The following is a 57,671-nucleotide window of genomic DNA, read 5'->3' on the forward strand; positions in this document are numbered from 1 at the left end:
CTGCGACAGGGCAGGGGAGGCGGAAGGGAGATAGGGGGCAGGGGGCTTCATGGCAGCCACTCTGCGTGCATTTCGCGGAAAAATCAAACAAACATGATAAGCGGTACTTATCAGGTGAGATTGAGATTTAACAAAGCGGATAAAGTAACGAGCAAAAAGAGCAAATTTTGCGCGTAAAGCGGGTAGGGGGCAGCCAGGGGTAGTTTGCCGGGATTTGACGCAAACTCTGGGGTATATTTGACGAACCCGGGTGATCTGAGGTTTGTACTGGTCGAAGTTTTCGAACAGGTTTTTGAGCATGATCTCATTTAAGGGCTGTCATTTACCTAAGGATGCAGTTTTATACGCTGTTTGCTTCTATCTGCGGTACACGGTGTCCTATTGTGACTTGGAAGAGATCATGGCTGAGCGCGGTGTGCGAGTTGACCATGCCACATTGAATAGGTGGGTTGTGAAATACTCGCTGATCGTCGCTGCTCGTGCGCAGTCAAAGAAGTGTCCGACACTGAGTTCGTGGCGCATGGACGAGACCTATATTCGTGTTCGCGGCAATTGGATGTACCTCTATCGGGCCGTCGACAAAGCTGGGAATATTCTTGATTTCATGCTGTCTGAGCGCAGGAACCGTCCAGCAGCAGCAAGGTTCTTTGGCAAAGCGCTGTCTTCAAATGGAATCCCGAACAAGATCATTGGTTTATCAAGCGTCGCATACGGCACATGTGCGGGTTCAAATCGTTCAGATCCGCATCAGCTACTTTGGACGGTATCGAAGTCGCCAATATGATCCGGAAGCGGCAATTCTCAAGCGATAAGACTTCCGGCTTTCAGCTATTCGCCAAGATGGCAGGATAAGTGTATCCAGTAAGTCGCTTACTCTGGCTGTCCCAAAAGTTTGCGACACATTCGTTCCGTCTATACATCTCTCAGGAAAACTTGCGACAGATCCAAGCGTGAGACATTCTGTGTAACTTGACACCTGGGCTGTCTTCTTTGCGGATTTAACAACTTTCCCGTTTTTAACCCGGCCGTTCCAAATCATTATCACTCTTATCGAGCAATACGCCGTGTTTAGTTTTGACGATCCGATGTGTGGGGATGGATCGCTGAGGTTGGATGTAACCAGAGTAACGAGAAAGGATCCACGCTTGTCCGAGGAAGCAATTTTACGATTTCGGAACCCGACACCGGACAGAAGTTTTCGCGATCAACGGTCGAGAACAAAACCCAATGACCGCATAATGTCCAGTTCAAACGAGTCCCCACACAACAAGAAGTTCATTTCCGTTGACGCCATCCAGTCAATGCTCCCGGAAGAGAACTGCCGGCTATCACTGGTTGCAGTGCCCTGCGAGGAAGCGACCGAAGCCCGACCGCGTTGGACCATGGAACTCAGGGATGACACGGGCCACCGGTATACCGTCAAGACGCAGGGCAGCCATTGCCGACCGATGTATGCCAGCACCCCAAGCGGTGTTTATGGCATCGCAGCAGAGATCGGGATTGATCAAGTGGTGCTGTGTATCCCACAGGGGTGAGTCGGTTGCGAACACTTGCAATGTTGAGAGCTGCTTCTTCAAAAGGTTGAGAAACCAAGTGGATAAACACGATCGCATGCGGTCGCATGAGGAACGAGTGGATGGGTTTTTACTATGCGATTGAGGGTCTCATCAGGGGCTTAGGAAACACAGCGCTTACAAATGGCGGTGGAGCACCTCGTGGAGCGTCACAGGTAACCGCAGGGACGATGTTTTCTTTCTCCGGCCCGACAACTGTTGGCATTGACGTCAACGGCGATGGTCAATCGCTCAATAACGCGACCATTGTTGTTGATGGCGCCGCCATGATTGATGGCGGTCAATTCTATCGGCTTGATGGTATTATCAACGGCGGGGCCGGTTCTAATAGACTCATCGCGGGGGATGGCGATGATGGTATTCTGAACCAATCCTCTGGTGACTATTACGACAACATGTTGATTGGAGGAAGGCAGATCGCCGGGCCTGCCGCTTTGTCTGGAATCACTAGGTCTTCGTTGTTTAAACAAACAGGCGTGGCCTGTTTCGTAGCCGGCACGGAGATCGCTACTGCCAGAGGATTGACACTAGTTGAACGCCTGAAGGTCGGCGATAGAGTTATCACTCGGGATAGTGGTGTTCAGGAAATCCGGTGGATCGGGTCAAAAAAAGTTTCTGCGATAGGGAAATTGGCGCCGATCCGCATTGCCCCCGGCGTGCTAGGGTCGAATGATCAGTACTTGTGGCTATCGCCCAATCACCGCGTTCTAATAACCAGCGGAGACATGGGCGTATTGTTTGGTGAAAGCGAAGTGCTGGTTGCTGCAAAACACCTTGTTGGCCAACCTGGTATCACGCGGCAACCCGGAGGTATGGTTGAGTATTTCCATATCTTGTTCGACGCTCATGAACTTGTCTTGTCAAACGATCTTTGGACCGAGAGCTTCTTCCCCGGCTCCCAGGTCTTGTCTCAAGACAATGAAATGCGTGAAGAAATCCTGAACCTATTTCCAGAACTCGGTGCGTTTGAGGAAGCGTCAAACTACGGGAAGACCGTGCGCGTGGTTTTGAACGCCCATGACAGCAAACTTATAAACCTGGACCGTGCAGTTTAGGCCGGCATCACTCACTTACATCCGCAACCTCTTGATAGAAGGAGAATCTATGTAAACCGAGTAGCAAAAGCTCTTACAACAATCCTGAGTAGTTGCGGACGCAATGACCCAAACAACTTCGAAACAACTTCAGTTGGGGTTGTTTCCCCAAAAGGTATCGTGACCTGCCAGCTATAAATACCTGACCTAGTCGTTTGGGATCAGGCGGTGTTTGCCCTGAAAGGCATGTCAATTCCCAAGGCGGACAGCATTTGGAAGAATGAAGGTTACGCCGCAAGAACCTAAGGTAATTAGACCTCCAGATTGCGGCAACATGGCCCTGCCTCCCCCTCGGCAGGGTCATTTTCTTTACTTGATCGGAGTGCCCAATTTGATTTGGACCACCGCTATGTTTGAAAAACGGAGGATCGAGAACTTCGAACAAGAGTGCTCTGAAACCCATTTTCCGGCCATTTTTGATTAGAGTTTTACGCAACGAGTCCTTGGCTGGGAGAAGGAGCGGCAGCGATGAAAGCAGCGATCCCGGTCAGTAGAGCCAGACGCGCCGCCCGGTTCACTAAGAGCCGTTCACCCTGGTCGAACAGATCGTCGGTCAGTTTGAGATACCCCTACACCCTGCCACTGTCGGTCTCGCCGTTCACGCGGCGGGTGCGATCCGGAAATCGGGACAATTGTCTGATGCTGCAATTGTCCGGCGAGGTCGATTTCGCGATGACATTTAAACGCCCGGACGTCCCCCGGTCCTGCGGTGCCACACGCGTTTGGGGTGTAGCGGCTGGGCGGCGATACATTGGTGCCTGTGGTGTCCCCCGATCTTGCGGTCTACGCTGATAACACCCAGATTCCGTTCAACTCATATCCCCCTGATGTTATCCTGGGGCGCCTGTTCAGCCAGTTCGTTTTGCCTTTGTTGCCCGAAGGCGGAAACTGCACTGACCCTTGCTGCCTGTGAATGCGCTGGATGGCGAAGGGGTGGTGTAGTTGTCGCTGACCCTGGTCAAACGGCATTTAACCGAAAGGCGGCTGCGGCGATTACATGACTTGCCGCATCAGGATCTGGGCATCATACTGATCCGCCTCTCTGATCAACAGGGCGAGGGGAATGCACAAATCTGGTCTGATCTGACAATTACTCTCGAACCATCCGTGGGGCTATAACGCTTCCAGACCTGCTCGCCGGTTCTATCCAGACGCTAAAGTGAGCAGAATAGTGAAGGGGTCGGGGTGGCCTGCTAGTGTTCCCGCCAACCTGAGTCATTGCCAAGGGATCAACTTAACTGAACCAACAATTTGAGATAGGGGCGGAGGGTGACGGCATCATTCAGGCGACGTCCTGAACAGAAAACAGCCGCCCTTTTCAGGGCGGCCGCAGTGATGTGCTTTGTCACTTACGCCCGCGAAACGTCCGGCGATTTTAGCACATGGGGAGTATCGTAGGCATCCAGATCCAGTTGATCTTCGGATTTCGCAATAATGACGGTGCAGGCAGCGTCGCCGGTAACGTTGAGCGATGTACGTGCCATGTCGAGAATGCGGTCGATGCCTGCGATGATGGCTACACCTTCCAAAGGCAGGCCGACCGAGCTCAGAACAAGCGACAGCATCACCAGCCCGGCACCCGGCACACCAGCGGTGCCGATGGAGGCAAGTGTCGACGTCAGAATAATTGTGACATATTCCGACATGCCCAGCTCTATCCCAAAGGCCTGTGCCACGAAAAGAGCCGCAACGCCTTGGTACATGGCGGTTCCGTCCATGTTGATTGTCGCGCCAAGCGGCAGCGTAAAGCTTGCAACCGACCGGTTCACGCCAAGGTTCTGCTGAACCGCCGTCATCGTGACCGGCAGTGTCCCCGAAGAGGACGTGCTGGTGAAGGCCACGATCTGCGGCTCGATGATGCCTTGGAAGAAGCGGATTGGGTTCAAACGCGCAAAGATCGAAACGAGCCCGCCATAAACAATGACGGCATGCAGAACGCAACCAATATAGAGCGCAGCAATCACGGTTCCCAATGGCAACAGAAGATCCAGACCATAGGTTCCGGCGACCCAGGCCATTAGTGCAAACACACCATATGGTGCAAAACTGATCACAATCTCAGTCAGTTTCAAGATGACGGAATTTAGGGCTTCAAAGAAATCCCTGACCGGCTTTCCAGCGTCACCCACCAGGTTGATGGCCAGACCGAACATAATCGCAAAGAAAATGATCTGAAGCACGTTGCCATCCGCGGCAGCGGCGATTGGGTTTTTGGGAACGATCCCGATAAGTTGCTGGATGAAAGGCGGAGACGCTTTGGGTTCCATTGCGGCTGCGGTGCTCAGATCAATTCCTGCGCCGGGTTGCAACATCAGGCCCAAAGCGAGTCCAATCGTGATCGCGAATGCAGTTGTACCCAGATAGAATACAATCGACTTCAGGCCAATTCGCCCCATGCGGGCCATGTCGCTGACCGATGTCATACCGCAAACGAGCGATACGAAGATCAACGGGACAATCAGCATTTTGATAAGCGACAGGAACAGGGTTCCAATGTTCTTGATCATGCCCGCAATTGCTGCGTTTCCAGTTGCGTTCAGCAACACGCCCGTTACCACCCCAAGAACAAGCGCGATCACGATTTGCTTCCAAAGAAGCATATTCCTCCAAGGTGCCATAAACCCTGTTTTGCGACTGGTATTCATCAATAGGTTCTCCCTTTCCATGGCAGTCAACTGGAATGAGCTGCCTGCAGTCGCCGCAAGGTAACACCGTCGTGCCGGTCATGGTCGCGCAAATAGAGAAACGGCATTGCAATATTTGCAATACCGTTTCTTCTGTCGGATAAAGTTTCGGTGGCGCCTAGAATCTTGCGAGCTGTACACATTTGCGGGCGAGCACATCGGTCGGGTCGACAGGAAGCGCCCCCAATGCGTCTGCGCTTTCGGTCACGATGAGCGGCAATTCCGTACAGCCGAGAATGATTGCCTCGGCTCCGCGCGCAACCAGATGGGAAAAGGCCCGGCTAATCTGTTCTTTGCAGAGGCCGTCGGTATATCCAGCTTTGACACCAAACGGGCCATAAATTGAATCCATGACCAGGTTTTGATGATCGTCATCGGGAATGATGTGGGCAAGGCCTGCCTCATCAAGTGCTGTCTGATACAAGCCACTTTGTATTGTTCCATCCGTGCCGAGGACCCCGACCACACGCGTCTCTGGGGTGGTTTCTTTAATGTGTTCAGTGGTCGCGGCAAGGATACTGATGATCGGAATATCAAGGTGGCGCTGAATCCGATCAACATACGCGTGGGCGGTGTTGCAAGGGATGACCAGCATGTCAGCACCACCGCGTTCCAGTTTTTTGCAGGTAGAATAGAGGGCGACAGTTGGATCGGTGCCCTCGCGGACCAGATTTTCGGTGCGGTCAGGAATTTGCGGGTTCTGTTCAACCAAGACTTTTATGTGATCCTGATCGCGGGTCGCCTCGGTCCCTTTGACCAGTTTGGCAAGGAAATCTACGGTTGCGGCAGGTCCGACACCGCCGACCACTCCAACTTTGAACCGGTGACGGCGGTCTGGCTGGGTCTCTTGCAGGGCGTAATCCGCGTAAACCGCCGCCGTGTCTATGGCCGTCATGTTGTCTGGCAGGTCAAGCTGGTTGAGCAACAATGGCAGTTCAGAAAGACCGGGCACAAAAACGGTCGCGCCTTGTTCGAGTAGGTTGGTCTGGGCGGCATTTATGGGTCTCAGAACGTCTTCATTGCAGTGTCCTGCTTTGAAACCGATGCGTCCATATACGGCCTCCATGACGGCACTTTCCAGATCTTCCCGGGGATGGAGGATCTGTATTTCCCTGCCAAACAGGTTCTCGAACAAACCAGTTTTCCTGACAAAAGGCGTCGTGATGACACCAATCTTTGTCGGCTCGGGACGCAGTCTGTTAACGGCGGCGGCGATCGCCTCTGTCATGCTGATCAGCTTCAGTTCAAGCTCGTCCTCAAGTTCATGCAGAAAGCTATGGGTGACAAAACATGGAAGCAGCGCCACGTCACATCCATCCCGTTCCATGCGGGACAGTGTGTCAAAAACATAGAGTTTTCGGTGTGTTGGGCTGTAGCTCAGCTCTTTGGGGGAGGCTGGTTCGCGCAGCGGTTTCTGGTGAAATATCAATTCCCTGTGGTCTTCTTCCGACCTGACCGGTGTCCTTTGAACAATTCTGTTCAGCAGGTCAGCTCCGGCAAGGGCGCCCAGGCCGCCAACGATTCCTATGCGTAAAGATTGGTTTTTGTTCATTGGGCAATCTCCGGAGCCTTGCCGTGCATGTGCTGCAATGCAGTCTCGGCAAGTTCTCCTGGCAAAGCGGGTTTTGCGGCCTCTTGCAGGTTCAAGCCATGCGCCTGTGCATATTTTGCAAGTTTGGTGGCAGCCTCATATCCGATCACCGGGGCCAGTGCGGTGACATGTACAAGGCTGTTGCTCAGCAACATCTCGCATCTTTTCTCATCCGCAACGATACCGTCCACGCAGCGGGTGCGCAGCACATTCATTGCATTGGTCAGAGACCCCATGGTTTCCAACACTTTATGGATGATGACCGGCTCCATCGCGTTGAGCTGGAACTGGCCGGCCTCGGCGGCCATTGTGACGGTCAGGTCATTTCCGATTGCCTGATAGCAAACCTGATTTACAACTTCGGGAATAACCGGGTTTATCTTGCCGGGCATAATGGACGATCCTGCCTGAACCGCGGGCAGAATGATTTCTCCAAGCCCAGCCCGCGGCCCAGAGGACATTAGGCGTAGATCATTACAGATCTTAGACAGTTTGATGCCAACCCGCTTGAGCGTGCTTGAGAACATCACAAAGGCACCCAAATCAGATGAAGCCTCAATCAGGTCCGGAGCCAGTTTAAGTGGCTCGCCGGTAATGTCGCGCAAATGCGCCAAAGCGACTTCGCCAAACCTATCTGGGGCATTGATGCCGGTGCCAATGGCCGTGCCTCCAAGGTTTACTTCTGTCAGAAGGCGCGACAGGTCCCGCAACCGGTCAGCATCTTCGTTGATTGTTGTGGCATATCCCCGGAACTCCGCACCTAGTGGCATGGGTACAGCGTCCTGAAGTTGGGTGCGCCCGACCTTCATAATATGCTGAAACTCACATGCCTTTTGGTCGAAGGATTTGGTTAGAAGATGCATTGCTTCAATCATAGGGGCGATCCTGGACAGGACAGCCAGACGGATTGCTGTGGGGTAAACGTCATTTGTGGATTGTGACCGGTTCACGTCATCATTCGGATGAAGCTGGTTGTAGTCGCCATGATCTGCCCCACGCTTTTCCAGTCCAAGATTTGCAATAACTTCATTGGCATTCATATTGGTCGATGTGCCAGCACCACCCTGCATGACATCAACAACAAACTGATCGTGATGGCCCCCAGCAATGATCTTGTCACAGACTTCCGTAATGGCCGACGCTTTCCAGTGGGGCAGGACACCCAGGTCCTTGTTGGCCATAGCACAGGCTTTTTTGACCGACGCCAGTCCGACAATCAATTCCGGATAGTGGCTGATCGCCACCCCCGTAATCGGGAAATTTTCCAGTGCCCGCTGGGTCTGGCTGCCCCAGGTCGCTGCCAGCGGGATCTTTACCGGGCCAAGGCTGTCGGATTCTGTTCTGTGTTGTTTCATGATCTGAGACCTTTTTGTGGTCTTGCGGCCTGCATCAAATGCGAGGGGCCGAGACTCTGTGAGTGTGTTGGTCTGACCGTACCGCCATCAAGTCCGCCCACCCATGACAACTTTCGCAAAGGTGTTGCGAATTTTGCAACATGCTTCTACCGTGTGAAGTTTCTGCAATTGGAGAATTTAGATGGAGATCGATTGGCTGGAAGACTTCTTGGCACTTTCAGCTGCTGGGGTATTTGCCCGCGCGGCGGATGCGCGCAACATAAGCCAGTCGGCTTTCACGCGGCGGATCAAAAACCTGGAAAACTGGACCGGGACCCCATTGTTTGACAGGAGCGTACACCCGGTTGAGCTTACGTCAGCAGGTCATGCATTCAAGCAAACCGCAATCGACACGGTTGCCGCACTAAAGCAATCCAAAAGCGATATCCGTGGCTTATCTCGCCAGGAAGCATCGGTGCTTGATTTCGTCGCGCTTCATTCGTTGGCAATTTCCTTCTTCCCGAACTGGCTGACACGAATGTCCAGCCATCTTGGTCCCACCAAAACCAGGCTGGTCGCGGAAAACTTCTCCGGCTGCGCCGAGGCAATTTTATCCGGAAGCGCAGACTTTATGTTGTGCTATTCCCATCCGACCGTGCCCACTATTTCAGATGAAAACCGATACCCGTCTTCGACCATCGCAAAAGACCGGATCATAGCCGTCAGCGTTGTCGATGCTGATGGGCGAGCCAAATACAGCTTCGAAGGGGAAAGCCCGGTTCCATTCCTGTCATACACTCCTGACAGTTTTTTGGGCCGCGTGTCCCAGGTTTGTCTGGATCGCGGAGGTCTGAGTCACATTGTGAGCCCCATCTATGAAAACTCCGTTGCCGAGGCGCTTAAGTCCGCTTGTCTTGCGGGAATTGGCGTTGCATTCCTTCCCGAAAGCGCGGCGGATCGAGAGTTGAAAGACGGGAGTTTGCAGAAGATCAGCCAACCAGAATTCGAGCTTTCAATCGACATCAAACTCTACCGTTCGATCGAGAGGTCCCGAGCAGAGTTGGAACGCTTTTGGATGATGGCTCAAAACCTGTAAGGCACATCGCAAGTCTGTAATGGAGAAGGGTGATGCTTACTGCAAGTTTCTTTGCGGCTACTCTGTTTCGGCAACCAATTTGCGGAAATTAGTACCGCGCGGGTTGGAAACGTGGGTGTACAGAACAATATCCAGCGGCAGGCGGCCGTATTCCGGAGAGAGGATGACGGCATCGCCAGTAATTATGTGATTCTGGATGAGCGAGTGAGGAACCCAGGCAGCGCCGCTTCCTTCCAAAACCATCTGGGAGATCCCCACCGAAAACGCGCTTTCCACAGCCGATCTTCCCGTCCAGGCACGGTCCGCTTTAGCTTGATGCAGTAAAACAATCTGCCCAAAAAAGCTGTCTGCGGGGAAATCAATGCAGGGGGCGTCCGGTGGTAGGATCTGACCTTCCAGCAGCTCATATTTTAATGCGCCTCCGACGACCGGAAGCAAAGTGTCCCGCCGCCAAATGTAACGATCAACGGTGTCGTCGAAAGGCACCTGGGGCAGCTCACGGAATTCATAGCTCACCAGAATGTCGCATTCATGGCGCAGGAATGTGGACATCGCTGTCACCTGGTTCTGCGTGCGCAATCGGATTTGCGGCAATCCGCTGCGTTCGCGGAGTTTGCGAAGAATCTCCGGAACGACGGACACCGAAAGCGAGTGCTGCGTCGCCATCACCAGCGGTTCTCCGATGCCTTCCGGGTTATTAAGATGCCCATGCAATTGCCGCAAATGCGCGAGCAGCGACCGGATTTGAGGTTCGCTTTGTAGTAGCGTCGGAGACAGCTCTACCCGGTTGGCCTCACGGACCAGCAAGCTTTTTCCGATCCAACGTTCCAGGGATCGAATGCGCCGTGAAAAGGCGGGTTGTGTTACATTCCTACGCGCGGCAGCGGCGGTCAGGCTGCGCTCTTCCAACAGGATCAGAGCGTCTTCTAGAAGGCGTGTATCCATGCTTACCCATACCTTTTGTACGGCTACACTGCAATATTGGCATTATCAATCGCATCTTTTTTGCGTTTAGTCTTACTCAAACTACGTAAAGGGAATGTATTCAATGCAAACCGCAGCGACAGAAGGTGCTATGGCAGTAGGCGGGAACCTTGCGCTTGTAAGGCGCGCGCTTGAGAATTTTCCACGAGTGCGTCTTGGTCATCTGCCAACACCTTTAGAGCCTCTTGACCGTTTGAGCGAGGAACTCGGCGGACCGCGCATATGGGTCAAGCGCGATGACTGCACGGGCCTTTCGTCGGGCGGCAACAAGACTCGCAAACTGGAATTTCTGATGGCCGACGCCATGAAGCTGGGTGCTGACACAGTGATCACACAAGGCGCCACCCAGTCCAATCATGCACGACAGACAGCAGCCGCAGCAGCCCGGTTGGGGCTGAACTGCCATATCCTGCTTGAGGATCGCACCGGGTCGAATGACGAGACTTATAACTTCAACGGTAATGTTCTGCTGGATCAGCTACATGGCGCAACCGTTTCCAAACGAGCAGGTGGTGCCGAAATGAACGCTGAAATGGAGGCCTTGGCCAGCACGCTGCAAGATCAGGGACGCAAGACCTACATCATCCCGGGCGGCGGCTCCAATCGCGTTGGGGCGTTGGGTTATGTGAATTGTGCCGCCGAGTTGGAAGAGCAAGCCGGAAACATCGGCCTCAAGATTGACGCCCTGGTCCATGCCACCGGCAGTGCGGGAACCCAAGCAGGGCTGGTGGCTGGACTTGCTGCCCTTGGCAGCAACATTCACTTGCTTGGGATCGGTGTTCGGGCACCTCAGGGGAAACAGGAAGGCATGGTCTATGACCTGGCCTGCAAGACCATGGATTACCTTGGAATGGGGGCCGTGATTGAACGTAACTCGGTGCGCGCGAACTGTGATTATGTTGGCCCAGGCTACGGCCTGCCGACCGACGGCATGCGTGCGGCGCTTCTGAAACTGGCTCAACTCGAAGGGCTTTTGTTTGACCCGGTCTATTCGGGCAAAGGGCTCGATGGCCTGATTGATCAGGTTCGCAAAGGCTACTTCGAAGGAATGGATAATGTTGTGTTTCTGCACACCGGTGGAAGTGCAGCGTTATTTGGATATTCCGGCATTTTCGATCTGCCGGGCTATCAGGACTAACAAATGCAACAGAAACTAAGGGAGAAAACCATGAAATATATGAAACCAGCGGCCGTATTGGCTTTTGCCTTGGCCTTTTCTGCTCCGGCTGTGGCTGAGGATCGCACGGGAACTCTGGCCAAGATTGACGCCTCGGGCGAAATTGTCATTGGACACCGGGAAAGCTCTGTTCCGTTTGCCTATCTGGACGAGAACCAAAATCCGGTTGGGTATTCGATCGACCTTTGCATGAAGGTGGTCGAAGCGGTTTCCGCCGAACTGGGTAAGGAACTGACGATCAAATATGTGCCGGTGAACCCCAAGACCCGGATTGCACTGATGGCCAATGGCACGATTGACCTTGAATGCGGCTCGACCACGAACAACCTGACCCGTCAGGAGCAGGTCGAGTATCTGCCCACGACCTTCATCACCGGTACCAAACTGATGGTCCGCAAAGACTCCGGCATCAATTCGGTTGCAGATCTGGGTGGCAAGGCCGTTGCACTGGCGCAGGGCACCACCAACGAGCGTGCCGTCAAGGCAGCAATTGAAGAGCTGGGGCTGGACGTGAAGGTTCTTCCGGTGCGGGACCATGCCGAGGGCATGTTGTCTTTGGAAACTGATCGTGTGGATGTCTATGCCACGGATCACATCCTTCTGTTCGGGCTCATTGCAAAATCCAAGACCCCCGAAGATTTCGCGGTGGTCGGCGATTTCCTGTCTTTCGATCCCTATGCGTTGATGGTGCGCCGCGACGACAGCGCCTTTGAACTGATCGGCAAGAAGGCTATGGCAGATGTGTTCCGCTCGGGTGAGATCAACGACATCTATGCCAAGTGGTTCGATCCGCTGGGTGTTGGTCAGACAGACCTGCTTAAGGCTGCGTTCCAGCTTAATGCGCTGCCGGAATAACCTCCTCCTGTAGCAACACTGTCGGGCCTGCACCGTGCGCGGGAGGCCCGGCACCATTTTATCAGGGTAGAAAGCATGAACTACAACTGGAACTGGGGTGTCCTCTTTGAAGAGGAATACCTTGGCTGGCTGACATCGGGGCTGGGGTGGACCTTTGCGGTCGCGCTTGTGGCCTGGGTTCTTGCGCTGGCCGTCGGTGTTCTAATTGGCGTCGGGCGCACACTGCCATCGCGGCCTGTTGCCTTACTTTGCACCACCTACGTTGAACTTTTTCGTAATGTGCCGCTTCTTGTACAACTGTTCCTGTGGTACTTCGTCATGCCTGAGATCGTTCCGGATGATCTGGGTCGTTGGATGAAGCGGGACATGCCAAATCCCGAGTATGTTACGGCTGTTATCGGTCTAGGACTTTACACCGCAAGCCGCGTTGCCGAACAGGTTCGTGCCGGGATCAATGCCGTCGGTCACGGGTTGACCAGCGCAGCCTATGCCAATGGCTTCTCGACTGCGCAGACATATCGCTACGTGTTGTTGCCGATTTCCTTCCGGCTGATCGTGCCGCCGATGACCTCTGAATTCCTGACTATCTTCAAGAATTCCTCACTGGCGCTGACCATCGGCCTTCTTGAACTGACGGCGCAAAGCCAGCAGATCGCGGAATACACTTTTCAAGGATTTGAGGCCTTTACCGCAGCGACGGTCATCTACGTCGTCATCGCTCTTGGTGCGACAGTCATCGCGCAGACACTTGAAAAATACACCCGCATCCCGGGTTTTGTCGGAAAAGGCTGAATTATGGGTGATTTTGATCTTTCCGTCATCTGGAACAATCTTCCATTTCTGTGGCAGGGCTTGCAGCTCTCGCTATGGCTTACCTTTCTTGCTGTGATCGGCGGTATCATTTTGGGGACCGGCCTTGCCTTGATGCGGCTATCTGGTATCGCGCCATTGGCTCTGCTCGCCGCAGGTTATGTGAACCTGATCCGCTCGGTGCCGCTGATCTTGGTGATCTTCTGGTTCTACTTCCTGGTGCCTCTTGCTTTGGGTCGGCCGATTGGCGGCTTCTATTCGGCGCTGATCGCCTTTGTCATGTTCGAGGCGGCCTACTATTCAGAAATTATCCGGGCAGGCATTCAGTCAGTCCGCAAAGGACAGGTGCATGCCGGACAGGCCACTGGCCTCAGCTACTGGCAGATCCAGCGCTATGTGGTCCTGCCACAGGCGTTCCGGAACATGATCCCGATCCTTGTGACGCAGGGCATCATTCTGTTCCAGGATACCAGCCTTGTCTTTGTTGTCAGCTTGCGCGACTTCATGACCGCCTCATCTATTGTCGCCCGAACCGAGGGCCGGCTTGCTGAGATGTATATCTTCGCCGCCCTTGTCTACTTCAGCATTTGCTTCGCCGGTTCACTTGTTGTCCGGCACCTTCAGAAGGCCAAAACAGCATGATCAGCATTGAAAACATCTCTAAATGGTACGGCAACTTTCAGGTGCTGACCGATTGCACCACCAACGTCAAAAAAGGCGAGGTTGTAGTGGTCTGCGGTCCGTCCGGATCAGGAAAGTCCACCCTTATCAAATGCGTTAACGGGCTGGAGCCGGTGCAGCAGGGCCGCATTCAGGTTGAAGACGTGGATGTTACCGCAAAAGGCACCAATCTTACCAAGCTGCGCTCGCGCATTGGTATGGTGTTCCAGCACTTTGAACTTTACCCACATATGAGCGTGCGCGAGAACCTTTGTCTGGGTCAGCAGAAAGTCCTGGGCCGGTCACGTGACGAGGCCAACGCCAAAGCTGAAGCTCTGATCAATCGGGTTGGGCTCCTGCCACATATCGAAAAATTTCCTGGGCAGCTTTCAGGTGGACAGCAGCAGAGGGTCGCCATCAGCCGGGCGCTGGCTATGGATCCGATTGCGATGCTGTTTGATGAACCGACTTCGGCCCTTGATCCGGAAATGATCAATGAGGTTCTGGATGTGATGGTCGAACTGGCAAAGGACGGTATGACAATGATGGTTGTCACGCACGAGATGGGCTTTGCACGCAAGGTGGCGGATCGGGTGGTGTTCATGGATGCTGGTCTGGTAATTGAAGACCGTCCCACCGAGCAGTTTTTTAGCAACCCGGAAAGTGATCGAGCGCAGGATTTTCTAAGCAAGATTCTGAACCACTAGGCGTGCGATAGCGTATATACCTTTGAAACTGGATCAGCTTTTAGGAGACACACAGCGTGTTGATGAGTAAACTTTTCCCCTGCTCTCGCTGGAAAAGAGGTTGAAAATGACAAGGGATACAGCCAGCCAATCAGATATGCGGGACGCGCTAGCAGCACGACTAAACCACCTTGCTAAACAGGTTGGGTCAGTGAAATTCTTGGCTGATGTTGCAGGTGTGAACCGTACGCAAATGAGCCGATACTTGGCCGGAACGTCGGTGCCCAGGGCCGAACTTTTGGCTCAGGTTGGAAAGCGCCTAGCAATCCCCTTGGATTGGTTTTTTGAAACTGGAGAGCCGGGCAGAGACCTTGCAGAGCTCAAATTTGGGATGTCTTTCCGGAACGCAGTTGTCGGTAGGAAATTTCAGGTTCTAGAACCATATATGCCGGAAGGTTTCTATCTTTTCTGGAAGCAGATGTTTACGGACAACACCAAGGCAGAAGTGTTGCTGGGCAAAGTCCACTGTGATGAAGGCGTCCACGAGATGCGCATAAGCATGATTCGAGTGGCGAGAAAGTATGGAGAAGTGGCCGAAGCGTGGGGAGGCCGTAACGATTGCAAGAATACACTGTTCATGAGTGGCGGCAACCTCGGCATGATTTCCTTTGACGGTGTCGATAATATCGTCGTTCACGGTCACCTTATGAAGCAAACCTTCGTTAATCGCAGAGTTGTTTCAACACCTGTTTTTGCAGGTGATTTTTACTGTCCTCATCCAGAGATGTCCGGAAGGTCAACCTTTGTGAAGGGCGTACTAGAGAAGGTACCAACCGACACCTCAAGTCTGCTAAAAGCGGGGCGAAGATGTGGACGGTTTGAGTTGTCTGATTTGCCTGACTACATCAAGCGGTTATTGGCCGCTTCGGAGGAATGACTCCCGGTAGCTCGGGTGGATTCCAGGGAAGCTCTTGCAAAGTTTGACAAAGGGTGCACAGCGTATCTTTGCCTATGCTCCATGGGTCTCGCACCAAAGAGCTCCCCCTGTTGGTGAGTGAAAACCGATTTATTGGCCTGGACAGGACGATCGCTCAGGAACTTCAACATTCCTTTGAGCAACTAGATGCCTCAAAGCCGCGCCGAATTCGAGCTCGGTTATTTGCTTCTCGGTGTCTCCGGCTAAAAAGAACCAGTCGAGTGGAATGTCAAAACCTTCCCGATCTGTGCCAGCAGCTCGGTTCTGGGGACTAAACTGCCGTTAAGGTATCGTTTCATCTGAACCCGGTTCATCTTGCACAAATTGGCAAAACTTCTAACAGATCCACTTTGCTCTGCGATAAACTGCAAACGGTTTTCTTAAGTTCTCACGTAGCACGGAAGAGTGTTTTGCGCGGGATGTTTTGACGAACCGACTATTTGTATCAACCTGTAGTTTTCCCTGTCGCACATGTGCGACAGAGTGCAACAATTTAACAATTCTTGCAACAAATTGTAACCTATCGACCGCCCCTTTGCCCCTGTAAATAAAGGATAAGTTGGACAGGGAGAAACGTCATTCTGGGCAGTCTGCTTTTGTTTTGACTGGCTGGGTCGTGACCCTAAGGCGACAAATGCCGGACCTGTTGCAAGCTTTGACCATTGACGCTCGGGAATGCAGAGAGTGAACAGCCGCCCGTGTAATTCAGCCGAAAGTCAGTTCATGACTTCCTTCAAAGGCGCGCAGTATCCGAAAGATGTGATCCTCTTCGCAGTGTTCTCCTATGTCCGATACGGTGTGTCATATCGCGATCTGGAAGAGATCATGCATGAGCGAGGCGTCGCAGCAGATCACACGACGCTAAAGGTCAATTCACACCAAGACACTGTCCGTTTCGCCAATTCTCCGAGTTGGGCGCATAACGAAGCAGGTCGGATGTATTTCCCTGAACTTCGGTAAACTTCGCAACAAACCCCAGTGAGATCAGTCGGTTATGACGAACTACGACGAAACGAGAGTTGTATTTCCTGCGTTTTTCCGGGAACAATTCCGGGGGCAGTTCGGTAAGATCCTTGGGCATGAGCTGCCCTGGACGGACAATAATCAATTGGATGCGAGCCTGGAGGAGATCTGGAACGCCTTCGAAGCCGCCGATCGAATCATTGGAGAGCATTGGCCGCTACTTGCGACCAGTCTGTGGCAATACGGTTCCCATAAACTGATTTCGACATTCATTGAGACAAGCGCAAATGTTGCAACGGCCCTGAAAGAGATAATGTCGGAAGAAACCGCCTATCTTCCGGTTTTTTGCTCGAGCCTGGAAGCGGCAAGTGAAGGGATGGTCGCGAGGGTAGCCCCGTCGATTGAAATATCTCGACGCAACTGGGACATTATTCTTACGCTCTTCGTATTGGGTCAGACCGCATTCTTTAAAAGGCATGCCCCTGAAGAAACGAAACGTATCGTTTTCCGAACATGTATTCCCAAGTCCTCTCATTCCGAGACGCTGCAACAGCTTGCGACATCGAAGATACTCTTCGATCAACCGTTTAAACAATGTCATGTGGTGTATCCGTTCGATCTGTTGTCGAAATCCGTGGGTTACCGGAATGATTCCCTGAATAAGATTCTTTTGATGGAAATCCGACGTATCGCGCACCTGCCGCGCTCTACAAACGGGATTTCGCCGAAACTTCGGACCCTTTTGAGAAATAGCATGCCGCTACCGCTTTCGGCGGAAGATGCGGCAACAAAGCTTGGCATGTCGCGCAGTTCCATGCACCGCCATCTAGGATCGGAGGGGCTGAGTTACAAAGAGATATTGCATCAGGAGCGCCGTGAATACCTGATGGTCCACCTCTCTTATCTAAACCACAAAGATCTGGATCACGAAGCCTTGGGCTTTGGCTCTCGGCGGGCATTGAATGACTTTTGTAACATCCATCTGGGTCGCCCTCTAAGAACCTTCCTTAAAAAGCGCCAAAGACAAGGCGCTGTGTAGTCGGCCTCGAGCAGCTTCCTTTCAGCCCATCTTGAAAAGGTGGCGAAGACGCTTTCAGCCCAAAGTCGCTCACCGTTTTTCGTATTTAAGATGAGGTGGCTCCGGCTCACGCCGGACGAAGATCCGGTTTGATCCACAATGTTACACAATCAGGGATGCCGCATGGAATTGCGTATCTCCGATTGAGACAGAAAAGGTAATCTGAGACGGGGAACGACATTATTGGCCCAATGTCGCCAGGTCATTTGGAACTGCCAGAAAACACTGATTAACTATGTTTTGCAGGCCTTTGCGGTCTGATTTTTTTGCGGCCGGGGTGGGTGGCTGCTCGGTTCGGTGGTTGCTGTTGTTGAAACGTAAGGACGGATACACCCATGCCCCAGCGGGATTCGCCAGAGAAGCTTTGTCTCCGGGGAACGCGCTTGGGCAGATGCCACAGCTTCTTGGTTCGTCAGGGCCGGGCGCTTCGTGCTCCAACTACAGATCAGGACGGCTCTGCGCGGTTACTGATCCTTGCATACAGTACAATTCCGGCGTCTCCAGCGTGCTCTTGGGAGGCTTCGCAAGATCGGGTGGCGTTATATCCGGCCTCTCGCCTGACGCGCGTGGGCGTGGTGTCTCACCCGCGACGACGCCGGATGATTGCCTTGGCCTGACGGATGTACCAATTTCCAAAGCGATTTTCGTAGGCGAAGCGGGATACAAAACGTCCTGCACCCTGATCGTCGGCGCCTCGGATACGTTCCTGAAGCCATCCCATTGTCCCGAGAAAACAGCGACCACTGGGTTCTCCCATGTGTCGCTTCAATCCGGAGGTAATGCTGCGCAACAGATTGACCGGGTTCATTCGTGGTCAGTCACATGATGGCGATAACTGTGCAGCCGATTGCCGGGGCTTCTTTTGCTTGTGACGCGGAGAACCTTCCCCGCGAGATCCAAACTTGGGGGCAACTAAATAGTTTAGAGCGCGAGGAATTAGGCTAATGGCGACAATCAACGGAGACGACAACGACAACGTCCTTAACGGTACCACTGGCAACGATACAATCAACGGCAATGGCGGCAACGACACAATTGATGCGGGCGCTGGCAATGACATTGTCGATGGTGGCGATGGTAATGATACCATCATTGGTGGGAGCGGATCTGACACCATCAATGGAGGTGCCGGAGATGACTATATCGACTTGCTGGATTCGACTACTTCTGCACCAGATACTGTCGATGCTGGGTCAGGGAATGATACCGTAAGGGCCTGGTTTGGCAACGATACCATTGATGGCGGCGATGGAACCGACCTGATCGACTACAGCAGTATAGGGCAGGCGACTCCAGTTGACATTGATCTTGCCGCTGGAACCGCCGACATAATCGGCGCGACATTTGGTACCCAGACAGTCACGAATTTTGAAGATGCGACCGGAACGTTTGGCGATGATACAATCGCCGGGACGGACGGCGCCAATGTGTTGAGCGGTCACAATGGGGATGACATTCTTGATGGCCGTGGTGGTGACGACACGCTCGACGGCGGTACTGGCAACGATACCATAGACGGCGGGGCGGGTAACGACAGCATCACCGGCGGTGACGGCGATGATACTCTGACAGGAGGAGATGGCGACGACACGTTTCTGTTAAGTGATGGACACGATGTTATCACCGATTTCAACACCGGCAACACCGGTGCGATTGATGATGGCGATCAGTCGAATAACGATTTTGTTGATCTGAGCGGTTACTACAGCCAGGCCAATTATGACGCAGCAGTTCTTGCCGGGCACATCGACCCGCTTGTTATCAAGAACCCGCTGCAATGGCTGCAAGCTGACCAAGCCGATGACGGCATTCTGAACGACACCTTTGCAGGCTGGGACGCCAATACCACCCTGACATTACAAAATGGAGGTGTCCCCGTTGCGGGTTCAAATCTGACTTTCGACAACACGAACGTGGTTTGTTTCACCAAGGGGGCGATGATCCTGACACCCAACGGCGAGGTTCCGGTCGAACATCTCAAGGTAGGGGATTTTGTCGTCACGATGGATAACGGGCTCAAACCGATCCGCTGGATTGGTTGCCGGGAACTGAACGCTTGTGAACTTCAGACGATGCCCAATCTTCGTCCGGTTCTGATCCCGGCAGGCCAACTTGGCAACAAGCGCGATCTTTTGGTTTCGCGCCAGCACGGCATGGTGCTGGATACCCCGACTGGCGGAGGCGGTCAGCAATTGGTCCGGGCCTGCCATCTGGCAGAAGCGCAGGGGCCGATCCGTATCGCGAATGGAAAGAAGTCCGTCTGCTACTATCACATCATGTTTGATCAGCACGAGATCATCTTTGCCGAAGGTGCGCCAAGCGAAAGCTTCTATCCCGGCCCGATGGGGCTGCGGGCGCTTGGGCATTCCGCTTTCTGCGAGTTGGCGCAGATTTTCCCTGAAATGAGACAAGTCCTGACCCAGTGCCGGGCCCCAGAGCTTGCCTACGGCGAACGAGCGCGAGCTTTTGCGAAACGCAAAGCCGTTCTATCTGTCGCAATGCACTGATTTTCGCTGAAGCTGCGCCCAAATTAGAGTGATGAATAATATTCGGTTCTGACGGGCATTGGTTCGACACCGAATATCCAAATTGACACTCGATACGTCAAATTTGAGGGGTTACTCTGAAGCGGCGTTTATTGCCTTTAAGTGTCAATTACACAGATTTCACCACCTGAAACACGCCTCGTGGTTAATGGTTGGTTGTCGGAACAAGTCGCCTTGATTAAATCGGGGCGGTCAGAAAAAGAGGCGGAAGCTATGTGCCGTTCTGATCGTTGTAAGTGTGCAATATGACGCAAAAGAATGCCGAGCTAAATGGCGATGCAGGGTTACCGGAAAAAAGAACCGGGATCTTTGCTCTGTATAAAGAAATATCTCGTCTTACTACGCGGGTAATCCGAAAACTGCAAACCGACCAAAAAACTCTAAAACACGCTGCGGTAGAGTTATTTACGACTGATACGACGCAAGAAATAAGAAAGAAGCGTGAGTGGGAAGTCAGTAGGTTGTTCGGGCGCGTCGCGATGCAATCACCAGAGATCGTCGCCAGCTATCTGGTGTTATTGATATTTCTGCCTATCACCAGACCATTCGGTAGCGATGCGTCTCAGTTGAAAATACTGGTTAGTCTTTTGTGGTTTTTCGGTACGATTGCTCATTACTTTTTTGCCACGCTAACTATTAAATACATCTTCTACTATGTAAGGTTTCGTTTCGGGCATTTTGTTAGCCTTATAGCAAATGTATGCGTGTATTCGGTTATCTGCATTATTACACCAATTGTAGTGGTTTCATTTTTCCCAGAGCCAGTGAAACTGGAAGTATTGCAGATGTCGATCTGCTTTCCTTTGGTAATCGCGATAGGTGCCATTTCCACATACTTCAAATATGTAACGATTGAGCATCCGCTTTTTGTGCCGGAAAACGGATACCGGAAGTTACTTATTCACGTTCCCTTGGACAAGAGGGGGACGGTGTTATCCGTATCGGCAGAAGACCACTACATCCGGATAGCAACAACCGCCGGCACAGCCCTTGTCAGAATGGCCTTCACTGACGCACTTAAGCTCTTGGCATCCGAAAAGGGAGACCAATGTCACAGATCGCACTGGGTCTCTTTTGACGCGGTTCAGACTCTGGAAAAGCGCTCAGGCGGTGGCTGCGTCGCAGAGCTTCTTAACGGGGATCGGATTCCCGTTGCCAAGAGCAGGGCAAAAGAATTCCAGGCAATCCTATCATACAGAAATTCCTAAGCATCCTGGCCAGTGTCATTGCATGGGTCGAGATGTGGGTAAAGGATTCTCCGTGACGCAAACCTGCGCGCGACACACTACTCTCCCCTCTCCTGATTTGCTGTTTACAATCATATTCTAGTCCGCGTGGTTCGCGATGTTTTCGACCATTTCGCGTTAGCTATCAGGAATTTAACGAATTTCGCAGGCATGCTGCGACATTCGGTTTTACACTGTTGCATTAACTTTCGAACATCGTTGCTGACGCGAAACACGCACTCCTGCGATCAAAGCGCGTCACCAAGAGTAAAGTAGGGAGCGCCCGAAGTTGCTCAGCGACGGTGCGCTCGTTTCGGGGATGTGAGGAATGACAGTTGCCGGCAGGATCACCACTACACCTTCGTGTGAAATCAAAGTCGAGACCAACGGGTCACGATGCCGCGCCGCTATGGATAAATGTGAAACCCCGGAAGAAAGGTCATGGCCGAGCGGATGGTGGTTGGTGCCAGCATTTATCTTCGGTGCCTTTATATGGGGTGCCATCCTGGCGGCGGTGGTGTTCTGACTCGGATTCCCGACATTCCCGGGAGGATCTGGAGTGTAGTTCAATGGCTTTCTGTGCCAATTGCAAAGCGCAGCAATACCGCGACTACGTCCGGGAAATCGCGATAGCGCGACCGTTCAACCAGCGGATAACAGTCATCGTAGCTCTTTTTATCCTGGCATTGGTTTGGGAAATTTTGACTGGGTTAGCGATAGAAGCGTTCTTTGTGCCTTTGTTCACATTCGCCGCTTTTCATTACCTTGATCGACAGGCCGCGATTTACAACTACCGGCACAGCGCATCGCAGCGAACCCCTCAGTGCTGGCATCATCTTTATAAAGATGGGTTGCCGAATTGGTCATACTACCGTCAACACCGTCGCGCTCCGCTCTTTCGACGAGTTCGGCAGTAGCCTCAACCAAGCCAGTGTCAGGATGCATCGCGGAGCCCTTGTCGCAGCCAACAGGCAGTTCGCGACTTTTCGCGGCAGTTCACGACAACGGGATTTACTTGATATTTCAGCCCAAGACAGAATGGTCTCAAGGCACGTTGTCTTGCGGCTTCCAAATACAACACTGCATGTACCACTCACTCAACAGGCGCACACAGAAGGAAGTCATTATGCGGAGTGTCTAGCTGGCGAAGGTGGTGGATGTGCGCAACCACCACCTTCGCCGCAGGGGCGTTAGATCGGACCAGGGTAACGGTATTGGTGAGTAACAGTGGACAGCATCTCATTAAGAAAATTCGGTGGGTTGACGATCTCCGTTCCAAAAAATGCGTGTAGTACAGTGCGCGGGCTGTTAACGACGCAAGAGATAGCAACTGCATTTGATGCTGTGCCAGTTTTTGACGAACGGGACCGTTCAAAGAAACGCGATGAGCAATCTTTAATCTGCCAGTTGAATTTTCGCACAACCTCGACAGTGTGCTAGCACGATGCCCCGGACCGCAATTTTCGAAGCGGAAAGAGGAAGAATACACCTTTTTGCTCGAATTCATGAAGCCGTTTCTCGTCTTGCCAGCAACACCGAACGCACAAAGAGACTTCCTATTTTCGCAACGGTGGAGACATCATGAATATCGGGCTTGTACAAGTCGTTGCCTTGACGATAATCCTTCTTATGTCCGGCTGTGGTCAGACATGGCGCACTGATTATCATAAACCTCCGGATCGGCAGTTGGCCGCTCAATGGAAGGTTGTGGGTGTCGTATCGACAGTGCCAAGAAGCCTTTCTGTATCGGAGGCGAATACCTTTGCACCTGACGCTGATATTGTGTGGCGAGAAGACCCGCCCGGAGACAGATATGAACAAGTCGGCCGAATCATGCAGGATGCAGTTACGCGTGGGACTGTCGGTCTGCATGGTCAAAAAGCTGTTCGTGTAGAAGTGACAGTCAATCGCTTCCACGCCCTGACTGAAAAAACCCGCTACTCGAACTATCAGGTCGGTGTTCACAATATCGGTTTCGCGATCCGTGTCATAGATGCACATTCTGGCATCGTGCTGGCGTCGGAAGACGAAGTTGATGCCGATCTGATTGCGTATACGGGATTGCAGGCACTTGAAGCCGTCAGGCGCGGAGAAACGCAGCGGGTTCGCATCACACGCCACATCGCCGCCGTCGTCGCCGGTTGGCTTGGAACAGGGCCGGACGTACGAGGTGCCTTCTCGCGGTCGGGCAGATAATCAGACCGGCCGTGTCGCATGGATCGTTTCATCAGCGTAGCTACTCATTCAAAAACGCAGAAGTGAAATTATGTTTATATATCGGGCGAAGCTTGCTCCGCACAATTCCCCGTTTTTAGCGGCACCAGGTTTTTCTACAAGACCATTACGCGACCACTGATTTTCTCAAAACCAGAAAGGTCATCATTCCCAGCGGTGGGAGGGATCTTTGCTCTTCTAGGGCAAGCCCATCCTCTTGCAATACCGTTTCAATCTCAAAATCTGAATGCCAGCCGATTGTATTTGCAAGCGGGGCAAATACGCGTTCCAAGGATGCAAGCAGACCCCGCTTTCTTTGGAAATGGTTGGTGATCACCACTCTGCCACCCGGTTTGCAGACCCTTGCTATTTCCTCCATCACTTTTTCCGGTTCCGGAACGACGGACAGCACATGCATCGCAGCAACCGTATCGAAATGGTTGTCCGGGAAATCAAGCGTGCGGGCATCCATTTGCCTCAGTTCCGCGACATGGCTCAGCGATAGATCTCTTACCTTGTCGCGTGCCTTTTGCAGCATGTCCTCGCTGAAATCGATTCCGGTCACTTGCATCTCGGGCCTGTAATGTTCCAGGGACAGCCCGGTGCCTACGCCAACTTCCAGAACGGTTCCAAGGCGTCTATTGATGAATTCAACCGCGTGTTGCCGCCCGACATTGGTGATGGTCCCAAACGTTTTGTCATAAACGGGCGCCCAGCGAGCGTAGGAGGTTTGAACGGCTTTGATGTCCATATCGAGTCCTTAACGGTTAGAAGGTATTTCCCTGTCAATCCATGCCCAGGCAACCATTCCCACATAACCGACACACAGCGCGATCAGCGTCGCCCAAGCGAATGTAAGAAGCGCGGCGCCAACAACAGCGACACCGATGAGAAAAAACTTCGTGTTCTCCCGCGAAATCCGCGTGGTCTTGAAAGACCAGGTCGGTATGCGACTGATAAGCAATAGACCGATGATCACCATGTAGAGGCAAATCAACATACTGGGCAGCAATGGGGCATCTGCGAAGGCGAAGGACAGATACATTGGCAACATGACCAGAAGCGCCCCCGCAGGGGCCGGGACCCCCTCGAAATAGGCGCTGTCATGATCGCAGATCTCGGATTTGCTGCCCACATTGAACCGGGCAAGTCGCATGACGCAGCATACCGCAAAAAACAGAACTGCGAGCCATGCCGCACTGCGTATATCCTGTAAGGCCCAGAAATAGAGAACGAGCGGTGGGGCGACCCCGAAATTTAAGAAATCTGCAAGCGAGTCCAGCTCGGCCCCCAGTTTGCTGTCACTGCTGAGAAGGCGCGCAATTCGTCCGTCCAACCCATCCAGCACACAGGCGGCAATAATGAGCTGCACCGCGAGCACGTAGTTGCCCTGAACGCCAAATCTGATTGCAGACAAGCCCGCGCAAATGGCTGTTATGGTTAGCGCATTGGGCAGCAAATGGATCAGCGCAAACCCGGTCTCTTCCTGTTCGGACGGTTCTGTCACTGATCCAAATACCTACTTTTCTTCGGCTGTGTGCAAACTGGCAAGGATGGTTTCGCCAGCAATCATAGTTTGCCCAACACGTACCTGCGGCTCCACGCCATCGGGAAGGTAAACATCCAGCCGAGACCCGAAACGGATCAATCCAAATCGCTCCCCGGTTTGCAGTGTATCTCCCGGTTTCACGAAGCAGACGATCCGCCTGGCCACCAGGCCCGCAATCTGGACAACAGCCAGATCCTGACCGTTTGTCATACAAATACGCAGGCTGTTGCGCTCGTTGTCGGCGCTGGCCTTGTCCAAGGAAGCGTTGAAGAACTTGCCGGGGCGATAGGCAACGGCGCTTATCTCACCCTCAATAGGGGACCGATTTACATGACAGTTGAAGACACTCATGAACACACTGACACGGGTGAGAGGTGTGTCGGGCATCCCAAGCTCGCTCGGCGGTACTGCCGGTTCGATCAGCGAAACCACCCCATCCGCCGGGCTGACGATCAGCCCTTCTCCTGTGGGGGGAACGCGTTCCGGGTCGCGAAAGAAATAATAACACCAGATTGTTAGGCCGACCCCAATCCAGCCCAGAATGTCTGACAATAGAAACAGCCCGACGGTTGCGGCGGCAAAGATCGCGACAAACCGAATACCTTCTGGATGCATCGGCTTGATGAATGTTTCGCGCATGCGCATCGCAAATCTTCCCTTAGGTCAATTGTCGGCACTTTCATAAGTGGATTGGTGGGGAACGCAAGTGAGACGGGTGCAGACGGTTCATTCTTTGAGATATCTGATGCACACCTGCTGGTTGCTGCAGTTTCCTACTGTCTCAACGACCTCATTGAGGTCTAGGTCGAATTCAATTGCCAAGTCCTGGGCCTGAATTGGATGAAAGCTCTCCAAGTTTCGCACTATTCGGCCTTCTTCGAATGAAATCAATTCATGAGATCTGCCAGACCAACGCACAATTCCACCGCAAAGCATCCGTCGTTCGGCGTCGACGATTTCAGCTACCGGGTCCGCAAAGAAGTCGCTCCACTTAAGAAAACCGGTACTGACTGCCCGGGCAACCGCCTGTTCGATCGTCTGGCTCTTTAGCTTGTTGGTGATCGAAGCAGTCAGGACCTCTACCATTCGGGAAGAGCGGCCCATTTGTTTGGCAATGACTGACGGTATCAAACCTGACGCGAGCATTTTCAACACGTCCAACTCATCACCAGACAGGGAATCCGATGGAAAGTTGAAGACCGTATCAATTACATCAAGGGCAAGCAGATGCAGGACCTGCGCTTCATGACGCAGAGCAGGGAGTATTCTCACGACCAAGGCGTCCCATTCGGTTCGGGGCAGATTGGAAGTAACTGTAAAAACGCCACGCTCGCCAAACGGATTTATCACCGGAATAGAAAGTCCGTGCTGACCCACACCAAATTTTCTGGCAGCATCGAATAGCGGTGCGTGTTCACGCTGGTCATCAAACACAGCCCAATCAATTGGTGCAATCATTGCGGCACCAAACCGGATGAGGGGATCAACCAAAACCAGGTCGTTTTCGACGTAATGCTTGACCCATTCGGCCGGGAAGGTGGTGCATCCGTGAACAACGTTATGATGCTTGTCGATGTGGGCGTAGGAGGCGTTTTCAAATCCAAATCTTTGGCAAATTTCCTGGAGGCGCGCCTCCCCGGTTTGCCTGAAATCCAGTTCAGAATTGCCAATGTCCGCGATTTTCATAGATCGTCTTTCTGTTCCGCGTTGCCGTCGAGGCCGCATAGCAACCTAAAGCTGAACAAACTACTCGGGAATTCCCGTAGCCAATCACAGATTTGAATACTGTTCTGTTCTGGAGGCAGAAATAGAGGGAAAACCTGCTGATGAGACGCGTGAATTTGAGAAGCCGGCGGCGTACGCACCAAAAAACCAATAGAAGTTCCCGCAGTCCTAGCGAAGCCCATCTTCCTCCTCCCGCATTCGTCGCGCCAACAGCCCCATGAAACTGGAAATCAGGTTCAGTTCACCTCGTTCATCGGCCTTAACCATACCGCGAAGGTATCCGCCCGGATTAACCAATGGCGGCAGGCGCGAATCACTCAGCCTCGCATCCGTGATCACTCCAGCCAGGATTGCACCCATGATGGTCAACTGTTCGATAGCAGCATGCCAGGCGGAGACATTGGTGCCAATCTCTGAAAGCCGGGACCAAACACCAGTCTCAATCGCATAGAGGCCTAGCTTGGTATTCTGATCTCCGCCACCGGCGATATCGATATGCATGCGCAGCTCAGGGGATGCCAGATCATACAGGATGCGACTGTTCACCCGAGGCAGTTTTTGGGGCTTGCGCGATATCGTATCCGGCGGATGATTGCTTTCTAAGCAATGCGCAGGGCCATCAGGCCCGAAGCCCGAACAATCTGGTTTCTCGGCTTCAGCCGAGGACATTGTCTCATCGCCATCGGCGTTACAGGTCAGAATTTCTTCTTCAATTTGGTCTTGTATATGGCACCCGAAACCAGCTTCGGGTTCACCCGAAATTTCACCGGGTTGAGCAACCAGCTCTTCGATCCTTTTCCAAAGGTCATGAGCTGCCTGAACATGTGCCCTGAGCTCATCCAACGACAGGTATTTCAGCTTGTCAGCACGCGGCCAGGACCGAAACGCGCCCATCATTTCGTCGATGCCTTCAGGAGGGCAGGGGAGTAAGAGAAGCACGGCCAGACTATGTTTCACATATCGGTAAAGCCGTGATCGATCCCCGCGCAGCTCATCTTGTTCTTTCTTTTCGGCCTTGCTTCGCACCTCCGCGTCGAGCATCTCGGATATGAGGTCCAGGGCAGGGGTCAGGAATAGACCAAGTCCCTTGCATTTGCATCGCGCGCCATTTGCGCCAAGCCTGCGTTCGATCAATCCAATGGCTTCCAGCTCACGTTCATGGTTGTGAATTGTCCGATCTGTCACCCCGCGCCCGGCAATGAGAGTTTCCTGGCGCGCGAAACAAAAGGGTTCCTGGGACGGGTCTCGAAACGCGCATGGCGAGATCATGTCGATGATGATCTCAAAGGTGCGAATACACTGGGCCGATGCGCCTCTGATCTGGGCATAGCACACGCAGAGCTGCCGAAACCTGTCACGGTTCCAGCCCTCGGGAAGGCCGTTGTGGAAGCGCATTTTTTCACGGTGATGGGCGGATGAGATGTGCCGGAAGTTCATGGTTTCAACCTGACCTGGCAAAGGTAAGAGTTGTTTCCGCAGCTTCGCGGGGCGGAACATTCGGAATGGTTCATCCGTTTCATTGTGTGCTTCTCATTGAGGAAGCAAGGCGGGTCGAAATTCAGCAAAAGACAAAAAAAAACCGTTCGCACAGATGCGTTTATCCTTGTCAGAATTTTGGGAATTTCCTATGAATCAAGTGATCAAACGTGACTTAGGAAGATCCCCGCTGAGGCCCCGCCTTGCGGGGGTTTTTTGTTTTGGGGTTAGGGTGATCCTCTGCGCGAAACGGTCTGGTTGCCTATACGGCTGGTAGGTTCACTGACAACCGCAGGGACAACGATGCACGCACCGGACAAACAACGTCAGTATCGGATGAGTTCATAGTCGCTAAATCCAAATGTGTCGGTCCACTCGACACCGACGCCGCGGAAGTAGCTGGGAGGTTCACAGCGATTGCCCAGTGGCAGCCAAGAAGGGATTGGGGCAGGAGCGCGCTCGGACCAGCGAAAATTCGTATTATCGTCGTAGGTGCCAACCACAAGATCAAGCGAACGCTCGCAATCTCCCTCCGGTGAACGACGGCGATAGCTGTAGTGGCGCACATCCCAAACCCGGATGGACCTGACAACGTCGAAATCGGGTGAGGAAAGATCGACGCTGATCGGAGTTGGCTGCAGATCAGCAGTGAATGGCTCTTGGAAAGACGACGCTGGTTGTGAGGAAATGGATGCATCCACGATCACGGGTTCCGAAGTAATATTTGCAGGAAGTTCTGGATCAGAATTTGTGCTGGCGCGTTTGATTGCTTCCAGCCTTTCCATTGGACCTTGAGCTGAGGAGTTGTGTGACGCGTTCATCGGACAACGCCAGAGTTGGAGCGGCGGTTCGACCGGGTAGGGTGTGATGCGCCGAATGAACTCTGCCTTGGCAGCAACGCAATCAAGCAAATTTGGCCAACCCCCGGCGAGGCAAAGGAATATGGCACAGTCGATTGGATAGGCACTGGCCTGCATGGCCGGCAGTGCAGCGAGTGCAACTGCAAGGGCCTTTGCGCGAGTTCTATTTCCGGATTTTGAGTGTTTCAAGATGGTCTCTCCTGCTTGCGAATCGCCTAAGCAATATCCGGCCAATATATTTCTGACAATCCAATATCGTATATCGGCGCACTTTCTTATATTGACGTAGATTGTGTTTTAGTCCACAACTTTTGGATGTAGAAGACGGCCCATAGGGGGTCGTCATGGCGGACAACAAGAGACAATACACTGTGGTAACCATCGAGATGGTCCGGGGCCTGAAAGAAGATCAGGTTCCCTTTACATGCCGCTACGAATTTATCGGACTCGCTTCCCTTGGACGACCTAAGTACCACTGCATTTATAGCTCTCCGAACTATGTCGGGGCCTTGTGCAAGTCGAAGATCTCTCGAGCGGGCGCTGAGCCCAGGGAGTTCGATCTTTGGCCAGGGCTTTTTAAGCATCACCAGGAATTTGGCGACGGGCGCATTCTCTGCGTCAAATCAGATTACACGATCGAGTCGATTACCCCAGAGGGTCTCGAAGCAGCCCAAGCCCTGGACGCGAAATCCAAAACCTGATCGGTCACGTTCGAGAACTCAGTTCATCAAAGTACTGGGGCAGGGCACATGAAGCGACTCTTGTTTCTCAGCGCTGTACTCGCGTCTTTGTTCATTGCTGCTGCTTGGATTGAACCATCAAAACAAACAAAGACCCTGAGCGCATCCGAGGTGATTGCCGTTGATGGTGACACGATCGACCACGGCGACGATCGCTACCGGCTCGTCGGTTTCGACACACCTGAGACCTACCGGCCCCAATGCGCAGCTGAAAAGGCTCTGGGCTTGAAAGCGAAAGCAAGGCTGACAGTGCTCATCCAGACGGCGGACCAGATAGAGCTGGTCATCCAACCAGATCTGGACGTGCATGACCGCTTCCTAGCGGTTGGGCGTTCAGGTGGTCAGGAGATAGGGAAAACTCTGATATCCGAAGGTCTCGCCCGACCATACAGCGGTGGTAAACGCCGGTCCTGGTGCAGCTGAAAGAAAGGATCAAACAACGACTTGATGACCCAAAAACAAAACTATTGAGCAGTGAGCGGTCCTGTCGATTGCGCCAACAACCGACAGGACAAGAAACGCCCCAAATCCATCCGGGCATTCCTCAAACATCAAGAGAGAACTGTACTATGGTAAAAACAGTAACCCTAGATGCCGATCTTAGATCGGACAGCACCGCGCCAGAGTCAATGGGTGCGACCCTAAACAACGTGTCTGCGCTTGCGACGGCACAGCACTGACCAGCGACAGCGCCGAACAGGACATCCCCGACACTTTGGTCAGACCTTCCGGCTGATTGATCCAAGCTGAACGCTGGCTGTCTGCGAAGCTCGCGAAGGGCTCAGTGCTGTGTTCCGGCATCCAATTTCTTGCTGCTCAAATGATCCGAAACCGAACCCCATAATAGTAATTATGTAAAAACTACTGACCTAATTTGGAGATCAAATTAGTGGCTAACTCCCTCACAAGCTTCATCGAAAACAGATGTCGGACCAACGCCGTTTGGCCGTTGTTGGCGTTCCTGGGAACCGATGCCTGCGCCCAGGTCATCGAGTACGAACCTGATGGCAGCGTGTTCCTGAACGGTGCGCGGGCAGAAATCGTTGATGGCGTTGTTAAGCCAGTACGGATGCGGGAATACGAGTTGGACGAACAGGCGCAACCGCCCAAAGCCAAACCGCAGACAAAGATAGAGTTTGCAGGTAAAGCACCGCGGCCTCGCAAAGCCTCTGGTGGCTGGTCGCAGGAACGGATCGTCAAAGAAATCCATGCAGCGGCGGAACGGCATGACATTCCGGCCGAGTTGTTCATGGCGCTGGTCTGGCAGGAAAGCCGGTATCGGGCTGACGCTCTGTCACCCAAAGGTGCCTATGGCTTTGCACAGCTCATGCCGGGAACAGCGAAAGACCTGGGCGTGAACCCAAAGAACCCATCAGAAAATCTCGACGGTGGTGCCCGCTATTTGGCGGCGCAGTACCGCGCGTTCGGAACCTGGAAGCTGGCGCTTGCCGCCTACAACGCCGGGCCTCACCGCGTCGTCGAATATGGCGGCGTCCCCCCCTTCACCGAAACCCGCAACTACGTGCGGATCATCCTAAGCAAAGTGAGCACTTCCTCATGAAAAGAACCCACTTCTACCAGCAGATGGCGTTTTTCGCGATCATTGCGTTCATCATCACAGCAGCGCCCGCCTCCGCTGGCTGGTTGCAAGATGCCATTGGCGATTTCATCAACGAAACACTGGCCGACTCGAAGGTCGTTGGCGTCAGCCTTGCCGCTGTCGGCTTCATCTGGGGCTGTCTCGCCTATGTGTTCGGCTGGGGTTCGTTGAAAGGCCCTGTAATCGCTATCGTCGTCGGTGCTGTTATCGGCCTCGCTGATACGTTCATCGGAGCCTGATTGATGCCGCGCCGCAATACGGTCTTTCGCGGCCTGAGCCGCCCCGCAGAATGGGGCGGCCTACCCGTGATCTATCTGCTGGTGATCCTCGGGATGACCATGCTTTCGTTCTTCATGTTCGGGATAGCACCAGCAATCATTGCGGGTTTTGTTTTCTACACCGGGCTTCGCCTCTTTTACGAATGGGAACCGGCTTTCTTCCGCGTCCTGTCCGTAACCCTTTCCAAAACTCCGCGCACCAAAAACCGCCAGCATCATGGGGGAGATTACTATAGTGCCTAAGCCTGCTGCCCGAGGCATGTGGACCCTTGCCCGCTCGTTGATCGAGCCGAGCTGGCGCAAGGATGAAATGAGCCTCTTTCAGATGTTGCCCTATGGCTATGTCGTGGACGATGAGGTCATTTCCACACGCAACGGTGGTCTTATCGCCGCTGCAGAAATCACCGGAATCAACGCAAACACACTTGACGAAACCGAGTTCGAGTTTCTGGCCGAACGGTTTGAGCGTGTGTTGCGGACCACTCCAAATGAAGTGGCATTCTACGTTCATCGACTGACCGTCCCGGCTGAGACGGGACACGTCATCACAGATCCAACCGGCTTTGCCGGTGCAGTGGCGCAGGCCATGCGTTCTGCGTCCGTGGATGCGGAGCTGAAGGAACGCAAGATCATTATCAGCGCCATTCTGCAAAAGCGGCAGGATGAGCGGGCCAAGCAGATGTTCGGCATGTCGTCAGGAACGATCGACGAGGAACGCCGCGAAATGATCGAACAGCTCGACGGTGTGTTCACCACACTGGCGGGCACGCTGGGTGAGGCCCGTGTTAGTCGGCTGAAGCTCAGTGATGGGCGTTGGCTGGGTTACTATGGAATGCTGTTGAATGGTCGGTATCAGCCGATCATTCACACGAACATTGCAGAACCCATTGCCTTCAACATGCCGCAAGAGGATGTGCTGTTTCAGGGCAAGACCGGAAAACTGGTCACGGGCGACGATCAGGAACGCTCGATCCGTGTCTATTCCCTGAAGAATTACCCGATGGCGTCTTTCCCCGGCATCTTCGACGGGCTGGACCTGCCGGTCGATGTCGTGATTTCGCAATCCTTCCTGCCGATCAGCCGCGCCCAGGCGCAGGAAATGGAACGTCGCAAGTCGGGACAAATGCGCTCGGCTGGCGACAAAGCGAAGTCGCTTGAAGAGGATTTGTCTATTCTGGCGGATGGTATTGCCTCCGGCACCATGTCACTCGGCAAGCACCACCTGTCGATCTGCGTGTTCGGGAACGAGGAAGATCTGAAAACCGCCGAAAAACACATCATCGGTGAAATTCAGATTTCGGGTGGCACAGTGAAGCGCGAAACGATGTCGGCCCGTGCGGTGTATTTCGCGCAGCATCCCGGCAACTTCGCATTCCGCCCCCGTGAAGAACTGATCACGGACCAGAACTTTGCGGACATGGTTGCGTTCCACATGCGGCCCAAAGGGCTGGACGCTGAAAAGCTGCCCTGGCCGGGGCCATTGGCAACTTTCCCAACGACACATGGCGACCGCTATGACGTGTCTCTGCATCAGCAAAAGACCAGCAAGGATGCCGAAAACCTGCCCTCCGGCCACACAATCGTTCTGGGACCGAACGGCTCGGGTAAAACCGTGATTGCGATGCTGTTGGCAACAACGGCTGTTGCCCAGGGTGCGCGGATCATCGCATTTGACAAAGACCGGGCAATGGAAGCCCCAATGCGCGCCCTCGGTGCGCAATACATTCGTGTCAGGATCGGTGAGCCCACCGGCATGAACCCGTTCCAAACGGAGACGGATGAGGCCGGTCAAAGCTGGCTGGCAAATTGGGTCATCGCCCTATTGAGTTATGATGAGCCTCTAACGGCAGAGCAAAAAGACGAAATCACGCGGGCTTGCCAAGCCAATGCCACTTTGCCGCCTGCGCTTCAGAACTTCGATTCACTGGTGGAACGGTTCAGAGCCTTTGATGACGGCAAGAACCTGTACAAGCGGGCCAGCGAATGGGCGGGCAATGGTCGGCTGTCCTGGATGTTTGGCGAGGGTGGCACAGATCCTTTCGCCTCTGACGATCGGCATCTTGCGTTCGACATTTCCGAGGTTCTGGATGACGAATTGGTCCGGCTGGCATGGATCAGCTATGTCATGCGCCGGTTGGAGCATCGCTGCGCAGAAAAAATCCCCTCTGTTTTTGTCATTGATGAGGCATGGAGAATTGCTGGGAACGAGTACGGCGCAGCAATCCTCAAAAATGGTTTCACCACGTTCCGTAAGCTGAACGTCGTCATGATGTTGATGACGCAAAGCCCCAAACACATCCTGTCGTCACAGGCCAGCGATTCCATCTTGGTAAACACCAGCACCCAGCTTTTGTTCCCGTCCCGATCCGGCAAGGAAGCGGATTTCCAGGCGCTCGGTTTGAACGACGCGGAGCTGGGCGCGTTGCGGGCGCATTTTGGCGACCGCGTCATGCTCATGAAGAAGGGTGATGAGAGTGTTTGGCTCGATGTCGATGTCGGCGCTCTCGGCCCGCTTCTCCGTGTTCTGAGCGGATCAGACGGAAAATCGTTCCCTGATCCTGACTGGCGAGAAAACCCCAACTTCTGGAAGGAAATCACATGAAAACCCGCCTTGTAATCGCCCTGGTCGTTCTGGCCGCTGTCTCTGCCTGCACCAGCACCTATTCGGGCTATCGCAGCAAATGCGCCTGCGACTTTGAGCGCATGACCCCCCCTGAAAACATGGAGCTTGTCTGATGAATATTTCCAGGAAATTCCGCACAACCATTGCCGTTTCGGTTCTGGCCGCCCTGCCCGTTCTGGCGTCGGCCCAAGGCGTTCCGGTGGTGGACTCTGCATCCATTACACAGGATGCCGCCAATTCGGCCAAGGAAATCGCTGAAATGGTCCGCCAGTACGAGCAATTGCTGCAACAGTACGAGAAACTGGAACAGCAACGGGCATTGCTCGAAAACTCCTTCAAAACCATCAGCGGCTTGACGGATCTGGATGAGTTCAACAGCCGCAGCTTTTTGAAGCTGGCGACCGCTGCTGACACGCTCGGCTACGCGCTGGACGCAGCGGAGGGCGGTATCTCCGGCCTGCCCGATGTCGCGGCTCAGGCGATGGAGCGTCGATCCATCAACCTCGGCCTCAACGGTGGCATCCTGTCGGAGTTTAATGGCTCAGACGTACCAGCTCGGCGTATCCTCTCGGAGCGTGGTGGTGCGGGCCTGATGGCGTCGGCGCTGGGTGAGAATGGCTATGACATGGCTAGTCAACTCGCCGAAGATGCTGAAAAACTGCGCGGTGAAATCGGTCAACAAGAAGATTTGAAGGACGCAATCGACTACAATACGGCGGTTCTCCTGAAACTCTTGCAAGTTGAAATTGAAATCTTGCGCACAACCTCGGCTAATGCTCTGGCGTCGGGCACGGATCTGGCTGCAACCGCTGCCGATCTTTCGACGCTTAGCAATTACGCAAGAGGAGCAATTAAATGAAAACTCGCACAACTTTTTTCGCCGCCGTCGCCGTCACAACCATGCTTGCGACGGCGGCGTCGGCAGAGGTCAGCTATTTTTTTGGACCAGATGTCGATTGGACATTTGGGAATTATGGGGCCTGCCTTGGATACAGCGGTGTCAGAGAGGTCAAGCAACCTCTCAAGAAATATGGGATCGAACGGCTGGCCGCTGTTGGTCAAGGTTCTGACAAGCAATACGTCGTAGGCAACTGGACCGACGCGATCCTAAATGAACAGATCATTGCGGCTCATGAAGTTGCTATTGAACAGTGCCGTCTTCGCAAGGCCGGTGAAGCCTTCAGCACTGAATGCCCTTTGGGCAATCTGAACCGCGATGAAGCTGTTGCCAAAGTTGGCGCAGATCAAGATGCATTCTGGTCCAATCCATCCAGCGAACTTCAGTCACTCAAAGATCAGCAACAAGAGCGACTGGAAGCTCTGCGCCCTGCGATAGAGGAGGCTTGTGGGCCGTGATCGAAGGTTTCGTCAGCTCGATAGAATCTGCGATCAGCAACTTTTCGCAGCAAGCATTCAACAGTCTGGCTGCGGATCTCGCAGCCGGTCTCTGGGCCATCGCTGGGCTGATTTTTGTGATGATGTTGATCAACGGTGTGCTTCAGATCAAAGAAATCGGGTTTGGTGGTTATGTCGGCTGGATCATTCGGGCGACGATCATCATCGGCATGGCCTCAAGCTGGAGTTTTTTTCAGCCGATCTACCAAGGCATTCAAACCCTGCCGGACAGCATCGCAGGTGCTCTCACTGGCACAACAAATGTATGGAAATCCTTGGATAAAATCGCGCTTCAGTGCTTCTTGATGGGGCAAACCGCGATTGAGAACGCTACGTGGGGCCTAAGTATTACTGGCGCTATCTTGTGGGTCGTCGGCGCTGTCATCGTTGCATTTGGCACCGGAATGGCACTCATCGCCAAAGGCGGCATGGCGGTTTTGCTCGGCCTAGCTCCGGTGTTCATTGCAACCCTGCTCAGCTCAGCGACTTCGAACATTTTTGCAGCTTGGGCGAAAACGACAATCGGCCTCGTCATGGTGATTGTTGTGCTGACAGGCATTGTTTCACTTATCCAAGCTCTCTTTGCTTCAGAACTGTCGACTCTTTCCGATGTGAACGACATGGAAGCCAGCGGACGATTCCTCGCCATCTGCATCGTGGCTATCGTGATGTTAACCCAAATTCCGTCGCTTGCAGGTGGAATGTCCGGTGCAATCGTTTCTGCATCGTCCGGTCTCGCTGTGGCAACGGGTGCCGCGGCCGCCGCCAGAAGCGCATTGGGTACGGCTGCTGGTGCTGGACGCAGCACAATTGCTGGGGGCAAAACGGTCGCTGCAATGGCCTCCGCAGCACGTGATGGAACTGGGGTTCGTGACAGCGCCTCCCGCGCAATGAAAGCACGACGGGAAATTGCACATAGAGCCCGCAATCAGGATGGGGCGGCGCGCCAGAGCTACGCCGCTGATCGTTATCGGCAGAGCATTCGAGCTGCCCGCGAAAAATCTTCATAAATCGAGGTACAGAGCAAATGTCACACGTGACAGATCACGAAAAAGAACTCTTTCTGAGCGCACGTCGCGATGCCTTCAAATGGCAAGTGTTCGGTATGGTCGGGATGGCAATGGGCGTGGCTTCCATTATCGGTTGGGCGATGCTCCTTCCCCTGAAGGAAATCCGCGCTGTACCCTTCTCCATTGATCCGGACACGAAGCTGCCGGTGCTGCTGACTGAAAAGGTCGAAAAACTCGAACCTTCTGAGGCGATGGCGTTCCGCGAGGTCGCAAACTATGTGCGCGACCGGGAAACCTATGATGTCCAGGACAACAACGAGCGCCTGAAATCGGTGCTGCGTCGTTCTGATGAGCTGGCCGAAACTTCCTACCGGGATCTGTGGGACGGCTCGAACGAGAACCACCCGGACGAAATCTATACGCCCAAGACAAAGGTGCAGACCGAAATTCTGGGCGTTTCGCCGGTCAACGATGAGACGGTGCAGGTCGAGATCCGCAAGTCACTGATCGTTCCAAACCAACCAACCGCCTCGGCCCGCTACGTGGTCACAGTCACCTACGGGTTTGAGGAAAAAATTGTGACGTCGATGGATGAACTTTTGGAAAACCCGTTCGGCTTCGTCGTCACCAACTACCGCGTAGACGCAATGGGAGACATCTGATGCAGCGTTCTTTCAAAACACTCACCGCCACCGCCGCAGCAGTCTTGGCATTCTCCACGCCTCTGCTCGCTGAAATCACACCGACACCAGACGGAAAGAATGCGGATCACCGCATCACGCATTTCCATTACGTCGAGAACCAGGTGTACCGCATCCCTGTGGGTGAACGCCTGATTACCTATGTTCACTTTCCGCAGGGCGAAACCGTCCGCAGCATCGGTGCGGGCGACACTGAAAGTTTTCAGATCACCCGCCTTCAGGAAGGCCGCGTGATCGCGTTCAAGCCGGAAATCCTGAACTCGGATTCGAACCTGACCGTCCTGACCAATCGCGGTTCGTACAACTTCTATCTGGTTCCTGCTGAAACTGCCGCTGAACGCAAAAGGGTGCCGTTCCGAGTCACCTTCTATAGCAACAACAAGGGTGGGACCACGACGACCCGTGGCAAGGTGGCGCGAAGCGAACCCAAGCCAACAGGCCGGTTCGTGAACCAGAACTATTCGCGCTCGGGCAAAGCCGACTTCGCCCCCACCGCAGTTTGGGATGATGGCGTTCACACCTATATGCAGATCCCACAGGATGCAGAGTTGCCGGGTATCTTCCGTGTCCTGCCTGATGGCCGTGAGCTGATGGTGAACACCACAGTCAAAGAGCGCGGCATTGTCCAGGTGCAGGGTCTTTCCGATCTTTGGACACTGCGCATCGAGGACACTTCGATCTGTGTTCGCAACGATGGCGACGCGTTTCAGCAGGCAAGCGTGAGCGGGCGGCCCGTCACTTCACAGACAGTTAAACCGGGGGGCAGCAAGTAATGGATCGCAATCAGACAATTGCGGCACGGGTGGCGGCTGAACAGCCTCCCCTGCGTTCCCGGAAAAGGCTAGAACCCAAGAAGCTCATCGGCGTTGCCCTCGCGGGTGCCGTGTTCGTTGGTTTCGCGTGGTTTGTGCTAGGCGACGACGCCAAGAACAGCCGCGCCGGTGTTCGCGTCGATGCCCTGCAACAAAGCGGTGGCGAACGCTATGGCCTGCTTACGGCACGGGGACCACAAGTGGACGAACCCGAACCAGAAGCGTTGCCTGAGACCATAGCTGTGGCGACACCCGAAACAGCGCCGGTGCAGGTCGATGCCGAGGGGCTGAAACAAGCCTTGAAAACCATCGAGCAACAGAATGGTCGGATTTCCGATCTGCAAGACGAGCTGACAGATGCCAAGGTTTCACTGTCTGAAAAAGATAGTGAAATCGCTTCCCTCACTCTGACCAATGAACGCCTGCAGGTCAGGTATGACGAGCGCGAGAAGAAGTTTCAGACAGAGCTTGCCCAAGCCGTAGCTGATGCCGAGGCACGGGCACTCGCCAGCATGAGCCATCTGCAAACCCAAGGTCTGACCGAGGACGAACGGCGCAGGCTCGAAGAACTCAAGCGGATGCGCGAGCGCCAGAACCAGTCGGACGGAATTGTGTTCGATGAAAATCCACTTCGTAGAAACTGACGGAAACAACGCATGGGCAACTTTATCTCACAACTCATCGGACAGTTTGACAGGCGCTGGCTGTTTCGAGCCTATTTCATCGGGTTCTTACTTTTTTGCCTATTCTCGCTGATGACGCTGAGCGTGGTTCAAAACCCATCTATCGAACAAGATGAACGCGGCGCATCAACCGCTGTGCTTGTCGTATTTTCGATATTGAACACGTTGCTGTTCCCGTTCGCAAAACTTGTGTGGAACAACCTGAAAGCATTTGTCCTGGGCGATACGGTTTGGTTGTCGAGCTTCGTGTTTCTCATCATTGGCAAATTCATCGTCAATTTCACGCTTTGGGCAATGGCAGTGATCATTGCGCCGTTTGGAATTGGCTATCTCTGGTTCACGAAACGCAACTGACCCAATTCCTCCACCACAAACGAGGTTCTTCCTATGAACAGAACAGCACTTACCCTCGCCCTGGTCACGTTGGCCTCAAGCGCGACTGCGCAGGATGGTACCGGGCAAAACTATCAGCCCATCAACGGCGGCTCGCAACCAGTGATTTTCCAGCCTTTCCCTGCCGCGCTTCAACCGATCCAGGTTCAGCCGGAAAACACACGCCTGCCTGAAGAACAGCGCGGCTATCAGGAAAATCCAAACACGACATGGCAAAACAATCTGGTTGAAGAATACCCGCCCATCGTCGGGGCCTCTATCATAGACGATCCATCGCGCACGCTGACGCAGGGCACGGTTTTGACTGCCGTGTTTGGCGGGGCCGTAAGCTCGGAGCTGCCGGGTAGTGTGGTGGCGACGATCACGCGCGGCGTCTACTCGATGGACGGAACGAGACTGCTCTTGCCACGCGGCTCAAAGCTCTATGGCGAATACCGCGCTGATACAAAGCTGGCGCAAACAAGGATCGCTGTCGTTTGGAGCCGGGTTATCACGCCGGATGGTTTGTCTGCGCAAGTCGGGTCAGCCGGGACGGATGGTCAGGGGCGGTCTGGCGCAACCGGACGGGTTGATACGCATTTCGGTGAACGGTTTGGGACGGCCGCGTTGCTCTCGATCATCGGGATCGCGCCGGTCGCACTGGTGGCCGACAATGATAGCAGCAATTCGGTGCAAACGGATCTGGCAACGCAGGTCGGTTCAAATCTGCAGAATGCCACAGCGGCGGCACTGGAAGAATACTTGCGGATCACGCCAACTATCTATGTCGATCAGGGCAGTCGCATCAACGCCATCCTGCAGCGTGACGTGGTGTTCGACAACTTCTGAGACCGAACCTCTGAGGCGGCCCCATCGTCGGCCCTTCCGGCCGCTCTCCGCACAATTGAATGCGGTAGCGGCCTTTTTTGACAAAATAACAAGGAAAAATATGAGCGGGCGAAACGGCAACGGCCTTTTGGAATACTACACCGGCCAGATCGAGCATCTGTTGCACGATGAAAACCTGAGCGAGATTTCCGTGAACCCAGACGGCGCGGTCTGGGTCGAAGAAATGGGCACAACCCACATGACCAGGACGGACATCGCTCTGACCAGAGACGATGTTGAGAATATCGGGCGCTGTGTGGCTGGGTTCAGTGACGTGACTTTCGGAGAAAAGAAACCCATTGCGACGGCCAACGTGCCGACAAAGGAGGGTAAAGCACGGGTGCAGGTTGTCATCCCGCCCGCAACAACCGGAGTGGGGTCCGTGGCGATCCGCCTGCTCCGCGTGAAATCAGTAGATCTGGGCGCGTTCAGCTTTGCCAGTAAAGAGACAGCACTGGCCGAAAGCAACGACCACAGCGCGCTTGAGACTGCACGGCAGGCTCTCGCAGCGGGCACAATGAGCTTTGACGAGCTGGCTGACCTCGCGATGCAGAGCAAATGGAATGTGATCATTGCCGGGGGCACTTCGTCTGGCAAAACCACCGTTCTGAATGCGATGTTGAAGCGCGTCGATCCGGGCGAACGGATCGTGACGATTGAGGAAGTGGCAGAGCTGGACATCGAGCAACCAAACTTCGTGGGCTTGCTTGCCGATCGTTCAGAGGAAAACGGACCTCGATCCCCGACAAAGCTGCTTGAATCGGCGTTGCGCCTCCGGCCTGACCGGCTCGTTTGCGGTGAAATCCGAGGCGACGACGCGAATATGTTTTTGGAATTGGTGAACACCGGTCATGACGGATCTGTCTGCACCATGCACGCAAATTCGCCCGTCGATGCCATTGGACGGATGAGCAAAATGGTGCGGCGCGGATCTCCGACTGTCCAAAAGTCAGAGGTGGTTGATGACATCAGAGCCACCATTCACATGATCGTTCACATGAAGAAAATCGGGGACGAACGGAAGGTAAACGGAGTGATCTTCCCGCCCCTGATGACCGCTGACCAACTTATCTGAAGGAGAAACGAGATGAAGAGGTTTGAATATTGGGATGCGGTGATGACCGAAAGAGACGATACCGAAAAAGCCTTTGCTGGAATGGGTGAAGCGGGTTGGGAAATGGTGGGTGTCGTGCGCGTCGAACTCGGCTTCCGGTGCTTTTTCAAACGCGAGTTGACCGATGGCTGAGTTTCAGGATCTCCCCAAAAGCAAGAAGGTCGCGATAGCCGGCACAATGGGCTTTGTCGCCGCCTCGGCTTGTGCGGTGTTGGTGGTCGGCCTGGTCATCGAATACCTCAATACGAAAGGCTTCCGGGGGCTGGACATCTGGGCGATCCCAGAAAAGTTCATGGCACGGCCTGCCGAAGAACAACAGGTCATCGGGCTTGTGGCTGTTGTGGCCGTCTGCGTTCTGACATTTGCATTCGTGGCGGCTGCGCTGCGCGGCCCCTCAACGAAATACGGGGATGCGACTTTTGCAAAGGCACCTCAGCTCGTCCAGGAGGGCTATGCTTCGGTGCTGAAGCTCAAAGACCCGTTGGACAGTGAAATCGTTTTTGCCAAGTTCGGACCGCCAAAAGACAAAAACGCAATCTACTATAAGCCCGGCCCCGGTGTCCAAAAGCCGCACGCGATGTTCATTGCCCCGTCTGGTTCGGGCAAAACCAGCGGCTTTGTGATCCCGAATGTCCTGCGGTTCAACGGCTCCTGCGTTGTTCTGGACATCAAGGGCGAGATCTTCCAGACAACCGGCGCACGGCGGGCGGCAATGGGTGATGAGGTCTACGTGTTCGACCCTGAGAACCCGGAAAAAAGCCACAGCTACAACCCTCTGCGCCGCGCAGCACGTGCCGACAATCTGGATCGGCGATGGGAAGAAGTGATTCAGGTTGCAACCCAGATGTTCGACACGCCCAGCTCATCCGCTCAGGGCTTTATGGGCGGTGTCGAAGGCATGTTCTGCGCAATGGCGATGTTGGCGATCAAGCGGAACCGTCCGTACATTTCCGAGATCCTGCGCCTGGTCAAAACGACCAAGCAAAAGGATTATGAAAAGATGGCCGAAGAAGTAGGCTATGCCCGGGCAGCAGATGAGTTCCTGAATCTCGCAGCCGAAGAATCCAAAATCCTGCGGTCAACGATTTCGGTTATGAACAACTCCGGCCTTCAGCTCTGGCGCAACCCGTCTGTGGCAAGAGCCACACAGGGCAATGACATTAACTTTGAGGATCTGCGTCGGCGCCCCACCTCGATCTACTTTTCTGTGCCGGGGAAGAAGGTCAAAGAGTTCCGGACACTCATTCGCCTGTTCTTCCTCGATCTGGTGAACACCATCGAAACGCACGAACCGGGCCCAGATGAGCCGTTCAAGGTTTTGATGCTGCTCGATGAGTTTCAGCGTCTCGGCCACCTTGAGCGCGTCGTTGAAGCGTATGACACCATGCGATCGTTCGGCGGTCGGATCATTGTGATTTCGCAAACACTGTCACGCTTGCAGGACATCTACGGGCACGAAGGTGTGCGGGCGATGCTGGCAAACGCCGGGACGCAGATGTTTGCGGCCTCTGAGGATTCAGAGGTACGCGAACACGTGTCCAGGTCCATCGGTGACAAAACAGTAATGAGCAAGTCGAAGTCTCGGGCGCTCGGCAAAATGGAAATGGGCAGCATATCGGAACGCGAGGAAGGCATTCGCCTGCTCCGGCCAGAACATGTGGGCCGACTGCCTGAGAATGAGGTTGTGCTGATCCGCGAGGGCAAAATGCCGGTGATTGCAAACAAGATCCGGTACTTTGAAGATCCGTATTTCATGCAGTTCTTGGGGGGCAAGACACCGAAGATCAAAGGCACACACCTCGATCTGGCTGTAGAGCAAGCCAGGGACACGGCTAAAGCTCTGGCTGAGACCAAGCCCACCCCTGCCCCGGTGAAAGAGGTTTCGGAAAAAGATCAGGAACTTCAGGCGGCTTTTGATGCGCAGCGCACGGTTGCAAAACGCAAAAGCCGGTCCGCAAAAGACATGGCGATGGAGAAAATGAGAGCCAAACGGCCGGAAAGTAGCGCCTCCGCTTGACGGGGGTGCTGTTTAAGTAAATCTGCGTTTAACCATGTGTGTGAGAACATAGCGGTCTAACTATCAGAAGGTTTTTTCAGATGAGATTGATACTCGCGATTTTGCTGCCGTTTGTGGTGTTTTTCACGATCAGACGCCCGTTTCAGGGCTTTTTCTGCCTGCTCCTGCAATTGACGCTCATTGGTTGGATTCCGGCCGCCATTTGGGCCGTGTACTCGCTGAGCCAGTACAACACGGACAAGAAGATCAAAGCAGCAGCGAATAGGCTGGGCGATTGATGTTGGATAATACTGTCGAGCCGCAATGGTTCGGACCAATCAAACAGCGTTCAAAGCACCTGGTCGTCCATGACACCAGTTTTGAGGCAGCGCTTGGGATACTGAAGCAAAGGCGAATTCACGGGGTAAGGGGCTATCTGTAACGGATTGCACTTATCCGGCGCTCGGATTGCAAACATCCCGGATTCTCGCTCGAATTAGCTGCGTCTATCCTGAGCGCCAAACTCACATTCGCTGCGAATGAGATCAGATTATTTGCAACACGATTGCAGTCAACCGCCTCGGATCACATTACGTGCGAATGGGATTTTCGGCGTGGTTTCAGTAGGCTGCCTTCCCATCGAGTTGTCGAAGCGCTGAACGTAGATTGTCAGACGGAGTTTCAAGACAAGAAATTCCCGCAGTTGTGGTCCCTCGCTAGACTGCGCTCAGAAGTCTGGGAAACGGACCTTTCCCAGACCGTCAGTCGACGGGGTAAACGCAAAAACGTCCGCACATGTACGTCTCCACTACACACTGGGCGGCATGCCGCGCAGGGAAAATGGGTCAGTGAGCTACTCCCTGAAAACCGGGCACTGACGTAAGCTACGATTTGTTGTCTGTTGATCTTCAACACGAAGGAGATCGACGATGTCGAAACGGAAGCAACATCATCCAGAGTTTAAGGCCAAGGTCGCGTTGGAAGCGCTGAAAGGCGAGGAGACGGTGAGTGAACTGGCCAGCCGGTTCGGGGTTCACCCGACGATGATCCATCAGTGGAAACGGGCTTTGCTGGAAGGCGCGTCGGGCGTCTTCGAACGTGGCGTCCGGAAAACGCCTGAGATCGATGAAGAGCAGGTCAAAGACTTGCATGCCAAGATTGGGGAGCTGGCCGTCGCCAACGATTTATTGGCCAGAAAGCTCAAACCTTGGACAGGCAAGTGAGGCACAAGATGATTGAGCCGAATCTGCCAAGCCTGTCAGTTGGCAAGCAGTGTGCGCTGCTGTCGATCTCGCGGTCGTCATTTTACTATAAACCGAAGGGCGAAAGCGAGATGAACCTCGATCTGATGCGCCTGATCGACAAGCAGTACCTGGAGACACCGTTCTATGGGGTGCGGCAGATGACCTGGCATCTGCGCAATGAGGATCATCTCGTGAATGAAAAGCGCATCCGCCGCCTTATGCGGCTGATGGGCCTCATGCCGATCTATCAGAAACCCAACACCAGCAAAGCAGCCAAGGGCCACAAGATTTACCCCTATCTGCTGCGCGGGTTACGGGTCGAGCGTCCCAATCAGGTCTGGTGTGCCGATATCACCTATCTGCCCATGCGGCGCGGATTCCTGTATTTGGTGGCAATTATGGACTGGCACACACGCAAGGTTCTGGCGTGGCGCATCTCGAACACGCTGGAAGCCGACTTTTGCGTCGAAGCGCTGAACGAGGCGATCCACAAGTTTGGCCCGCCTGAGATCATGAATACGGATCAGGGCAGCCAGTTCACGTCGTTTGCCTGGACAGACCGGTTGCGTCGTTCAGGCGTGCGTATCTCGATGGATGGTAAAGGGCGTTTCCTCGATAATATCTTCGTGGAACGGCTTTGGCGGAGCCTGAAATACGAATGCGTCTATCTGCACGCTTGGGAAACGGGATCAGAAGCGAAGGCTGGCGTCAGAAAGTGGATGAAGTTCTACAACCAAAAGCGCCCGCATTCTGCCCTTGGCGGCAAACCACCTGCTGTGGTCTATTGGCTGCAGAATGAAACCCAAACCGATCAGCAGGAGCAAAGAGTAGCTTAAATTACGCCAGAAACTGTCCAAACATTGGGCGATTGTATACTTGATAAACCCACGGCGAATTCCTATATCTAACTCAAGAAGTTAGAGGTTTTCGAAATGTCCGTTCTATCCGCCAAATATATGCACGATGAAGCCGCCGCTTTTGCGCACGTCGAGGCGATGCTTTGGGCAGATGGTCCGGTTTGTCCGCACTGTGGCGTTGTAGATCGTGCTTACCGTCTTGAAGGTGTTCGCACAAAGCCCAGCAAGAAGAACCCAGAGGGCAAAGAGCGCCACGGCCTGTGGAAGTGCCGGGAGTGCCGCAAACAGTTCACGGTGCGCAAAGGCACCATCTTCGAAGAAAGCCACCTGCCGCTTCACCTGTGGCTCCAAGCGATCCACCTGATGGTGTCCAGCAAGAAAGGTATCAGCAGCCACCAACTGCACCGCGTTCTGGGCATCACCTATAAGAGCGCATGGTTCCTGACGCACAGCATCCGTGAGTGTATGCGTGAGGGTGCGCTGGCTAGCTTTGGTGGCGATGGCGGCATTGTGGAAGTCGATGAAACATTCATTGGCAAAGAACCGGGCGTCACCAAGGCGAAGAACGCCCGTGGTGGCTCCCACAAGATGAAAATACTAACGCTGGTGGACCGCGATACCAAGCGTGCCAAGAGCATCGTTGTGGATGACCTCAAGAAGTCCACGCTGATCCCCATCTTGCAGGAAAACATCGCCCGTGAAGCCTATGTCATGACCGATGAAGCCCGTCAGTATCAGGGTATTGGTGCTGGCAAGGTATTCGAAGCCCACGGCTGGACCAATCACAGCGCTGGCGAATATGTGAACCTTGAGGATCGCGAGATGCACACAAACACCGTGGAAGGCTTCTACAGCATCTTCAAGCGCGGCATGAAGGGCGTGTACCAGCACTGCGGGAAACAGCATCTGCACCGCTATGCTGCTGAATTCGACTTCCGCTATAACAACCGGATTGCAAATGGTATTGAAGATCAAGAGCGAAGTGAGATTGCGTTAAAAGGCGCTGTTGGCAAGCGACTCACTTATGCAAGACCTCACTAAGAAAGACAAAGGGCGGTATTGATATCCCGCCCTTCACAATACTCGTCTCTATTTAACATTTCATGAAAAGACGTCGCCCTCATCGTCCTCTTCATCCAACAAGACCATTCCAGCATTCAAGCGACGCATAAGACGCTTGAACTGATCCATGTTCGTTATGGTCCCGCCGCTGATCTCAAGACCGTTGTCACTCATTGAGATTGTAGGCACACCGGACAGTGTTATGTTAGAAACCGGAGTGGGTTGTTCAGATGGCGCGGATTGTAGTGTTTGCATGACTTCCTCCTCAGCCTCTTCGACTTCGTTAGAAGTATAGCCTACGGATTCATGCTTTACAAACTCCTCGGTCTCACGAAATGAGCGAATAACTCCGTCAACCCCGCTATGTGTGAACCCACGCGTAAACAAAAATGACTTGAGCGCTTGATCACTTGGACTCCGACCCTCGAATTTCTCCGCTATTTCCTGAAAAAGTTTTGGAGTCATGGATGCGGCCCTGACCGCTTCGGCACGCTGTTTTTCACCCGGCTCATGGGCAAGAATCTGAACGGCAAGGTCTGTGATGTGGGTCTGATCGCCCCTCCCGTCGAGAAGCCCGTATTTCGCTACTGCTGCTATTAAACCAAGGGACTTACCGTTCAAACTGCCATAACCCATATGTTCAGCGATCACTTCGCGAGGCAATTCACTTGTATAGTCTTTTTCCCAAACAAGGCGGGCCTTGTCGATTGCCTCTTTCAGACCGACGACTGGATACTGAGGGCTGCGAGGTTTTGCCATTGTCAAATCTCCTTCTTTAAAGGATATCTAAAACAATCGCGCTTGTTGGTCAAGTATTCGCGAAATACACCAACAAACGCTTTATCGCGATTAGGGGTTGAACTGTGATTTGAGCGCTGTATTATGCCATGCGTGGGCAACCACTAAATATAGTGAGGAATTGATGAGCAAAAGAGATAGGCCCCTACGGCAGCGCACCCAGATCGCTTGATCTGACCGTGGGGGAGAAACAAGAAAGCCGACCCAAGAGGATCGACTTTCAAGGTGCATTTCACCGGGGCAGGACCCCATGTCAAACGCGATCTAGACATTCGCAATATGACAAGAGTTCTGCCCCTTTTCAAGGGAAACTCTCTCTTAAGGAGTTGGGGCATGACGAAAGGTGTCTTCGTGAACGCATACGTGCGTGAACGTTTTGGCCGGATCGAGCATGTCTGCGCCCACTGGCGCAGCCGCTGATCCGTGCTGAACCTTAACCCCGCTTCTGAGCTATGCGATAGCGGTTCAAGAAGCCTGTATAAAATCTGACTTCGGCGGCCTTCGGGTCGCCTCTTTTTTTGTCCGACATGCCGGTATATCTTGATCACATGGAAAAAGAAAAATCCCAACTCGAACGTTTTCAAGAAGCCGCCCGCGAGATCGGGGCGGACGACGATGAAGATCGGTTCAACGAGAAGCTGAAGAAGCTGGCAAAGCAGAAGTCGGAGAATGGTGACGAGAAGTCACATGGCTCTTGATCCTGGATGGGCGGCGATAGTCGGCGCTGTTTCGGGTGCAGTAATATCCGTCGCGAGCGGCGTGACCACATCTGTTCTTACTGCTTGGATCAACGGCAAGAAAGCAATATCTCTTGCAGAGAACCGACGGTCGCGGCTTCGCGGTATGTTGAGCGGCGACAGATTTACATGGCGAAGCCTTAAGCAGCTTTCTGCGTCAATTGGTGCAGATGAAGCGACAACGCTGGAGCTTCTCATCGAGATCGATGCGCGAGCATCATTTCAAAACCCTCACATGTGGGCATTGGTCTCTCGTGCGCCGTGGCCAGAAGACGTTGAACCCCAAAATTAGCGGGTTTGTCAAATATACAATCGCCAAACATTGGGGAGTAGCTCACAGGTCGCCGCGAAACGTAGGGCTAAACTGCAAATAGAGCTTGGTTAAAATCCGAAACACCTGTGCATATAGAGCTTATTTGGTGGCTGAAAATGTTACTCGACTCACCGTTGCACTCTGCGATTACCTTATCACAACATCGTGTTATCAATAGATATTCAACTATGATTATGCGGCGCCCCATGTGGATCTTCTTAGGTGAGCCGCAAGTATCGGCAGGCGCGCACGTCTGAAAAGAAAAAAATCAAAGGCCTGACATAGAGGAAAGTTGTATTAAGGTTTCAGCTTTGGAGGAGAACAACAGAAACGTCGCGATGGAGTTTTGCGAAGCGGCGTACATGGAGAGCATATTCGCTCACATTCCGTTCTCCCCGAAGTACTATCAGGGGATACTCGACAACATCGTCTTAGAAGAGACACAACACTTCGGCATGAAGGCCGTTCAAGACAGCCATGTCGTTGGCGTCATCTACTACATGGTTGGCGGTTACTTCATTGGAGAGGGAGCTCGGTTGGCGAGCTTGATCATGATCAAGGTGGCGTCAAGCGTTCAGAATACAATGCTTGACGGAAAGGTCGCCTTGCAGTTGGTTCGCTTAGTGAATGAATGGGCAAAAGCAAGCAATGTCGATGTGTACATGTTCCACGTAACCTCAGGACAAAACCCCTCAAAAACTGATCGAATTTTTAGAAAACTGCGGGCGGCAACGATAGGCCGTAACTATGGTTGTTCGCTTTCAAAATGACTTTAGAGTTCAAAGTTTGGCCATTTTACGTTGAGAAAACACTTCATAACAACGATCACTTCTGAGTTGGGGAAACAATATATGGAAATCAAATACGACGGTACTTTCAATTATTCGTATTACGATGAATCGGGTTTCAGCTTACTCTCGTTTCCCTACCCTTCTGAAGCAAATAAATGTCCTCGCCCATACAACTTTTCAATTCGTTTGAAAGATGGGCAGATTATGCATTGGGAAAACGCGCTGGGTGTATGGAGAAAAGTTCCAACTTATCTGTCTCAAGAGTATGGAGGGCATCTAGTGGTGTTTTTTGAAAATCATGAGGATATATCCGCCAAGCTCCTAGATTGTGTGGCAGTCACGGTAGCCACAGCAGGTGATCAAATTCTGGGTCACGAACTGTGTGATTTCAAATACAATATTAGCTGAAGGTTTTTCAAGGTGATTTTCGGAAGTGAAAATAAATCATTTACAGTTTTGGCAAAAGCCGGGGGTTCTTTGGTAGAATATGATCAGCCCGGTATTGATGCCTATGAGTTTGTTGATCCACAAACGGGAAGATCTTTTGTTGCGAGTGTTAAACATGATGCTGCTCTACTTCTAGACCCTCTAAGAGGGCCTCAGTTAATACAAGAAGCAAATGAAGCGTTAGTTAGACTCGGATCATCAAAGACGTTTTATGACATTGCTACCAGCTATGGAGGATTTCCAGAAGACTTTGACGTTAAGCTCACTGGATTTGGCACGAGTAGATATGACCCTGGTGGTGGTTTATTGGGAGGAGGGCCTTTTGTCCAGGTTTCGACTTCCGCAGTGGCCCGAGAATACGTTGACGTTGATGGAATCTACGCGGCCTTTTCGTTTGCCCATGCACTGGCTCATGAAGTTGTTCACCACATCACCGGGCTAGAAGACCTTGAACAGAATGAACTTCACAACAAACTTACAAACGAAATACTAGCTGAGGTATTCCCGGATGAAGCGCTGAGACTGCAATATGACGGCGTCAGATTCGGGACGAATGCTACATTTGAAGATACACTTCATTCAGTGAACTCGGCCTTCGGCAAAGGCAATGATCTTGCGGCGACTACCGAAGGCGGAGTTTTCGATCCAGATTTTGTCAAGAATTTCGGCATGGAAATAATTGACGATATCGGTCTAGCTATCAAGTACGGGAAACCGGTTCTAGGGTTGATCGCGGAACTCGCGGTTCTCAATGACAGGTGGACGCAAGCAAAAATAGAAGGTTCGACTCACCGTGCAAATGGGTCTGTCGAGTTTTGGAGCGATGGAACGACTCAAGGGCTTACCAATGCGACAAGTTACTACAGTGATGGTTTTCTGAACGAATATGGCTCTGTTAGTGCTAATGGTCACGCCAGCGTAAGTCTTGGTGGCCATGTCCGTGCTTTAGGGGATTGGCTTGGCTTGGATGGTCAGTTCGGGATTCAGGGTAGCTTCACAAATCCTGGTGAAGGTAAAAAGGGCATCTCCATTCCAGATAGCCTGCTTGCGGCTATTGCTGCGGCTGTTTCCACTCAACCAAAGACTCCTCCAAACACTAAAACCCAGAACAACGGCGGCGGCTATAATTCGGGCGGCTCCACTTCTCATGAAGGCAACAATGGTCGCAGTGGCGGTAACTCTGGCACTGGCTTATCCGGCGAAGACCGTCCTCTGATCCTCGACCTTGATGGTACGGGCATAGAGCTGACGCAGCTGACCAACTCGGCGGTTTTTGTGGATTCCACGGGCGATGGGCTGAAGAACCTGACGGCCTGGGCTGCGGCGGGGAACGGGGTTCTGTTTTACGACGCGGACGGGGACGGAACGATCTCCGAGGCGCGGGAATATATTTTTACGGAATGGGACCCGACTGCGACCAGCGATATTGAGGCGCTACGGTCGGTCTTTGACAGCAATGGCGACGGGGTGTTTGACGCCAATGACGACGCCTGGAGCGACTTCAAGGTTCTGGTGACACAGGCGGATGGCTCGCTGGTGGCGATGACGCTGGATGCATTGGGGATCACCTCGATTGATCTGACGGCGGATGCGACCCATATCGAACTGCCCGATGGCTCGGTGATCACCGGTCAGACGACCTTCACCTATGCCGATGGCTCAACCGGAACGGTGGCGGATACGACCCTGGTCAGCGAGACGGCCAGCTATCGCATCGAAGAAAGCGAGGCCATCGACTCGGAGGGGGTGCGCACGCATATCCAGACCGGGTATGGCGCCGATGGCGCCATTTCTTTTGTCATCACCTCGATCACCACAGCGGATGGCGGCTCGATCACCAACAGCTATGATGACAATGGCGATGGGGTGGTGGACCGGTTTCAGACGATTGTGACGGTGACCAACCCGGATGGCAGCAAGAGCGAGACGGTCACCAACCTGCTGGGCTCGGATGCGGTCACGGGTATTCTGATCAGCGAGACGAAGACCACCACGAGTTCGGATGGCCAGACGGTGACCATCGAGCGCGACTCCACCGGGGGTGGCTGGTACGATCAGACCGAAGTCCGTACGACCCATGCGGACGACAGCATGACCATCGTGACCACGGATCGGGGCCCGGACGGCGGGGTGATCCACAGTTCCACGGAAACGATCTCGACCAATGGTCTGACACGGACGGATGCGATTGACGAAGATGGAACCGGCACAGTTGATCTGACCATCAGCCATACCATTGTCGTGAACGCAGATGGCAGCCGGTCGGAGACCATCCAATACCTGAACGAAGACGGATCGCTGCGAAGCTCGGTGACGGAAACCGTATCCGCGGACGGGAAGACCAAAACGATTGCCCGGGATGTGGATGGCGACGGCAGTGTCGACACGCAGGAAGAGTTGGATATCACCGTCAACGCAGATGGATCGACAGATTCCAGTCTGACGGTAAAGAATGGCGATGGCTCTGTGCGCAGCGCGACCTCACACAGTCAGTCCACGGATGCGCTGACAAAATCCTCGGCCGTGGATCAGGATGGTGACGGGACTGTCGACCTCACGACCGTGGAAGCGACCACGATCCACGCGGATGGTAGCCGTGAGACGGAAACAACACTGACCAACACAGACGGCTCGGTGCGCGGCAAAGTGAAAGAGATACTGGGCAGCGACGACATCAGCGCTGAGACCTGGATCGATCACAATCAGGACGGTGTGTTTCAGGCAACAGAGCTGAGCCAGAGCGTGACCGTTGATGGCACAACCGGAGACCGGACCACCACGGCTTGGGTCCGCAACGCAGATGGATCGTTCAGCGCGCAGTCGGTCTCGGTTTCAAGTCAAGATGGCTTGAGTGTCACCACCAATCTGGACAGCGATGGTGACGGTGACATCGATCTCACCACCGGCGACGTCACCGTTGAAAACGCTGATGGCACGTCCACCCGCACTGTATCCACGCAGGCGCAGGACGGGTCTTTGATCCGTGAAACAGAATCCCTCACCAGCGCTGACGGGTTGACCGTCACGACACGGTCGGATGCGGATGGCGATGGGGTGTGGGACAGTAAGTCCGTCTCAGTCCGAACATCCAATGCGGATGGCAGCGTCACAACGACGAACAGTACCTATGCGGGGGACGAGACAACGCTGCTTGGCACAACCACTGTCACGCAAAGCGCGGATCGGCGCGATACGGTCACATCAAGTGACAGTAACGGGGATGGGTCGGTGGATTCTGTTGTGCATTCCGTAAAACATGCGGATGGCAGCACGACGGATACGGAAACCCTCTACAGTGCAGACGGGCAGACAGTTTACAGCCAACAGACGGATGTGAGCGCGGATGGGCTGACAGCAACGGTCACAACGGATTTTGACGGCAATGGCACGGCAGAGACACAGGCGGAACAGGTCACGGTCCTGAACTCAGATGGTGGTCGGACAACCACCATCACCGTCCAAAACGGTGATGACAGTCTGCGCAGCCAGTCAGCCACAACCGTCAGCGACGATGGTCTTGTGGTCACAAGCACGCAGGATCGTGACGGCAACGGCATCAATGAGCGTACGGTTGCATCTACAACCGAGCTGCAATCGGACGGGTCCCGGAAAACAACCGAAGACGTTCTGTCTGAAAACGGCACGCTCCTGACGCGCAGCGAGACGATCATCAGCGACGATGGTCTGACCGTTGAGACCCGTGCGGATAACGATGGCGATCAGTCGGCAGATATCGTGACAACCAGCGTCACCACCCTAAATGCGGATGGCAGCAAGACTGTCACGACGCAGGTCGAAGATGTAACGGGGTCGGCCAATGTTCTGCGCTCGCAGGTCACCACGACAACCAGCGACAATGGGCGCGACGTCGTGGAAACCCGGGATGTGGATGGCGATGGCAAGGTGGATACGCATGTCCACCAGGTGATCGGTGATGATGGTCAGGTCACTGTCACGGAAACAGCGCTGGACACGGATGGCTCTGTTCAGAGCCAGATGGTGTCCGTCACCAGCGATGACGATTTGGACAGCACGACCCGTTATGATGCGAATGGGGATGGTTTTTTTGAGCGCACCAAGACCGGGACAACCACCCTGAAAGCCAATGGCTCAACCACCCGTGAGGTGACGGAAAAAGCTCAGAATGGAGCGGTTGTCAGCAAAACGGTCGTTGAAACCTCTGCGGACGGCAGGACCACGACCACGCGCGAAGATTGGGACAATGACGGGGATGACGATCTCACCACCGTCGAAACCTATGACCTGAGTGCCGCCGGAGTTGAGACCGCGACGGTGACGCAAACCGCTGTTGATGGATCTGCGCTTTACACAAATACGACTGTGACAAGTGCGGATGGTCGAACTGTCACGCAATCCATTGATACGGATGGCAACGGGGTGGATGACCAGGTCATCACCACGACGCGTGCAAATGACGGAACGCAGACCAGTCAGACGCAATCATTTAACAGCGCTGGTACGTTGATTGCCACGCAGATTGCCACGACCAGCGCGGATGGGCTGACCGCCACCTCCCGGACAGACCGGGATGGCGACGGCACTGATGAGTTGGTCGCCACAGCCACAACGACACTGGCCGCTGATGGAGGCCGGAGCACGACAACCAGCTATACGGATGGAAGTGGCTCCCAGCTCTCTCAAACCGTTGCAACAACAAGCGACAACGGTCTGACAACCGGTTGGAGCGCGGACCTGGATGGCGATGGCGCCACCGATCTCGCAACCACAACAACCATGACCTATCAGGCAAACGGGAATGTCGTGACAACCGCGTCCACGACAAATGGCGCGGGTACGGCTCTGGGCACGGTTACAACAACGACATCCGGAAATGGGCTCAGCACAACAGCGGTTTTGGATCTGAATGGGGATGGTGCAACTGACTTGAGCAGCAGTACCGTCACTCAAGCCAACGGGGCAAAGACACAGAACAGTGAATGGTTTGGTCCAAACGGCGTGCGTGTTCATAATGTACAGACAACCACCAGCGCGGATGGTCGTACCCGGTCAACCAGTACCGACAGAGACGGAGATGGAAACACCGACCGGGTCGTGACGACCCTGATCAACGCGGGTCAATCAGTGACCACGTCGTTGCAGGATCTCGATGCTCAGGGGGCTGCTGCAAACGCCGTTTACACCCATGTGACCGCAAATGGGCATGTTGGCTCTTTCAGCTTTGACTTGGATGGTGATGGCACTGCGGAGTTTGTCCGCTCGGTCCATGTCAAGTACGATGCAGGCGGGAACCGGATCACGGAGCGGTATGAATCCCATGGTGGGCGCACCAGCTACGGGGAGACACGGGATCTATCCAGTGACGGGCTTACGGAAACCTATACGCAGGACTGGAACCGGGACGGGCATATCGACCTGAACCAGGTCTCACAGATCATTCTCAATGATGATGGAAGCCAATCGAAGAGCACGATAGCCTGGTATGCCAATGGAGCCATCAAGTCTGGAGAATTCGACTATACCAGTGCTGATGGTCGTACTCAGATACTGCGCACAGATTTTGACGGCGACGGGGTAGAAGATCGCTCGGTTGAGTTCACCCGAAATGCGGATGGCAGCACAAAAACCTTTTCTGCCAGCTACAATGCGGACGGCACCCAGCGTGCTTTTGAGGAAAGCACAACAAGTTTGGATGGTCTGATCACGACCACGCAAAGCGGGACCTCGATCCAAACGACCATAGGTTCTGCGTCCGATCCCAATTCATATACCTTCACGCATTCCGAGGGTGTGTTTGTTGCCGGTGCCCAGACGAGTTCCCCGCATGCGGGCTCCTGGTGGGCGAGCCGTGAGAATTTCCTGGAAGATGTGAACGGCGACGGGCATCTTGATCTGATTTTTCTCGGAGGAAATGACGGCGCCGCCTATGTGGATACGTTGTTGGGGCAAGCCGATGGCTCCTTTGGGACAGCCATCCGGACGAACACCCAATATGCAGGCAGCTGGTGGAGCACCAAGGATAAACATGTCGGAGATGTAAATGGCGATGGTTATGCCGACATAGTCATGTTCGCCGGTGATGATAGTGTCCAGGAGGTGCACACATTCCTGGGTCAGGCGTCTGGCGGCTTTGCAAGCAGTGCCATCACAAATTCCGGCTTTGGTGGCAGTTGGTGGTCGTCTCGGGAGAAGCTTCTGGGAGATGTGAACGGAGACGGGTATTCTGATCTGGTCATGTTCACTGGCGAGGACAGCGCATCGCAGGTGAGTGTGTGGCTTGGCCAAAGCGACGGAACTTTCGGAAGTGCGACAACAATAGACAGTGGTTACGCCGGAAGCTGGTGGGCATCACGAGAAAAGCTTCTGGGGGACGTGAATGGCGATGGATTGGCCGACCTTGTCATGATCACCGGTGATGATGACAATGCACAGATTCACGTGTGGATGGGACAAGCGGATGGAAGCTTTGGGGCCGCTGCAATCACGCAAAGCCATTATGGCGAAAGCGCGTGGACCGACAATGTGAAACATCTGGAGGATGTGAACGGCGACGGGCAAGCTGACCTAGTATTCATCACAGGTGACGATGATGAGCCAGAGATTCAGGTGCTGATCGGGCAATCCGATGGGACCTTTGGTGCCGTTGCAGTAACCGCCTCGGATTACGGCGGGTCCTGGTGGTCAGGTCAAACGCAGTTCCTTGGGGATGTGAATGGGGATGGTCTTGCCGATCTGACGCTGTTGGATGGTATTGACGGTGACCCGAAGATCCACACGTATCTTTCGGACAAAATCACCGTCTCGCACCAGGTTGATGCCGCAGGGATCGAGACATGGACAATGGTTCAGACATCGGCGTCAGCGACACCTTATGTGTATACTGCGCGGCTGGACGCAACCTCGAAGACCCGTATCCTGGAGGAAGCTGCACGTCTTTACGATGCGTTGCTGGATCGTGCGCCCGAGACTGATGAGGTGGAGCGGCTGGTCAAGTTCATCTCACATTCCGAGCTCAATCTCGAAGGGCTGGCAAATGAGATCATGCAGAGTGTCGAGTTTGACAAGCGCTATCCCGATCAATCCAACTTCGAGTTCCTGAACCAGCTTTACATGAACACTTTTGGGCGCGGAGCCTCGATAGCAGAGCTTGGTACGGACATGGCCGCGCTGGCAAATGGAATCAAATCCCGCGCGGCCATCGCTGCCGAAAAGTCGGAGTCCGTTGAACATATTGCCGTCGGCAATGTCAGGCAGCTGACCAACAACTACGACCTGGATCTGAATGAAGCACAGGTCGAACGCCCGCTTGACCTCGCCTATCTCAAATCGCTGGTCGGGAAGATTTTCGATGTTGCTTATGATCGCATCGCCTCAACCGCTCTGATCGAACAGATGGCCCTGCAACTCAGAGACGGAGGGATGACGCGGGAGGAGTTGGCTGCGTCACTGATATCAGCTGATAGCAAGACGGGTTCAACCCTGACGGGCCTGTCGAGCAACGCGGATTTTGTCACCCGGGCGTTCGTGAATGGCCTCGGGCGCGTGCCAACCGCTGCTGAGACCAGTGGGTGGCAGTACATGTTGGACAACGGCCTGATCACCCGGGCGGAATTTGTTGTCGCAATCGCAACCAGCACCGATCACGAGGTCAACGGTGTGGTGCATGGGGCTGCTTTGTATGCGCCCGTCACTATCATTGGCTCCTCGGCTGATGCTGTGATTCAGGGCGGTCATGCCAATGATATTCTGGTTGGGGGGGTTGGTGACGATCATCTGTTTGGCCTGGATGGTCCGGACACCCTGCGCGGTGGCCTCGGCAATGACGTCCTTGAAGGCGGATCAGGAGGGGATACGCTCGACGGTGGTGCTGGCTGGGACACGGTATCGTACGGAGCCTCGTCAGCCGGTGTGAGCGTCAATCTTGATTCTGGCTACGGCGGTACTGGCCCCAATCATGGCTTTGCGAATGGGGGCGATGCCACGGGCGACACGTTCATCAGTATCGAAAACGTACTGGGATCAAAGCATGATGACGTGATCCTCGGCAGCAATCTCGACAACCGGCTGTCCGGC

Annotated in this window: 51 protein-coding genes and 2 pseudogenes (1 of these 53 running past the window's edge); 41 read left to right on the forward strand and 12 right to left on the reverse strand. The window is 53.8% G+C overall.

From position 1 onward, the window contains the following. A partial coding sequence (locus tag ACR0DJ_RS18525) for a hypothetical protein (RefSeq protein ID WP_480686309.1) occupies positions 1-300 on the reverse strand: 300 nt, incomplete at its 3' end. Between ACR0DJ_RS18525 and ACR0DJ_RS18530 the strand changes: the two are divergent. The 3 genes and pseudogenes from ACR0DJ_RS18530 to ACR0DJ_RS18540 all read left to right on the forward strand — a co-directional run bounded on the left by ACR0DJ_RS18530 (position 299) and on the right by ACR0DJ_RS18540 (position 2,629). Further along, positions 299-852: pseudogene (locus ACR0DJ_RS18530) on the forward strand (IS6 family transposase). The gene ACR0DJ_RS18525 and the pseudogene ACR0DJ_RS18530 sit on opposite strands and share 2 nt — an antisense overlap. A 386-nt stretch (positions 853-1,238) precedes the next feature. Next, positions 1,239-1,535 (forward strand): hypothetical protein, encoded by a 297-nt coding sequence (locus ACR0DJ_RS18535; RefSeq protein WP_480686035.1) that lies wholly within the window; start codon positions 1,239-1,241, stop codon positions 1,533-1,535. Between the two features lie 101 nt (positions 1,536-1,636). After that, entirely contained in the window at positions 1,637-2,629 is a 993-nt protein-coding gene (locus ACR0DJ_RS18540) for a Hint domain-containing protein (protein ID WP_480686034.1), read from the forward strand. 1,388 nt (positions 2,630-4,017) lie between these two features. Here ACR0DJ_RS18540 and ACR0DJ_RS18545 read toward each other — a convergent pair. From ACR0DJ_RS18545 to ACR0DJ_RS18555, 3 genes are all read right to left on the reverse strand, one after another. After that, entirely contained in the window at positions 4,018-5,268 is a 1,251-nt protein-coding gene (locus ACR0DJ_RS18545) for a dicarboxylate/amino acid:cation symporter (RefSeq protein WP_480508355.1), read from the reverse strand. Between the two features lie 202 nt (positions 5,269-5,470). Further along, positions 5,471-6,904, reverse strand: a complete 1,434-nt coding sequence (gene cuyB, locus ACR0DJ_RS18550) for a cysteate racemase (RefSeq protein WP_480686033.1) — start codon at positions 6,902-6,904, stop codon at positions 5,471-5,473. Further along, positions 6,901-8,298, reverse strand: a complete 1,398-nt coding sequence (locus tag ACR0DJ_RS18555) for an aspartate ammonia-lyase (protein ID WP_480686032.1) — start codon at positions 8,296-8,298, stop codon at positions 6,901-6,903. The genes cuyB and ACR0DJ_RS18555 overlap by 4 nt, the downstream gene beginning before the upstream one ends. A 181-nt stretch (positions 8,299-8,479) precedes the next feature. Between ACR0DJ_RS18555 and ACR0DJ_RS18560 the strand changes: the two genes are divergently transcribed. Next, complete coding sequence (locus ACR0DJ_RS18560) at positions 8,480-9,373, forward strand: LysR family transcriptional regulator (protein WP_480686031.1); 894 nt, start codon at positions 8,480-8,482, stop codon at positions 9,371-9,373. A 57-nt stretch (positions 9,374-9,430) separates the two neighbouring features. Here the strand turns inward: ACR0DJ_RS18560 and ACR0DJ_RS18565 are convergent, their stop codons facing one another. Next, complete coding sequence (locus ACR0DJ_RS18565) at positions 9,431-10,318, reverse strand: LysR family transcriptional regulator (RefSeq protein WP_480686030.1); 888 nt, start codon at positions 10,316-10,318, stop codon at positions 9,431-9,433. 130 nt (positions 10,319-10,448) lie between these two features. Here ACR0DJ_RS18565 and cuyA point away from each other — a divergent pair, with 130 nt between their 5' ends. The 11 genes and pseudogenes from cuyA (at position 10,449) to ACR0DJ_RS18620 (ending at position 23,530) form a co-directional block, all read left to right on the forward strand. After that, positions 10,449-11,495: a D-cysteate sulfo-lyase gene (gene cuyA, locus ACR0DJ_RS18570; protein WP_480686029.1), complete on the forward strand. Its 1,047-nt coding sequence runs from the start codon at positions 10,449-10,451 to the stop codon at positions 11,493-11,495. Between the two features lie 30 nt (positions 11,496-11,525). Next, entirely contained in the window at positions 11,526-12,389 is an 864-nt protein-coding gene (locus ACR0DJ_RS18575; RefSeq protein WP_480484728.1) for an amino acid ABC transporter substrate-binding protein, read from the forward strand. Positions 12,390-12,464: 75 nt separating this feature from the next. Continuing rightward, entirely contained in the window at positions 12,465-13,181 is a 717-nt protein-coding gene (locus tag ACR0DJ_RS18580; RefSeq protein WP_480686028.1) for an amino acid ABC transporter permease, read from the forward strand. A gap of 3 nt (positions 13,182-13,184) precedes the next feature. Next, positions 13,185-13,841, forward strand: a complete 657-nt coding sequence (locus tag ACR0DJ_RS18585) for an amino acid ABC transporter permease (RefSeq protein ID WP_480484726.1) — start codon at positions 13,185-13,187, stop codon at positions 13,839-13,841. Then, positions 13,838-14,566: an amino acid ABC transporter ATP-binding protein gene (locus tag ACR0DJ_RS18590; RefSeq protein ID WP_480508367.1), complete on the forward strand. Its 729-nt coding sequence runs from the start codon at positions 13,838-13,840 to the stop codon at positions 14,564-14,566. Before ACR0DJ_RS18585 ends, ACR0DJ_RS18590 begins: the two co-directional genes overlap by 4 nt. 199 nt (positions 14,567-14,765) lie before the next feature. Next, positions 14,766-15,482, forward strand: a complete 717-nt coding sequence (locus tag ACR0DJ_RS18595; protein ID WP_480686310.1) for a helix-turn-helix domain-containing protein — start codon at positions 14,766-14,768, stop codon at positions 15,480-15,482. Between the two features lie 762 nt (positions 15,483-16,244). Next, a pseudogene (locus ACR0DJ_RS18600) lies at positions 16,245-16,385 on the forward strand (IS6 family transposase); the annotation flags it as partial. A 130-nt stretch (positions 16,386-16,515) separates the two neighbouring features. Further along, on the forward strand, positions 16,516-17,523 hold the full coding sequence (locus ACR0DJ_RS18605; protein ID WP_480686026.1) for a helix-turn-helix domain-containing protein: 1,008 nt from the start codon (positions 16,516-16,518) through the stop codon (positions 17,521-17,523). Between the two features lie 983 nt (positions 17,524-18,506). Further along, the gene (locus ACR0DJ_RS18610; protein ID WP_480686025.1) at positions 18,507-20,069 is read left to right on the forward strand and encodes a Hint domain-containing protein; all 1,563 of its coding nucleotides are present in this window, start codon (positions 18,507-18,509) and stop codon (positions 20,067-20,069) included. A 284-nt stretch (positions 20,070-20,353) separates the two neighbouring features. Next, positions 20,354-21,316: a LytTR family DNA-binding domain-containing protein gene (locus ACR0DJ_RS18615; RefSeq protein WP_480686024.1), complete on the forward strand. Its 963-nt coding sequence runs from the start codon at positions 20,354-20,356 to the stop codon at positions 21,314-21,316. Between the two features lie 1,599 nt (positions 21,317-22,915). Continuing rightward, the gene (locus ACR0DJ_RS18620; protein WP_480686023.1) at positions 22,916-23,530 is read left to right on the forward strand and encodes a DUF6778 family protein; all 615 of its coding nucleotides are present in this window, start codon (positions 22,916-22,918) and stop codon (positions 23,528-23,530) included. A 145-nt stretch (positions 23,531-23,675) separates the two neighbouring features. On the opposite strand, the gene ACR0DJ_RS18625 is transcribed toward ACR0DJ_RS18620, so the two are convergent. The 6 genes from ACR0DJ_RS18625 to ACR0DJ_RS18650 form a co-directional block, all read right to left on the reverse strand. Beyond that, positions 23,676-24,299 carry a class I SAM-dependent methyltransferase gene (locus tag ACR0DJ_RS18625; RefSeq protein ID WP_480686022.1) on the reverse strand — a complete coding sequence of 208 codons (624 nt, stop codon included), beginning with the start codon at positions 24,297-24,299 and terminating at the stop codon, positions 23,676-23,678. A 9-nt stretch (positions 24,300-24,308) separates the two neighbouring features. Continuing rightward, positions 24,309-25,055 (reverse strand): CDP-diacylglycerol--serine O-phosphatidyltransferase, encoded by a 747-nt coding sequence (pssA, locus tag ACR0DJ_RS18630; protein ID WP_480686021.1) that lies wholly within the window; start codon positions 25,053-25,055, stop codon positions 24,309-24,311. Between the two features lie 12 nt (positions 25,056-25,067). Further along, a complete protein-coding gene (locus tag ACR0DJ_RS18635) occupies positions 25,068-25,742 on the reverse strand; it encodes a phosphatidylserine decarboxylase (protein ID WP_480686020.1) in 675 nt (224 codons plus the stop codon). A gap of 81 nt (positions 25,743-25,823) precedes the next feature. Continuing rightward, positions 25,824-26,783: a helix-turn-helix transcriptional regulator gene (locus ACR0DJ_RS18640; protein ID WP_480686019.1), complete on the reverse strand. Its 960-nt coding sequence runs from the start codon at positions 26,781-26,783 to the stop codon at positions 25,824-25,826. A gap of 207 nt (positions 26,784-26,990) precedes the next feature. Continuing rightward, positions 26,991-28,259: a helix-turn-helix domain-containing protein gene (locus ACR0DJ_RS18645; RefSeq protein ID WP_480686018.1), complete on the reverse strand. Its 1,269-nt coding sequence runs from the start codon at positions 28,257-28,259 to the stop codon at positions 26,991-26,993. Between the two features lie 365 nt (positions 28,260-28,624). Next, positions 28,625-29,347, reverse strand: coding sequence for a hypothetical protein (locus ACR0DJ_RS18650; protein WP_480686017.1), 723 nt, complete (start codon positions 29,345-29,347; stop codon positions 28,625-28,627). Between the two features lie 155 nt (positions 29,348-29,502). On the opposite strand from ACR0DJ_RS18650, the gene ACR0DJ_RS18655 reads away from it, so the two are divergent. The 21 genes from ACR0DJ_RS18655 (at position 29,503) to ACR0DJ_RS18755 (ending at position 46,512) form a co-directional block, all read left to right on the forward strand. Next, on the forward strand, positions 29,503-29,859 hold the full coding sequence (locus ACR0DJ_RS18655) for a hypothetical protein (RefSeq protein WP_142638830.1): 357 nt from the start codon (positions 29,503-29,505) through the stop codon (positions 29,857-29,859). Positions 29,860-29,907: 48 nt separating this feature from the next. Continuing rightward, complete coding sequence (locus tag ACR0DJ_RS18660) at positions 29,908-30,321, forward strand: thermonuclease family protein (protein WP_480686016.1); 414 nt, start codon at positions 29,908-29,910, stop codon at positions 30,319-30,321. Positions 30,322-30,787: 466 nt separating this feature from the next. Next, a complete protein-coding gene (locus ACR0DJ_RS18665; protein ID WP_480686015.1) occupies positions 30,788-31,459 on the forward strand; it encodes a lytic transglycosylase domain-containing protein in 672 nt (223 codons plus the stop codon). Further along, positions 31,456-31,737, forward strand: a complete 282-nt coding sequence (locus ACR0DJ_RS18670; RefSeq protein ID WP_170637833.1) for a hypothetical protein — start codon at positions 31,456-31,458, stop codon at positions 31,735-31,737. The genes ACR0DJ_RS18665 and ACR0DJ_RS18670 overlap by 4 nt, the downstream gene beginning before the upstream one ends. A 3-nt stretch (positions 31,738-31,740) precedes the next feature. Beyond that, positions 31,741-32,019, forward strand: a complete 279-nt coding sequence (locus tag ACR0DJ_RS18675) for a VirB3 family type IV secretion system protein (RefSeq protein ID WP_152460684.1) — start codon at positions 31,741-31,743, stop codon at positions 32,017-32,019. Continuing rightward, positions 31,994-34,378 (forward strand): VirB4 family type IV secretion/conjugal transfer ATPase, encoded by a 2,385-nt coding sequence (locus ACR0DJ_RS18680; RefSeq protein WP_480686311.1) that lies wholly within the window; start codon positions 31,994-31,996, stop codon positions 34,376-34,378. The genes ACR0DJ_RS18675 and ACR0DJ_RS18680 overlap by 26 nt, the downstream gene beginning before the upstream one ends. Continuing rightward, the gene (locus ACR0DJ_RS18685) at positions 34,375-34,512 is read left to right on the forward strand and encodes a hypothetical protein (protein WP_170481467.1); all 138 of its coding nucleotides are present in this window, start codon (positions 34,375-34,377) and stop codon (positions 34,510-34,512) included. The genes ACR0DJ_RS18680 and ACR0DJ_RS18685 overlap by 4 nt, the downstream gene beginning before the upstream one ends. Continuing rightward, a complete protein-coding gene (locus ACR0DJ_RS18690) occupies positions 34,512-35,258 on the forward strand; it encodes a type IV secretion system protein (protein WP_480686013.1) in 747 nt (248 codons plus the stop codon). The genes ACR0DJ_RS18685 and ACR0DJ_RS18690 overlap by 1 nt, the downstream gene beginning before the upstream one ends. Further along, positions 35,255-35,755, forward strand: coding sequence for a hypothetical protein (locus ACR0DJ_RS18695; protein ID WP_480686012.1), 501 nt, complete (start codon positions 35,255-35,257; stop codon positions 35,753-35,755). The genes ACR0DJ_RS18690 and ACR0DJ_RS18695 overlap by 4 nt, the downstream gene beginning before the upstream one ends. Beyond that, on the forward strand, positions 35,752-36,804 hold the full coding sequence (locus ACR0DJ_RS18700; RefSeq protein WP_480686011.1) for a TrbL/VirB6 family protein: 1,053 nt from the start codon (positions 35,752-35,754) through the stop codon (positions 36,802-36,804). Before ACR0DJ_RS18695 ends, ACR0DJ_RS18700 begins: the two co-directional genes overlap by 4 nt. A gap of 26 nt (positions 36,805-36,830) precedes the next feature. Next, positions 36,831-37,466, forward strand: a complete 636-nt coding sequence (locus tag ACR0DJ_RS18705) for a VirB8 family type IV secretion system protein (protein ID WP_480686010.1) — start codon at positions 36,831-36,833, stop codon at positions 37,464-37,466. Then, a complete protein-coding gene (locus ACR0DJ_RS18710) occupies positions 37,466-38,278 on the forward strand; it encodes a TrbG/VirB9 family P-type conjugative transfer protein (protein WP_480686009.1) in 813 nt (270 codons plus the stop codon). The genes ACR0DJ_RS18705 and ACR0DJ_RS18710 overlap by 1 nt, the downstream gene beginning before the upstream one ends. Then, complete coding sequence (locus ACR0DJ_RS18715) at positions 38,278-38,961, forward strand: hypothetical protein (RefSeq protein WP_480686008.1); 684 nt, start codon at positions 38,278-38,280, stop codon at positions 38,959-38,961. Before ACR0DJ_RS18710 ends, ACR0DJ_RS18715 begins: the two co-directional genes overlap by 1 nt. 12 nt (positions 38,962-38,973) lie before the next feature. Beyond that, positions 38,974-39,354 (forward strand): hypothetical protein, encoded by a 381-nt coding sequence (locus ACR0DJ_RS18720; protein WP_480686007.1) that lies wholly within the window; start codon positions 38,974-38,976, stop codon positions 39,352-39,354. Between the two features lie 33 nt (positions 39,355-39,387). After that, a complete protein-coding gene (locus ACR0DJ_RS18725; protein ID WP_480686006.1) occupies positions 39,388-40,221 on the forward strand; it encodes a TraB/TrbI/VirB10 family type IV secretion system protein in 834 nt (277 codons plus the stop codon). Positions 40,222-40,321: 100 nt separating this feature from the next. Next, the gene (locus ACR0DJ_RS18730) at positions 40,322-41,335 is read left to right on the forward strand and encodes an ATPase, T2SS/T4P/T4SS family (RefSeq protein WP_480686005.1); all 1,014 of its coding nucleotides are present in this window, start codon (positions 40,322-40,324) and stop codon (positions 41,333-41,335) included. A 12-nt stretch (positions 41,336-41,347) separates the two neighbouring features. After that, complete coding sequence (locus ACR0DJ_RS18735; protein WP_480686004.1) at positions 41,348-41,506, forward strand: hypothetical protein; 159 nt, start codon at positions 41,348-41,350, stop codon at positions 41,504-41,506. Continuing rightward, positions 41,499-43,391, forward strand: coding sequence for a type IV secretory system conjugative DNA transfer family protein (locus tag ACR0DJ_RS18740; RefSeq protein ID WP_480686003.1), 1,893 nt, complete (start codon positions 41,499-41,501; stop codon positions 43,389-43,391). Before ACR0DJ_RS18735 ends, ACR0DJ_RS18740 begins: the two co-directional genes overlap by 8 nt. A gap of 80 nt (positions 43,392-43,471) precedes the next feature. Then, on the forward strand, positions 43,472-43,669 hold the full coding sequence (locus tag ACR0DJ_RS18745) for a YqaE/Pmp3 family membrane protein (RefSeq protein ID WP_480686002.1): 198 nt from the start codon (positions 43,472-43,474) through the stop codon (positions 43,667-43,669). 630 nt (positions 43,670-44,299) lie between these two features. After that, positions 44,300-45,450 (forward strand): IS3 family transposase gene (locus tag ACR0DJ_RS18750; protein ID WP_480686001.1). Its coding sequence is split into 2 segments (ribosomal slippage): positions 44,300-44,561 and positions 44,561-45,450, totalling 1,152 coding nucleotides; the frame shifts between segments, so codons are not numbered across the junction. A gap of 96 nt (positions 45,451-45,546) precedes the next feature. Then, a complete protein-coding gene (locus tag ACR0DJ_RS18755; RefSeq protein ID WP_480686000.1) occupies positions 45,547-46,512 on the forward strand; it encodes an IS1595 family transposase in 966 nt (321 codons plus the stop codon). Between the two features lie 60 nt (positions 46,513-46,572). On the opposite strand, the gene ACR0DJ_RS18760 is transcribed toward ACR0DJ_RS18755, so the two are convergent. Then, positions 46,573-47,292, reverse strand: coding sequence for a hypothetical protein (locus ACR0DJ_RS18760; protein ID WP_480685999.1), 720 nt, complete (start codon positions 47,290-47,292; stop codon positions 46,573-46,575). A gap of 587 nt (positions 47,293-47,879) precedes the next feature. Here ACR0DJ_RS18760 and ACR0DJ_RS18765 point away from each other — a divergent pair. From ACR0DJ_RS18765 to ACR0DJ_RS18785, 5 genes are all read left to right on the forward strand, one after another. After that, a complete protein-coding gene (locus ACR0DJ_RS18765) occupies positions 47,880-48,029 on the forward strand; it encodes a hypothetical protein (protein WP_480685998.1) in 150 nt (49 codons plus the stop codon). Next, on the forward strand, positions 48,019-48,360 hold the full coding sequence (locus tag ACR0DJ_RS18770; RefSeq protein WP_480685997.1) for a hypothetical protein: 342 nt from the start codon (positions 48,019-48,021) through the stop codon (positions 48,358-48,360). Before ACR0DJ_RS18765 ends, ACR0DJ_RS18770 begins: the two co-directional genes overlap by 11 nt. Positions 48,361-48,692: 332 nt before the next feature. Continuing rightward, positions 48,693-49,151 (forward strand): hypothetical protein, encoded by a 459-nt coding sequence (locus tag ACR0DJ_RS18775; protein WP_480685996.1) that lies wholly within the window; start codon positions 48,693-48,695, stop codon positions 49,149-49,151. 81 nt (positions 49,152-49,232) lie between these two features. Continuing rightward, positions 49,233-49,580, forward strand: a complete 348-nt coding sequence (locus ACR0DJ_RS18780; protein ID WP_480685995.1) for a hypothetical protein — start codon at positions 49,233-49,235, stop codon at positions 49,578-49,580. Between the two features lie 384 nt (positions 49,581-49,964). Continuing rightward, positions 49,965-57,671, forward strand: the 5' portion of a protein-coding gene (locus tag ACR0DJ_RS18785) for an FG-GAP-like repeat-containing protein (protein ID WP_480685994.1). Its footprint extends 447 nt past the window's final position; only the first 7,707 of its 8,154 coding nucleotides appear in the window; the start codon lies at positions 49,965-49,967; the stop codon falls past the right edge of the window.

It is taken from the genome of Ruegeria sp. BF10, from assembly GCF_056538725.1.

Bases quoted from the DNA above. Each gene is read 5' to 3' on its own strand.
- ACR0DJ_RS18725 (WP_480686006.1), top strand. From the start codon at position 39,388: ATGAACAGAACAGCACTTACCCTCGCCCTGGTCACGTTGGCCTCAAGC.
- ACR0DJ_RS18655 (WP_142638830.1), top strand. From the start codon at position 29,503: ATGGCGGACAACAAGAGACAATACACTGTGGTAACCATCGAGATGGTC.
- ACR0DJ_RS18680 (WP_480686311.1), top strand. From the start codon at position 31,994: ATGGGGGAGATTACTATAGTGCCTAAGCCTGCTGCCCGAGGCATGTGG.
- ACR0DJ_RS18545 (WP_480508355.1), bottom strand. From the start codon at position 5,268: ATGCTTCTTTGGAAGCAAATCGTGATCGCGCTTGTTCTTGGGGTGGTA.
- ACR0DJ_RS18740 (WP_480686003.1), top strand. From the start codon at position 41,499: ATGGCTGAGTTTCAGGATCTCCCCAAAAGCAAGAAGGTCGCGATAGCC.
- ACR0DJ_RS18685 (WP_170481467.1), top strand. From the start codon at position 34,375: ATGAAAACCCGCCTTGTAATCGCCCTGGTCGTTCTGGCCGCTGTCTCT.
- ACR0DJ_RS18585 (WP_480484726.1), top strand. From the start codon at position 13,185: ATGGGTGATTTTGATCTTTCCGTCATCTGGAACAATCTTCCATTTCTG.
- ACR0DJ_RS18590 (WP_480508367.1), top strand. From the start codon at position 13,838: ATGATCAGCATTGAAAACATCTCTAAATGGTACGGCAACTTTCAGGTG.
- ACR0DJ_RS18670 (WP_170637833.1), top strand. From the start codon at position 31,456: ATGAAAAGAACCCACTTCTACCAGCAGATGGCGTTTTTCGCGATCATT.
- ACR0DJ_RS18675 (WP_152460684.1), top strand. From the start codon at position 31,741: ATGCCGCGCCGCAATACGGTCTTTCGCGGCCTGAGCCGCCCCGCAGAA.
- ACR0DJ_RS18540 (WP_480686034.1), top strand. From the start codon at position 1,637: ATGGGTTTTTACTATGCGATTGAGGGTCTCATCAGGGGCTTAGGAAAC.
- ACR0DJ_RS18765 (WP_480685998.1), top strand. From the start codon at position 47,880: ATGGAAAAAGAAAAATCCCAACTCGAACGTTTTCAAGAAGCCGCCCGC.
- ACR0DJ_RS18710 (WP_480686009.1), top strand. From the start codon at position 37,466: ATGCAGCGTTCTTTCAAAACACTCACCGCCACCGCCGCAGCAGTCTTG.
- ACR0DJ_RS18690 (WP_480686013.1), top strand. From the start codon at position 34,512: ATGAATATTTCCAGGAAATTCCGCACAACCATTGCCGTTTCGGTTCTG.
- ACR0DJ_RS18565 (WP_480686030.1), bottom strand. From the start codon at position 10,318: ATGGATACACGCCTTCTAGAAGACGCTCTGATCCTGTTGGAAGAGCGC.
- ACR0DJ_RS18580 (WP_480686028.1), top strand. From the start codon at position 12,465: ATGAACTACAACTGGAACTGGGGTGTCCTCTTTGAAGAGGAATACCTT.
- ACR0DJ_RS18555 (WP_480686032.1), bottom strand. From the start codon at position 8,298: ATGAAACAACACAGAACAGAATCCGACAGCCTTGGCCCGGTAAAGATC.
- ACR0DJ_RS18575 (WP_480484728.1), top strand. From the start codon at position 11,526: ATGAAATATATGAAACCAGCGGCCGTATTGGCTTTTGCCTTGGCCTTT.
- ACR0DJ_RS18780 (WP_480685995.1), top strand. From the start codon at position 49,233: ATGGAAATCAAATACGACGGTACTTTCAATTATTCGTATTACGATGAA.
- ACR0DJ_RS18730 (WP_480686005.1), top strand. From the start codon at position 40,322: ATGAGCGGGCGAAACGGCAACGGCCTTTTGGAATACTACACCGGCCAG.
- ACR0DJ_RS18735 (WP_480686004.1), top strand. From the start codon at position 41,348: ATGAAGAGGTTTGAATATTGGGATGCGGTGATGACCGAAAGAGACGAT.
- ACR0DJ_RS18615 (WP_480686024.1), top strand. From the start codon at position 20,354: ATGACGCAAAAGAATGCCGAGCTAAATGGCGATGCAGGGTTACCGGAA.
- ACR0DJ_RS18620 (WP_480686023.1), top strand. From the start codon at position 22,916: ATGAATATCGGGCTTGTACAAGTCGTTGCCTTGACGATAATCCTTCTT.
- ACR0DJ_RS18760 (WP_480685999.1), bottom strand. From the start codon at position 47,292: ATGGCAAAACCTCGCAGCCCTCAGTATCCAGTCGTCGGTCTGAAAGAG.
- ACR0DJ_RS18535 (WP_480686035.1), top strand. From the start codon at position 1,239: ATGTCCAGTTCAAACGAGTCCCCACACAACAAGAAGTTCATTTCCGTT.
- cuyA (WP_480686029.1), top strand. From the start codon at position 10,449: ATGGCAGTAGGCGGGAACCTTGCGCTTGTAAGGCGCGCGCTTGAGAAT.
- ACR0DJ_RS18695 (WP_480686012.1), top strand. From the start codon at position 35,255: ATGAAAACTCGCACAACTTTTTTCGCCGCCGTCGCCGTCACAACCATG.
- ACR0DJ_RS18635 (WP_480686020.1), bottom strand. From the start codon at position 25,742: ATGCGCATGCGCGAAACATTCATCAAGCCGATGCATCCAGAAGGTATT.
- ACR0DJ_RS18560 (WP_480686031.1), top strand. From the start codon at position 8,480: ATGGAGATCGATTGGCTGGAAGACTTCTTGGCACTTTCAGCTGCTGGG.
- ACR0DJ_RS18660 (WP_480686016.1), top strand. From the start codon at position 29,908: ATGAAGCGACTCTTGTTTCTCAGCGCTGTACTCGCGTCTTTGTTCATT.
- ACR0DJ_RS18715 (WP_480686008.1), top strand. From the start codon at position 38,278: ATGGATCGCAATCAGACAATTGCGGCACGGGTGGCGGCTGAACAGCCT.
- ACR0DJ_RS18720 (WP_480686007.1), top strand. From the start codon at position 38,974: ATGGGCAACTTTATCTCACAACTCATCGGACAGTTTGACAGGCGCTGG.
- cuyB (WP_480686033.1), bottom strand. From the start codon at position 6,904: ATGAACAAAAACCAATCTTTACGCATAGGAATCGTTGGCGGCCTGGGC.
- ACR0DJ_RS18755 (WP_480686000.1), top strand. From the start codon at position 45,547: ATGTCCGTTCTATCCGCCAAATATATGCACGATGAAGCCGCCGCTTTT.
- ACR0DJ_RS18770 (WP_480685997.1), top strand. From the start codon at position 48,019: ATGGCTCTTGATCCTGGATGGGCGGCGATAGTCGGCGCTGTTTCGGGT.
- ACR0DJ_RS18640 (WP_480686019.1), bottom strand. From the start codon at position 26,783: ATGAAAATCGCGGACATTGGCAATTCTGAACTGGATTTCAGGCAAACC.
- ACR0DJ_RS18610 (WP_480686025.1), top strand. From the start codon at position 18,507: ATGGCGACAATCAACGGAGACGACAACGACAACGTCCTTAACGGTACC.
- ACR0DJ_RS18745 (WP_480686002.1), top strand. From the start codon at position 43,472: ATGAGATTGATACTCGCGATTTTGCTGCCGTTTGTGGTGTTTTTCACG.
- ACR0DJ_RS18645 (WP_480686018.1), bottom strand. From the start codon at position 28,259: ATGAACTTCCGGCACATCTCATCCGCCCATCACCGTGAAAAAATGCGC.
- ACR0DJ_RS18625 (WP_480686022.1), bottom strand. From the start codon at position 24,299: ATGGACATCAAAGCCGTTCAAACCTCCTACGCTCGCTGGGCGCCCGTT.
- ACR0DJ_RS18605 (WP_480686026.1), top strand. From the start codon at position 16,516: ATGACGAACTACGACGAAACGAGAGTTGTATTTCCTGCGTTTTTCCGG.